This window comes from Neorhizobium sp. NPDC001467, from assembly GCF_050275975.1.
GTDB lineage: Bacteria > Pseudomonadota > Alphaproteobacteria > Rhizobiales > Rhizobiaceae > Neorhizobium.
This window is the reverse complement of record NZ_JBNNPS010000002.1, coordinates 229664-287334: the sequence shown is the minus strand read 5'-3', so window position 1 is coordinate 287334 and position 57671 is coordinate 229664. Positions and strand designations below refer to the sequence as shown.

General features: G+C 61.5%; 49 protein-coding genes (2 of these 49 running past the window's edge). 31 read left to right on the top strand and 18 right to left on the bottom strand.

Annotation, left to right across the window (positions count from 1 at the left end; genetic code table 11):
* The 6 genes from ACQKKX_RS06225 to ACQKKX_RS06200 all read left to right on the top strand — a co-directional run.
* Nucleotides 1-117, top strand: partial view of an ABC transporter permease gene (locus ACQKKX_RS06225; RefSeq protein ID WP_427569614.1) — the final stretch only. It extends 897 nt beyond the left edge of the window; the window shows 117 of its 1014 coding nt (coding positions 898-1014); the start codon falls outside the window, past its left edge; its stop codon occupies nt 115-117.
* Entirely contained in the window at nt 114-1016 is a 903-nt protein-coding gene (locus ACQKKX_RS06220) for an ABC transporter permease (RefSeq protein WP_427570102.1), read from the top strand. Before ACQKKX_RS06225 ends, ACQKKX_RS06220 begins: the two co-directional genes overlap by 4 nt.
* A gap of 3 nt (nt 1017-1019) precedes the next feature.
* A complete protein-coding gene (locus ACQKKX_RS06215; protein WP_427569613.1) occupies nt 1020-1847 on the top strand; it encodes an ABC transporter ATP-binding protein in 828 nt (275 codons plus the stop codon).
* Nucleotides 1844-2587, top strand: a complete 744-nt coding sequence (locus tag ACQKKX_RS06210) for an ABC transporter ATP-binding protein (protein WP_427569612.1) — start codon at nt 1844-1846, stop codon at nt 2585-2587. The genes ACQKKX_RS06215 and ACQKKX_RS06210 overlap by 4 nt, the downstream gene beginning before the upstream one ends.
* A 140-nt stretch (nt 2588-2727) precedes the next feature.
* Nucleotides 2728-4236, top strand: a complete 1509-nt coding sequence (locus ACQKKX_RS06205) for a serine hydrolase domain-containing protein (RefSeq protein WP_427569611.1) — start codon at nt 2728-2730, stop codon at nt 4234-4236.
* 25 nt (nt 4237-4261) lie between these two features.
* Nucleotides 4262-5185 carry a LysR family transcriptional regulator gene (locus tag ACQKKX_RS06200; RefSeq protein ID WP_427569610.1) on the top strand — a complete coding sequence of 308 codons (924 nt, stop codon included), beginning with the start codon at nt 4262-4264 and terminating at the stop codon, nt 5183-5185.
* Between the two features lie 57 nt (nt 5186-5242).
* Here ACQKKX_RS06200 and ACQKKX_RS06195 read toward each other — a convergent pair whose 3' ends face one another.
* Complete coding sequence (locus tag ACQKKX_RS06195) at nt 5243-6109, bottom strand: D-amino-acid transaminase (RefSeq protein ID WP_427569609.1); 867 nt, start codon at nt 6107-6109, stop codon at nt 5243-5245.
* Nucleotides 6110-6130: 21 nt separating this feature from the next.
* Entirely contained in the window at nt 6131-7180 is a 1050-nt protein-coding gene (locus ACQKKX_RS06190; RefSeq protein ID WP_427569608.1) for a P1 family peptidase, read from the bottom strand.
* Between the two features lie 284 nt (nt 7181-7464).
* Here ACQKKX_RS06190 and ACQKKX_RS06185 point away from each other — a divergent pair, with 284 nt between their 5' ends.
* The 3 genes from ACQKKX_RS06185 (at nt 7465) to ACQKKX_RS06175 (ending at nt 12255) form a co-directional block, all read left to right on the top strand.
* Nucleotides 7465-8682 (top strand): acetate/propionate family kinase, encoded by a 1218-nt coding sequence (locus tag ACQKKX_RS06185; protein WP_427569607.1) that lies wholly within the window; start codon nt 7465-7467, stop codon nt 8680-8682.
* 99 nt (nt 8683-8781) lie between these two features.
* Nucleotides 8782-10923, top strand: coding sequence for a phosphate acetyltransferase (pta, locus tag ACQKKX_RS06180; RefSeq protein WP_427569606.1), 2142 nt, complete (start codon nt 8782-8784; stop codon nt 10921-10923).
* A 129-nt stretch (nt 10924-11052) separates the two neighbouring features.
* Nucleotides 11053-12255 carry a M24 family metallopeptidase gene (locus ACQKKX_RS06175; RefSeq protein WP_427569605.1) on the top strand — a complete coding sequence of 401 codons (1203 nt, stop codon included), beginning with the start codon at nt 11053-11055 and terminating at the stop codon, nt 12253-12255.
* A gap of 4 nt (nt 12256-12259) precedes the next feature.
* On the opposite strand, the gene ACQKKX_RS06170 is transcribed toward ACQKKX_RS06175, so the two are convergent.
* The 4 genes from ACQKKX_RS06170 to ACQKKX_RS06155 form a co-directional block, all read right to left on the bottom strand.
* Entirely contained in the window at nt 12260-13504 is a 1245-nt protein-coding gene (locus tag ACQKKX_RS06170; RefSeq protein ID WP_427569604.1) for an NAD(P)/FAD-dependent oxidoreductase, read from the bottom strand.
* Between the two features lie 87 nt (nt 13505-13591).
* On the bottom strand, nt 13592-14554 hold the full coding sequence (locus tag ACQKKX_RS06165) for a dihydrodipicolinate synthase family protein (protein WP_427569603.1): 963 nt from the start codon (nt 14552-14554) through the stop codon (nt 13592-13594).
* 103 nt (nt 14555-14657) lie between these two features.
* A complete protein-coding gene (locus tag ACQKKX_RS06160; RefSeq protein WP_427569602.1) occupies nt 14658-15362 on the bottom strand; it encodes a GntR family transcriptional regulator in 705 nt (234 codons plus the stop codon).
* 77 nt (nt 15363-15439) lie between these two features.
* On the bottom strand, nt 15440-16309 hold the full coding sequence (locus ACQKKX_RS06155) for a GntR family transcriptional regulator (protein WP_427569601.1): 870 nt from the start codon (nt 16307-16309) through the stop codon (nt 15440-15442).
* A gap of 122 nt (nt 16310-16431) precedes the next feature.
* On the opposite strand from ACQKKX_RS06155, the gene ACQKKX_RS06150 reads away from it, so the two are divergent.
* The 10 genes from ACQKKX_RS06150 (at nt 16432) to ACQKKX_RS06105 (ending at nt 30486) form a co-directional block, all read left to right on the top strand.
* Complete coding sequence (locus tag ACQKKX_RS06150) at nt 16432-17199, top strand: LamB/YcsF family protein (protein ID WP_427569600.1); 768 nt, start codon at nt 16432-16434, stop codon at nt 17197-17199.
* A gap of 45 nt (nt 17200-17244) precedes the next feature.
* Complete coding sequence (gene pxpB, locus ACQKKX_RS06145) at nt 17245-18846, top strand: 5-oxoprolinase subunit PxpB (RefSeq protein WP_427570101.1); 1602 nt, start codon at nt 17245-17247, stop codon at nt 18844-18846.
* Nucleotides 18843-20609 (top strand): acetyl/propionyl/methylcrotonyl-CoA carboxylase subunit alpha, encoded by a 1767-nt coding sequence (locus ACQKKX_RS06140; RefSeq protein ID WP_427569599.1) that lies wholly within the window; start codon nt 18843-18845, stop codon nt 20607-20609. Before pxpB ends, ACQKKX_RS06140 begins: the two co-directional genes overlap by 4 nt.
* Nucleotides 20606-22423 carry an ABC transporter ATP-binding protein gene (locus tag ACQKKX_RS06135; RefSeq protein WP_427569598.1) on the top strand — a complete coding sequence of 606 codons (1818 nt, stop codon included), beginning with the start codon at nt 20606-20608 and terminating at the stop codon, nt 22421-22423. Before ACQKKX_RS06140 ends, ACQKKX_RS06135 begins: the two co-directional genes overlap by 4 nt.
* 57 nt (nt 22424-22480) lie before the next feature.
* Nucleotides 22481-24016, top strand: a complete 1536-nt coding sequence (locus ACQKKX_RS06130) for an ABC transporter substrate-binding protein (protein WP_427569596.1) — start codon at nt 22481-22483, stop codon at nt 24014-24016.
* 77 nt (nt 24017-24093) lie between these two features.
* Nucleotides 24094-25017, top strand: coding sequence for an ABC transporter permease (locus tag ACQKKX_RS06125; protein WP_427569595.1), 924 nt, complete (start codon nt 24094-24096; stop codon nt 25015-25017).
* 6 nt (nt 25018-25023) lie between these two features.
* A complete protein-coding gene (locus ACQKKX_RS06120; RefSeq protein WP_427569593.1) occupies nt 25024-25872 on the top strand; it encodes an ABC transporter permease in 849 nt (282 codons plus the stop codon).
* A gap of 30 nt (nt 25873-25902) precedes the next feature.
* Nucleotides 25903-27639: a M14 family metallopeptidase gene (locus ACQKKX_RS06115; protein ID WP_427569592.1), complete on the top strand. Its 1737-nt coding sequence runs from the start codon at nt 25903-25905 to the stop codon at nt 27637-27639.
* Between the two features lie 560 nt (nt 27640-28199).
* Nucleotides 28200-28901 (top strand): carbonic anhydrase, encoded by a 702-nt coding sequence (locus ACQKKX_RS06110; RefSeq protein ID WP_427569590.1) that lies wholly within the window; start codon nt 28200-28202, stop codon nt 28899-28901.
* Between the two features lie 4 nt (nt 28902-28905).
* The gene (locus ACQKKX_RS06105) at nt 28906-30486 is read left to right on the top strand and encodes a SulP family inorganic anion transporter (protein WP_427569588.1); all 1581 of its coding nucleotides are present in this window, start codon (nt 28906-28908) and stop codon (nt 30484-30486) included.
* Nucleotides 30487-30538: 52 nt separating this feature from the next.
* Here the strand turns inward: ACQKKX_RS06105 and ACQKKX_RS06100 are convergent, their stop codons facing one another.
* On the bottom strand, nt 30539-31984 hold the full coding sequence (locus ACQKKX_RS06100) for an NAD(P)(+) transhydrogenase (Re/Si-specific) subunit beta (protein ID WP_427569587.1): 1446 nt from the start codon (nt 31982-31984) through the stop codon (nt 30539-30541).
* Nucleotides 31985-32004: 20 nt separating this feature from the next.
* Nucleotides 32005-33579, bottom strand: coding sequence for a Re/Si-specific NAD(P)(+) transhydrogenase subunit alpha (locus tag ACQKKX_RS06095; RefSeq protein WP_427569585.1), 1575 nt, complete (start codon nt 33577-33579; stop codon nt 32005-32007).
* Between the two features lie 478 nt (nt 33580-34057).
* Between ACQKKX_RS06095 and ACQKKX_RS06090 the strand changes: the two genes are divergently transcribed.
* On the top strand, nt 34058-35146 hold the full coding sequence (locus tag ACQKKX_RS06090; RefSeq protein ID WP_427569584.1) for a glycosyltransferase family 4 protein: 1089 nt from the start codon (nt 34058-34060) through the stop codon (nt 35144-35146).
* A 59-nt stretch (nt 35147-35205) separates the two neighbouring features.
* On the opposite strand, the gene ACQKKX_RS06085 is transcribed toward ACQKKX_RS06090, so the two are convergent.
* Nucleotides 35206-36663, bottom strand: coding sequence for a lipopolysaccharide biosynthesis protein (locus ACQKKX_RS06085; protein WP_427569582.1), 1458 nt, complete (start codon nt 36661-36663; stop codon nt 35206-35208).
* A 94-nt stretch (nt 36664-36757) separates the two neighbouring features.
* On the opposite strand from ACQKKX_RS06085, the gene ACQKKX_RS06080 reads away from it, so the two are divergent.
* Complete coding sequence (locus tag ACQKKX_RS06080; RefSeq protein WP_427569580.1) at nt 36758-37918, top strand: glycosyltransferase; 1161 nt, start codon at nt 36758-36760, stop codon at nt 37916-37918.
* Between the two features lie 95 nt (nt 37919-38013).
* Nucleotides 38014-38772, top strand: a complete 759-nt coding sequence (locus tag ACQKKX_RS06075) for a polysaccharide deacetylase family protein (RefSeq protein ID WP_427569578.1) — start codon at nt 38014-38016, stop codon at nt 38770-38772.
* Between the two features lie 3 nt (nt 38773-38775).
* Here the strand turns inward: ACQKKX_RS06075 and ACQKKX_RS06070 are convergent, their stop codons facing one another.
* Nucleotides 38776-39849 carry a glycoside hydrolase family 5 protein gene (locus ACQKKX_RS06070; RefSeq protein WP_427569576.1) on the bottom strand — a complete coding sequence of 358 codons (1074 nt, stop codon included), beginning with the start codon at nt 39847-39849 and terminating at the stop codon, nt 38776-38778.
* 234 nt (nt 39850-40083) lie between these two features.
* On the opposite strand from ACQKKX_RS06070, the gene ACQKKX_RS06065 reads away from it, so the two are divergent.
* From ACQKKX_RS06065 to ACQKKX_RS06055, 3 genes are all read left to right on the top strand, one after another.
* Nucleotides 40084-41436 (top strand): O-antigen ligase family protein, encoded by a 1353-nt coding sequence (locus tag ACQKKX_RS06065; RefSeq protein WP_427569575.1) that lies wholly within the window; start codon nt 40084-40086, stop codon nt 41434-41436.
* Nucleotides 41390-42256 (top strand): WecB/TagA/CpsF family glycosyltransferase, encoded by an 867-nt coding sequence (locus tag ACQKKX_RS06060; protein ID WP_427569574.1) that lies wholly within the window; start codon nt 41390-41392, stop codon nt 42254-42256. Before ACQKKX_RS06065 ends, ACQKKX_RS06060 begins: the two co-directional genes overlap by 47 nt.
* A 186-nt stretch (nt 42257-42442) precedes the next feature.
* The gene (locus ACQKKX_RS06055; RefSeq protein WP_427569573.1) at nt 42443-45004 is read left to right on the top strand and encodes a GcvT family protein; all 2562 of its coding nucleotides are present in this window, start codon (nt 42443-42445) and stop codon (nt 45002-45004) included.
* A 95-nt stretch (nt 45005-45099) separates the two neighbouring features.
* Here the strand turns inward: ACQKKX_RS06055 and ACQKKX_RS06050 are convergent, their stop codons facing one another.
* Nucleotides 45100-46428, bottom strand: a complete 1329-nt coding sequence (locus tag ACQKKX_RS06050) for an aminotransferase class I/II-fold pyridoxal phosphate-dependent enzyme (RefSeq protein WP_427569571.1) — start codon at nt 46426-46428, stop codon at nt 45100-45102.
* Between the two features lie 102 nt (nt 46429-46530).
* Here ACQKKX_RS06050 and ACQKKX_RS06045 point away from each other — a divergent pair, with 102 nt between their 5' ends.
* From ACQKKX_RS06045 to ACQKKX_RS06025, 5 genes are all read left to right on the top strand, one after another.
* A complete protein-coding gene (locus ACQKKX_RS06045; RefSeq protein ID WP_427569570.1) occupies nt 46531-47499 on the top strand; it encodes a nitrate ABC transporter substrate-binding protein in 969 nt (322 codons plus the stop codon).
* Between the two features lie 48 nt (nt 47500-47547).
* Nucleotides 47548-48435, top strand: coding sequence for an ABC transporter substrate-binding protein (locus ACQKKX_RS06040; RefSeq protein WP_427569569.1), 888 nt, complete (start codon nt 47548-47550; stop codon nt 48433-48435).
* On the top strand, nt 48432-49358 hold the full coding sequence (locus ACQKKX_RS06035; RefSeq protein ID WP_427569568.1) for an amino acid ABC transporter permease: 927 nt from the start codon (nt 48432-48434) through the stop codon (nt 49356-49358). The genes ACQKKX_RS06040 and ACQKKX_RS06035 overlap by 4 nt, the downstream gene beginning before the upstream one ends.
* Nucleotides 49355-50134 (top strand): amino acid ABC transporter ATP-binding protein, encoded by a 780-nt coding sequence (locus tag ACQKKX_RS06030; RefSeq protein WP_427569566.1) that lies wholly within the window; start codon nt 49355-49357, stop codon nt 50132-50134. The genes ACQKKX_RS06035 and ACQKKX_RS06030 overlap by 4 nt, the downstream gene beginning before the upstream one ends.
* Before the next feature lie 73 nt (nt 50135-50207).
* Complete coding sequence (locus ACQKKX_RS06025; RefSeq protein ID WP_427569565.1) at nt 50208-51392, top strand: M20 aminoacylase family protein; 1185 nt, start codon at nt 50208-50210, stop codon at nt 51390-51392.
* A 148-nt stretch (nt 51393-51540) separates the two neighbouring features.
* On the opposite strand, the gene ACQKKX_RS06020 is transcribed toward ACQKKX_RS06025, so the two are convergent.
* Both ACQKKX_RS06020 and ACQKKX_RS06015 read right to left on the bottom strand, forming a co-directional pair.
* The gene (locus ACQKKX_RS06020; protein ID WP_427569563.1) at nt 51541-51780 is read right to left on the bottom strand and encodes a hypothetical protein; all 240 of its coding nucleotides are present in this window, start codon (nt 51778-51780) and stop codon (nt 51541-51543) included.
* Entirely contained in the window at nt 51780-52055 is a 276-nt protein-coding gene (locus tag ACQKKX_RS06015) for a hypothetical protein (RefSeq protein WP_427569561.1), read from the bottom strand. Before ACQKKX_RS06015 ends, ACQKKX_RS06020 begins: the two co-directional genes overlap by 1 nt.
* A 262-nt stretch (nt 52056-52317) precedes the next feature.
* Here ACQKKX_RS06015 and ACQKKX_RS06010 point away from each other — a divergent pair, with 262 nt between their 5' ends.
* On the top strand, nt 52318-53019 hold the full coding sequence (locus ACQKKX_RS06010) for a L,D-transpeptidase (protein WP_427569560.1): 702 nt from the start codon (nt 52318-52320) through the stop codon (nt 53017-53019).
* Between the two features lie 144 nt (nt 53020-53163).
* On the opposite strand, the gene ACQKKX_RS06005 is transcribed toward ACQKKX_RS06010, so the two are convergent.
* The 5 genes from ACQKKX_RS06005 to ACQKKX_RS05985 form a co-directional block, all read right to left on the bottom strand.
* Nucleotides 53164-53880 (bottom strand): ABC transporter ATP-binding protein, encoded by a 717-nt coding sequence (locus tag ACQKKX_RS06005; protein WP_427569559.1) that lies wholly within the window; start codon nt 53878-53880, stop codon nt 53164-53166.
* The gene (locus ACQKKX_RS06000) at nt 53861-54622 is read right to left on the bottom strand and encodes an ABC transporter ATP-binding protein (RefSeq protein ID WP_427569557.1); all 762 of its coding nucleotides are present in this window, start codon (nt 54620-54622) and stop codon (nt 53861-53863) included. The genes ACQKKX_RS06005 and ACQKKX_RS06000 overlap by 20 nt, the downstream gene beginning before the upstream one ends.
* Nucleotides 54619-55608 (bottom strand): branched-chain amino acid ABC transporter permease, encoded by a 990-nt coding sequence (locus tag ACQKKX_RS05995; protein WP_427569555.1) that lies wholly within the window; start codon nt 55606-55608, stop codon nt 54619-54621. Before ACQKKX_RS05995 ends, ACQKKX_RS06000 begins: the two co-directional genes overlap by 4 nt.
* Complete coding sequence (locus ACQKKX_RS05990) at nt 55605-56471, bottom strand: branched-chain amino acid ABC transporter permease (RefSeq protein ID WP_427569554.1); 867 nt, start codon at nt 56469-56471, stop codon at nt 55605-55607. Before ACQKKX_RS05990 ends, ACQKKX_RS05995 begins: the two co-directional genes overlap by 4 nt.
* A 338-nt stretch (nt 56472-56809) precedes the next feature.
* Nucleotides 56810-57671, bottom strand: the 3' portion of a protein-coding gene (locus ACQKKX_RS05985; protein ID WP_427569552.1) for an ABC transporter substrate-binding protein. 311 nt of this gene lie beyond the right edge of the window; 862 of the gene's 1173 nt are visible here — the last part of the coding sequence; the start codon falls outside the window, past its right edge; its stop codon occupies nt 56810-56812.

Below are 57671 nucleotides of genomic sequence, written 5' to 3'. Positions count from 1 at the left end.
ATGAATGCGGACATGAACCCGGTCGTCGGCACCACGCTTCTGATCGGCATCATCTATGTCGGCCTCAACCTGATTGCGGACATTCTCTACCGCGTCCTCGATCCACGGGTACAATAATGATCGCCACCTTTCGAAACTGGGCGCTGGACGAAAATCCGTCCTCGCGCCGCCAGGCCGCCTGGGGCAACTGGTACCGCATCTGGCTGAACCTGCGCGGCAATGCGCTCGGCATGATCGGCCTGACCATCATCGCCATCTTCATCGGCATCGCCATCTTCGCGCCGCTTCTGGCAACGCATGATCCGGCGGCACAGGATCTCGGCAACCGCCTCAGCGCGCCGACCGCCCTGCACTGGTTCGGCACCGACGAGCTCGGCCGCGATATCTTTTCGCGCCTGCTTTACGGTGGCCGTGTCACGCTCGGCATGGTTATCGCCGTCGTCGTGCTCGTCGCACCGGTCGGCCTCGCCATCGGCTGCATCGCCGGTTATTTCGGCGGTGTCGTCGATACGGTGCTGATGCGCCTGACCGACATCTTTCTCGCCTTCCCGCGCCTCGTTCTGGCACTCGCCTTCGTGGCAGCCCTGCAGCCGGGTGTCGAAAGTGCCGTGCTCGCCATCGCGCTGACCGCCTGGCCGCCATACGCCCGCATGGCGCGTGCCGAAACGCTGACCGTTCGCGGCAGCGATTTCATCGCCGCCTATCGCCTCACCGGTGGCTCTTCCTGGCGCATCATCTTCCGCCACATCATGCCGCTTTGCGTGCCGACGCTGATCGTGCGCGTCACGCTCGACATGTCCTCGATCATCATCACCGCCGCCTCGCTCGGCTTCCTCGGCATGGGCGCACAGCCGCCCTCGCCGGAATGGGGTGCGATGATCGCGACAGCCAAGCGTTTCATCTTTGAACAGTGGTGGGTTGCCGCCATTCCCGGCATCGCGATCTTCATGGTGTCGCTGGCCTTCAACTTCCTCGGCGACGCCCTGCGCGACGTTCTGGATCCGAAGGGGAACTGACGGATGCTGGTCGAAATCAACAACCTTCATATCGGCTTTGAAAGCCGCATCGGCTTCACACCCGCCGTCAAGGGCGTGTCGATGAAGCTCGGCACCGAAAAGCTCGGCATTGTCGGCGAAAGCGGTTCGGGCAAGAGCCTCACCGCCCGCGCCCTGATGAAGCTCCTGCCCAAACAAGCGCGAGTTCAGGCCGACAAGCTGGAATTCGACGGCATCGACATCCAGTCGGCGTCGGAAAAGCAGATGCGCACGATCCGCGGCAAGCGGGCCGGTTTCATCCTGCAGGACCCAAAATATTCGTTGAACCCGGTGAAGACGATCGGCAGCCAGGTGGCCGAAGCCTGGCGCACCCACAAGGGCGGCAGCAAGCGTGCAGCCCTTGAAGCGGCGATCAACCTTCTGGAAATGGTGAAGATCCGCGATCCGAAAAAGGTCGCCGCATCTTACCCGCACGAAGTCTCCGGCGGCATGGGCCAGCGCGTCATGATCGCCATGATGCTGGCACCCGATCCGGAACTGCTGATCGCCGACGAGCCGACTTCGGCGCTCGATGCCACGGTGCAGGCAGAAATCCTGCGCCTGATCGAGGAACTGGTGTCGGAACGCGGCATGGGCCTGCTGCTCATCAGCCATGATTTGCCGCTCGTTTCGCATTTCTGCGACCGCGTCGCCGTCATGTATTCCGGCCATGTCATGGAAGAGCTCAAGGCATCCGAATTGTTGTCCGCGCAGCATCCCTATACGCGCGGCCTTTTGAACTGCATGCCTTCGCTAATCCATCTCAAGGAGCGCCTGCCTGTCTTGACCCGTGATCCGGAGTGGCTGAAATGACCATCGAGATCGACAATCTGCGCATCTCCTTCGGTGACAAGGAAGTCGTCAAGGGCGTGTCCTTCAACGTTGCGAACGGCGCGAGCTTCGGCATCGTCGGGGAAAGCGGCTCGGGCAAATCCACCGTGCTGCGCGCCATGGCTGGCCTCAACAACGACTGGTCGGGCCGCATCGCCTTTTCCGGCGAAGACGCCCCGCTGAAACGCCCGCCGGCCTTCTTCCGCAAGGTGCAGATGGTGTTTCAGGACCCTTACGGTTCGCTGCATCCGCGCCAGACGATCGACCGCATCCTGTCGGAACTTCCGCTCGTACATGGCATGGACGATATCGACGGCCGTATTGCCAGGGTGCTGTCCGCCGTTGCCCTGCCGCAGACGGCACGTTTCCGCTATCCGCACCAGCTTTCGGGCGGCCAGCGGCAGCGCGTGGCAATTGCCCGCGCTCTGATCGCCGAGCCGGAAGTGCTGCTGCTCGATGAACCGACCTCGGCGCTCGACGTTTCAGTTCAGGCGGAAATCCTAAACCTTCTGGCCGACCTGCGTGCCGAGCGAAACCTCACCTACGTGATGGTGAGCCACAATCTCAGCGTCATCGCCCATCTTTGCACCGAAGTCGGCGTGATGATCGATGGCCATATGGTCGAACAGGTCACCGCCGAGGATTTGAGGCTCGGCAATATCGCCCACGCTCATACGCGCGAATTGCGCAGCCTGAGCGTGGAGTTGGAAGAACCGGCCTGAGGATAAAAGCCTCTTCTCCGTCATCCTCGGGCTTGACCCGAGGATCTAAGCCCTCGCCACGCATTCAACGTGGTTGGATCCTCGGGACAAGCCCGAGGATGACGACGGAGGGAGACAGAACCCGTCATTGGAGAAGCGAAATGTCGATCACAGCCAATTGGGAAGCCGCACGCAATGCCGTCAAAAAGTTCACCGGCGCATGGGGCAATGACCAGCCCGGCGGCGCGGTGATCGGCTTCGATGCGGCCGGCATCCGTTTCGCCGAAGCCGGCGGCGTCGAGAGCCTGTCGACCATGGCGCCGTTCTCCGCCGATACCGTCGTGCGTTACGCCTCCGTCACCAAACACGCCTTCTGTGCCATGGTGCTCTCGCACCCGGAGGCGATTTCCCTCGACGACACGCTCGGGCAGCATCTGCCGGAACTTCAAGAGCCGATGGCAAGCGTCACCGTCGGGCGTGCGCTCGACATGAGCGGCGGCCTGCCGGATACGCGCGAATGCCTCTCGTTGCTCGGCCTTTCGGTCTACACCGAAACCAAGGCCGGCCCACTGATGGAATTTCTCGCTCGTCAGACGCGCCTGAACTACGAAGCCGGCACGGAAGTCTCCTATTCCAATACCGGATACCGTCTCGTTGAGACGGCACTTGAGCGCAAGGGCCTGTTCTTCCGCGATTTCATCCGCAAAGCTGGCGCCGAGGCAAACGCCAGTTTTGACGCTCCCGACGTCTGGAACGATGCGGTTGCCGGTCTCGTGCCCGGCTACTGGCACGATGGCGAAAAATGGCAGCTTTCCGCCGCCGGCCTGCACATTTCCGCTTCCGGCAGCATGACCGGCAGCGCCACCAGCCTTGCCAACTGGGCACGCACGCTCCTCACCCGGCCAGGCGACTTCGCCGGCATTCTCGATCGCCTCGCTGCCCCCCGCGCTTTGGCTGACGGCTCTGAAAGCGGCTATGGCCTCGGCCTGCGGAGCACCCTTCTCGGCGGTCGTACCTTCACCGGCCATGGCGGCTCGCATCCCGGCTACAAGACCTATTTCCTTCTCGATCGCCAAACCCAAAGCGGTTTCGTCGTCGTTTCCAACCGCGAGGACACCAACGGCAACAAGATCGCGCAAGAGGCAATGGCCGGCCTGCTCGACCTCGCTTTGCCCATCGCCTCTTCGGCCCTGACCGAGGGGCTCTACGTCACCGAAACCGGCCCTTTCTGGATCGAGGTCAGGGGGTCCACCGTCACTTGGCTCGATGCCGATGACACGGCTTATGAAGACGCTGACGGCTACGTCTCCTCCTTCTCCGCTTCCTCACCGATGCGGCTGAAGATGGAAGGCGATTTGATTGTTGGCCAGATCGGTCATCCGCCGCGCAGGTTTCTGCCAGCGGTCGATACCGGTGTTCCGGCCTCGCTTTCCGGCCGCTGGTTCTCTGACGAGGGCGCCTATTTCGAGGTCGATGGCGATTGCGTCGTCATGGGTATCGGCCCGGTTCGTCACCGCATGCCCCTGAAGGCACTCGGCAATGGCCGCTTCCTGTTCACGCTCAAGGATGGTCCGTGGACCAAGCGCGTATGCCTGCACGTTCTTGCCGAAAATCGTCTTGAACTGGTGCTGTCGCGTGCAAGAATGATCGAATATAGCAAAGGCAGCTGATTGCTATTTGCCGCCAATCGGACCAATGGAAACCGCAGGCGGTTTTGCATGGGAGTTTGCGGTGGAAGTCAAATGGCTTGAGGATTTCCTCGCGCTCGCCCAAACGCTGAATTTTTCCAAGGCGGCGGATGAGCGCAACGTCACGCAATCGGCCTTCAGCCGCCGTATCCGGCAGCTCGAAGCCTGGGTCGGCAGCAGCCTGATCGATCGCGCCACCTATCCTTCACGCCTTACCGACGCCGGCAAACGTTTCGTGCCGATCGCCGAGCAAACCCTCCAGAACCTCTATCAAGCACGCCGCAATTTGCAGCATGAGGAGGGCAATGATGCCCGCACCGTCACGTTGACGGCGCTGCATACGCTGTCCTTCACCTTTTTCCCCGCCTGGCTGAGCGGTTTGCGGCAAACGCTGGGGCCGCTCGTCTCCAACATGCGGCCCGACTCCGGCAGCATGGAGGAAAACCTGAATTCGCTGATCGATGGCGATTCCGACTTCCTGCTCACCTACCAGAACCTGCATGTGCCGATGCTGCTTGATCCGCAGTTCGAACATCGCACACTCGGTGCCGAAACCATCATTCCTGTGAGCGCTGCCGACACGAATGGCGTTCCGTTGCACCGGCTGGAGGCCGGTTTCGCGCATATCAGCTACCAGAAGACGTCGTTTTTCGGCCAGTTGATGGCCGGCACGCTTGCCACACGCTTGCCGCCGGACAACCGTGTCCATGTCGGGAGCCATTCGGTCGGACTGAAAGCCATGGTGACGAGCGGCTGGGGATTGTCATGGATCCCGGAAAGCCTGGTCAGGGCGGAACTGGCGGACGGACGGCTTGTGCGTGCCGCCGGACCCGATTGGGATATCGAGGTCGAAATCCGCCTTTATCGCTCCAAAGAGAACCGGCGGCCCATCGTCAGAAAAATCTGGGATGTTTTGCTGGCCGCCGGCTAGTGCCGTCGCGCTCCAAACGGGGATTGTTTTAAGGAGCGCCACGGTGAACTCGAAAGATCACACCGCCGTGCGACGTGCATTGTCCATGTAAAGCTGGCGCAGACGCGTAAACATCACGCCCGGCTTGCCATCGCCTACCGGCTTGCCGTCGATGAAGGTGATCGGAACGATGAAGTTCGAAGCGCTGGTAAGGCATGCCTCACGGGCCGCCATGGCTTCTTCCGGCGTGAACGGCCGTTCCTCGATCGTCAGCCCCTGTTCGCGGGCGAGCTCGAGAACGGCGAGACGGGTGCAGCCCGGCAGGATGGCCGTGCCGTTGCCGCGCGTGACGATCTTGTCGTCATGGGTAATGATATAGGCCGTCGATGACGCGCCTTCGGTCACGAACCCGTCTTCAACCATCCAGGCCTCGTCACAGCCGTCGGCCTTGGCGATACGCTTGGCCAGAACCTGCGGCAGCAGACACACGGTCTTGATGTCGCGGCGTTCCCAGCGCTGGTCTGGCACGACCTTGACCTTCAGGCCCTTTTCGACAGCCGAAACGTGTTCCAGCGTCTTTTCCTGCGTAAACAGAAGCAGCGTCGGCTCAAGATTTTCCGAATAGAGGAAGTTCCGATCTTCGGCGCCGCGCGTGTATTGCAGATAGATCACGCCTTCGGTCAGCTTGTTGTCTTCAACGAGGCGCTTTTCGATGGCGACGATCTCATCGGTCGAAATCGGCAGATGGCCGCCAATCTCGCGCACGCTGCGCTCCAGACGCGTCATGTGCAGCGGGCTGTCGATCAGCTTGCCATCGAGCACCGCCGTCACTTCGTAGATGCCGTCACCAAACAGGAAGCCGCGGTCGAAGATCGAGATACGCGCTTCGTTTTCGGGCAGAAAGGCACCGTTCAGATAAACGATGCGGGGCGTTGCGGCAGGCATTAAGAACTCCAGTTTTCAGATTCAGCGACGCTTCAGCGCGTCGAGCGGAATGGCATGGTAGGTGGAAGGCTTGTCGGTGCCGGCATTGTAGCCATGCGTGGTCGTCGCCATCGTCACCGAATTGAGGATGGCTTCTTCCGAGGCCTCGATGACGGCCTCGAACAGCGGCGATACGGCATCGTTGGAAAGAACCGGATAGTTCGCGACCGCCTGGCGGCGCTCCGGCGTGCGACGAACCCCTTCGGCCGTGGAGAAGGCCAGAGCGTAATCGCCCGAACCGTTGCTAAGTGCGGCACCGGTGCGCGCCAGACCGCCGAAACAGCGTTCGGCAAGACGTTTCAGATTACGAGAGCAAAGCGGTGCGTCGGTCGCGACGATCATCACGATCGAACCGTCCTTGTCGTGCGCGCCGTCCGCCTCGTAAGGCTGGCCGGCAACCATCAGCTTGCCGCCATAGTTCGACTGCACGAGCACGCCGACGGTATAGGAAGCACCCGAAACGGACACGATGCGCGAACTCGTACCGATCCCGCCCTTGAGGCCGAATGCGACCGTGCCCGTGCCGGCACCGACCGCGCCTTCTTCCACCGGACCCGTTTTAGCGGCAGACAAAGCCCGCAACATTTCATCCACAGTGGGACGCGCGGAACGAATATCGTTGAGGCGCGAGTCGTTTGTCTCACCGACCACAGCGTTGAGCGAAACCACGCGCTCGTTGCCGGAAAGCGCCAGCGTATAGCGATTGATCGCCTCGATCGCGCGGCCCACCGCGAGCGTATTGGTCAACAGGATCGGGGTCTCGATCTCGCCGAGTTCCGCAATCTGGGTCGCGCCGGCAAATTTGCCGAAGCCGTTGAAGACGGCGAGTGCGGCAGGTACCTTATCCTGGAACAGATTGCCCGGGTGCGGCAGAATTGCCGTGGCACCCGTGCGGGTGCGCTCGCCCTCGACACAGGTCACATGCCCGACGGCGACACCCGCGACATCGGTGATCGCGTTCAGCGCCCCGGTCGGATAATGGCCGACGGAAATGCCGAGCGCACGCAGGCGCTCGCGTCTTTCGCTGTTCATGGAAGGGTTCCGCTCCTCGATTTGGCAAAACCCTACTCCAGTGCCGAGCCGACGGGCACAACAAAAACGGAATAGTTTCAGACCGCCTTTGCAACACCAGCCAAGCGAAATCGCCCTCCTATCGCCATCGCCAGCCACCGCGGCAGGTTGCGAAACGAAAACGTCATGCCTGCCTGTCGAGTGAGTGACGCTTGAAAAATCTGCGAAAACCCGACATTCATCCTTTCGTATCGCCTCGCCTTTACTGCTGGTTCAAAAAAGCTGTTTCAAAAGGTAATTTCCTCATGGCCGAAACCCGTCAACATGTTCTGGTGATCAATTGCGGCAGTTCCTCGCTGAAATTCAGCCTGTTTGCAGGAACGGCGCGCAGTGCGCTGCTTTCGGGTCTCGCCGAAAACCTCGGTCAGACCGATAGCCGGCTGATCCTCAAGGACCATGGCGGCAAGACGATTGTCGCACTCGATGGCGGCGGCCATGGTGCGGCGTTGCGACGGCTGATGGCGGAATTGCAGGATCGTCACCTGCTCGATGCCATCGGGGCGGTCGGCCATCGCATCGTGCACGGTGGCGAGCGCTTTCTGGATGCGACCCGCCTCGATATGGACCTGCTGACCGAAGTCGAGGCCCTTTCCTATCTTGCGCCGCTACACAATCCCGCCAACGTGCTGGGTGTCCGGGTCGCCATGGAGGTGCTGGGCTGGGTGCCGCATGTGGCGGTTTTCGATACCTCCTTTCACACGACGATTCCGAGGGCGGCGCACAGCTATGCGATCCCGCGCGCCTATCGTGACGCCGGGGTGCGCCGATACGGTTTTCATGGCACCAGCCACGGTTTCGTGGCGAGGGAAGCCGTGGAACTCCTCGGCCTCGATGCCGAAGATCACGGTCTCGTCATCGCACATCTCGGCAATGGTTCGTCGGCCACGGCCGTTCTGAACGGCAAGAGCGTCGACACGTCGATGGGGCTGACGCCGCTCGAGGGTCTGGTCATGGGTACGCGGTCCGGCGATATCGATCCCGGTGCGCTTTTTCATCTTTCCCGCCGCAACGGTTTGTCGATCGACGACCTCGACTCACTGCTGAACCGCGAGAGCGGGCTGCTTGGCCTGTCCGGTCTGTCCAACGATTGCCGCACGTTGGAAAGCGCGGCGGCCGAGGGGCATGACGGCGCCAATCTGGCGATGGATGTCATGGTTCATCGCCTTGCCCGCTATATCGGCGGCCTTGCCACGTCGCTGCGCCGTCTCGACGCGGTCGTGTTTACCGGCGGGATCGGCGAGAACTCGCCGCTGGTCCGCGAAAGGACAATCGACCGGCTAGGCGTGCTCGGCATCGTTTGCGACCAGGCAGCCAACGCTGCCATGTTTGGCGGTCGCACCGGCCTCGTCAGCGTCCAAAACGCCGGACCGGCGGCGCTCGTCATCGCGACCAACGAGGAATGGGCGATAGCCAACGAAGCGCGGCGCCATATGACCGGGTCGCAGCCGACTCCACCGGCTTGAGGCAAACGGCGATACCGGCCTCGACTGAAACGGGACGAGGTCTTGCGAAACGCAGTTCGCTGCTGGATGCAGCAGACAAACGTGAAAGGCGATAGCTTGATGACGGCACGCGTGATTTTCCTGGCGCCTCTCGCGCAGGATGTCGGTCTCACCTCAGTGGCGCTCGGTTTCGTTCGTGCCTTGCAGCGCGACGGACTGAAAGTCGGTTTCGTTAAGCCGATCGCTCAGCCGACTGTGAGCGATCATCCGGGTTCCGTGGCAAGCATGGCCGAAACCTCCAGCCATTTCGCACGCACGCTCTGCCTGACCGACGCGCCGGAGCCGATCGCCTTCGCCTATGCTGAAGACCTCTTGCGCAACGGGGAACTCGATCTGCTGTTGGAAGAGGTCGCGACGCTGACCGAAGCGGTGCGGGCCGACCACGACGTGGTGGTAGTCGAAGGACTGGTGCCGCTTGCCGATCTGCAGATCGCCCAGCGCCTGAATGTCGAGATTGCCCGCAGCCTCGGAGCGGACGTGGTGCCCGTCGTGAACGGAACCGACAATGACGCAAAGCGGCTGACCGATGCCGTCACGCTCGCCCGCCGGCAATACATGCGAGAAGCGAGCCGCCACTTCGCCGGACTGCTGGTCAACAAGCTCCCGGAAGCAGGCAGCCGGCCAGCGCTGGCCGAGGCGCTCGCAGCCGCCGGAATGGGCACCTGCGACATCATTGGCGCCATTCCCTACCAGCCCGGGCTCAATGCGCCGCGTCTCTCCGACCTCGTGTCCTCGCTCGATCTTGAGGTCATCCAGGGCGGGGACCTCGATGCCGTAAGGGTGCGCGATATCGTCGTCGTGGCGCGCTCGGTCGAAAACATGATCGACCGGCTGTTGCCGATGACGTTGGTCGTCATGCCGGGCGACCGCAGCGACGTGGCGCTTGCAGCCGCGCTTGCCCACGAACGCGGCATTCCGATTGCTGGCATCCTCCTGACCTGCGGCGCAAAGCTTGCTCCGCCGATCGCCGATCTCATCGCCTCTTCGGGCCAGACGGTCCTGCCGATCGTCCTGACGCAGGACGATACCTATGCCACGGCCTCCCGGCTGTCGCATCTGAGCTACCATGTCAGCCGTGACGATGGCGGGCATATGGAAGAGGTCATAGAATTCATGGCCGAACATATCGATACCGCATCGCTGCGCTCGAGGATCGGCACACCGGCCGAAGCGCGCCTATCGCCGCCGCGTTTCCGCAACCAGCTGATCGAGTTCTCGCGCCGTGCCAACAAGCGCATCGTGCTGCCCGAGGGCGAAGAGCCCCGGACGCTGCAGGCCGCCGTTATCTGCCACCGCAAGCGCATCGCCCGCTGCGTGCTGCTCGGCAACCCCGAAACGATTCATGCGCTCGCCAAGGCCCAGAAACTGGACCTGCCGGACGATCTCGAAATTCTCGATCCGGTCGCGGTGCGCGCAAACTACGTAGATGCCATGGTGGCGCTGCGCAAATCCAAGGGCATGTCGCCGCCGCAGGCCCTGGCACAGCTTGAGGACACGGTCGTGCTCGGCACGATGATGCTGGCGGTCGGCGAAGTCGATGGCCTGGTGTCGGGTGCCGTTCACACCACCGCCAGCACGGTTCGTCCCGCCCTGCAGCTGATCAAGACCGAGCCGGGTCAGAGCATCGTCTCATCGGTGTTCTTCATGCTGATGCCGGACCAGGTCCTGGTCTATGGCGACTGCGCAATCAACCCCAACCCGACGGCCGAACAGTTGGCCGAGATTGCCCTGCAATCCTCCGACACGGCACGCGCCTTCGGCATCGATCCGCGCGTCGCGATGATTTCCTATTCGACCGGCATGTCCGGCACGGGCGGCGACGTGGACAAGGTGCGCGAGGCCACGCGCATTGCGCGCGAAAAGAAGCCGGATCTGCTGATCGACGGCCCGATCCAGTATGATGCCGCAAGCGTGGAAAGCGTCGGTCGCTCGAAGGCACCGGAAAGCCCGGTCGCCGGCCGCGCCAATGTGTTCGTCTTTCCGGACCTCAATACCGGAAATACCACATACAAGGCCGTGCAACGCTCGGCCGACGTGGTCTCCGTCGGGCCGATGCTGCAGGGATTGCGCAAGCCGGTCAACGACCTTTCGCGCGGCGCGCTGGTGGACGATATCGTCTTCACCATCGCGCTGACAGCAATCCAGGCAGCCTCCCCACGCAATGTCGAGCAACTCCCGGCCGCAAGCGTGGCCGGAGAATGAGCGGCGGCCGGCCATAGAAGCTCGCAGCCGGCGGAAACGGTTCCATTCGACGCCGAACCGCGCTAGGTGAAAACGATCCGGGCCCGGCCCGGCCTCCCCGAAACTATTTTCTTCAGGCAGAGCCCCCGCATGAGCGCCCCCGTCTACAAGTCCTTTGAACAATCGCTTTCCGAATTTGAAAACATCGCGGCCGATGTCGCCCCGATTTCAACGGAGGAACTTGGGGCGCGCATCGCGAAACTGCAGGCGCTGATGCGCGAAGGCGATGTGAAGGCGGTCTATCTCGATACCTCGACCAGCCTGACCTACTTCACCGGCATGACGCTCGGCGCCAGCGAACGCCTGCACGGCGCGATCATTCCCTCTTCAGGCGCACCGGTCTATATCAGCCCCGCCTTCGAGGAGCCGAAGACGGTGACGCTGGTCAGGATCCGTGGCGCGATCGCGACATGGGAAGAGCACGAAGACCCGGCCCTTCTCGTTGCCGAACTCATCTGCGATCTCGATGCGGCCGGCAGGACGCTCGCCTTCGATCCGGCCACGCCCTTTGCCTTTTCCGCACCGATCGCTACCCATATCGGCTCGCGTCTGGCAGTGATCAGCGCGAAGGCCTTGATCGCCGCCTGTCGGCAGATCAAGTCGGCGACCGAAATCGCCATCATTCAGAAGGCGATGACGGCGAGCCTCAGGGTCCACAAGGCGGTGTGGGAAGGCCTTTACGAGGGCATGTCGACAACCGAGATCACCGATTTCATTGCCGCTGCCCACGCCAGGCTCGGCATGCGACACGTTTTTGCCGCCGCCCAGTTCGGCGAAGCGACCGCCTATCCGCATGGCGTGCCCTATGCCCAGACTCTGAAGCGGAACGACATGGTGCTGATCGATCTCGGCGGCCAAATCCATCGCTACAATTCGGACATTACCCGCACCTACATTTTCGGCACACCGACCGAGCGTCAGCGTGAGCTCTGGGATCTGGAGAAAAAGGCGCATCGGGCGGGCTTTGAGGCAGCCCAGATCGGCTCGGCCTGCGAGGATGTCGATGCGGCTGCGCGAAACGTGCTGACGCAGGCCGGCTATGGGCCGGATTACCAGGTCCCCGGCCTGCCGCACCGCACTGGGCACGGCCTGGGCATGGACCTGCACGAGGACCCGTATATCGTGCGCGGCAACAGGACCCTATTGCAGCCAGGCATGGTGTTTTCCGACGAGCCGATGCTGTGCGTCTACGGCGAATGCGGCGTGCGCCTGGAAGATATCATCTACATGTCGGAGACCGGCCCGGTCTTTTTCACCGAACCCGCGCATTCGATCGAAAGGCCGTTTGGCTGACCGATCAGCCGAAGCGTTGCGGCAAAAAGGCGGCGAGATCGATCGCTGCTGGCTGATCCGTCAGCATGTCCGCGACGATCCGCGCCGTTCCTGCTGACTGGGTGAGGCCGAGATGGCCGTGGCCGAAGGCGTAAAACACGTCGGTTACCGTCCTGGCCCGACCGATTGCCGGCAGGCTGTCGGGCAGCGACGGACGAAACCCCATCCACTGAACGCCGCCGTCGACCTTGAGGCCCGGCAGAAAGGCTTGCGCCTTTTGAAGCATGGCCTGCGACCGGTTGTAGTTCGGCGGCAGATCAAGCCCGCCGAGTTCTACAGCGCCGCCCACGCGGATGCCGGTCGACAGCCGTGTGACGACAAATCCATGGCCGCCGAACGTGACCTGCGTGCGAAGATCAAAGGCGCCCGGTGGCAGCGTGGTGTTGTAACCGCGCTCGGTTTCCAGCGGAATGCGTTCGCCAAGCGTGGCGGCAATGCGGTGTGAAAAAGCGCCGGTTGCCACAACGACCTTGCCGGCTGCGCGTCTGCGCCCATCCGCTGCGACGACCTGCGCTCCATCGCGAGCCTGGTCAATGGCGGTGATTTCGGCGATATCGATCGTCCCGCCGAGCCTGCGAAAATGCTCGGCGAGCGCCAGCGTGTAGAGTTTCGGATCGGCGATCGAATACCAGCCGGGCGTGAACGTTCCGCGGACGAAGCGCGCGGCGAGACCCGGCTGCAAGGCCGCCATTTCTCCGGCATCGACATGGTGAAACGCGATGCCATGCTCTTCACGCGCCGCCCAGCCCGGCAGGGAAGCCCGAAACTCCGCATCGCTTTCATAGACCTGCAGATTGCCGTCCTTGCGCAGCATGGAAAGCGTGCCGGTGGCGGACAGGAACGGCTCAAGCTCGGCTTTCGACAGATCCATCAACGCTGTCTGTGCGTTGGTGGATTGGGCCACGCGGGATGGCTGGCAGGCGCGCCAGAAACGCACCATCCAGGGAGCGATCTGAAGCGCATAGGCCGGCGGGATGGTGAGCGGTCCGAGCGGATCGAGCAGCCATTTCGGCGCCTTCCTGAGAAGACCGGGGGAAGCGAGCGGTAGAATGTCGCTGAAGGCGAAGGCACCGGCATTGCCTGCGGAAGCGCCGGCAGCCGGACCTTGACGGTCTATCACCGTGACGGAAAGACCGCGCGCCTGCGCCGCCACGGCAATGGAAAGGCCAATGACGCCTGCGCCGACCACGATGACATCCGACTTCTCCATTTTCCCTTCCTCCCGGCAGCCGCGGCGGCACGCCCGTTCGCTTTGCCCCATCAGAAAAGCCCCCGGGAGGGGGCTTGTCTCAAAAAGTCAGGCCTTGCAGGTCTGGACCGCCCCCGGCAGCTTGCTCCACTCGGCATACCAGGCGTCGAAGAGGGAGAGCTGGGTTTCGACATAACCGCGCTGGCTATCGGACAGCACGTCCGTCTCGATGAAATTCAGCGCATATTCCGCATCACCCTTCAGTACCATCATGTGCTTGAAATAAAGCACCAGATCCGGGCCTTCGTCGAAGGAAGAGAGCACACCGAGCGCCTCTTCCAATTCCTTCGCACGCATGCGCGCATCCGCATCGCCCTTGGCGGCCGCGATGGAGAGATTGCACAAATGCAGCACTTCCTTCGGCAGCACGTTGCCGATACCGGTAATGGCGCCTGTTGCCCCGCAATTGACGTAGCCGTGATAGACGGCGGTATCCACGCCGATCATCAGCGTCACATCGTCATCGCGGCTGGTGATGTTTTCGGCAGCATAACGCATGTCGTTCGGACCGCCGAATTCCTTGAAACCGACGAGATTCGGGTGTTCGGCCCGCAGTGCAAAGAAGAGATCGGCGCGGGTGGCGAAACCGTAATAGGGGCTGTTATAGATGACGGCCGGAAGATCCGGCGCGGCCGACAGGATGGCCTTGAAATGTGCCTTCTGGGCCGAAATGACCGAACCGCGCGAAAGAACGCGCGGAATGACCATCAGGCCCTGAGCGCCGACCTTTTGAGCATGTGCCGCAAGGGCCACGGCAGACGCCGAATTGATGGCGCCGGTGCCGACGATGACCGGAATGCCGGCCTTGACCAGGCGCTCGACGCCTTCCATGCGCTGCGCATCGGTCAGGAGCGGCCAGTCCCCCATCGAGCCGCAATAGACGACGGCCGACATGCCGGCATCGATCAACTGCCTCGCCTTCGACACCAGCGCGTCGAAATCAGGTGTCCGATCCGCCTTGCACGGGGTCATCAGCGCCGGCACGACGCCTGAAAAGATGTTTGCGGCCATTCCCGGAACTCCTCTTTCTTTGCAGCGGGCTACCTGTCCCGCCTCTTTCGAAACGAAGAATACGCTTTCTGCCATCCTTGTCGACAACAAATATACAATGACCTTACAGTTCGATGTCTACCCGGTCATGCCGCGTCAGCAGGCGACCGATCTGCTCGACGATCTGTTCGCCATGGACCTTCCCGAGCCGTTCGGCGGCACTGACATCCCGGGCTGCTATGGCGGCGATGATCTCTTCGTGTTCATCGACGAACCGCGTCGGCAGCCGGTCCTCATAGGACTGGTAATACAGCCGCAGCATGCGTCGTCCCTCATCGAGAAGCCGATCGAAGAAGCTGGCATAATAAGCGTTGCGACCGCTTGCGGCGATTGCCGAATGGAACGCGGCATTGGTGGAAATCATGGCCAAAGCATCCTGCGCGCGCACGGCGGCACTGAACGCGGCCTGGTGAGCGCGTATCGTATCAAGGTCTTCCGCCCTGTGATGCTGCGCGGCAAGACGCGTGGTGACGCGGTACATCAGCACAAGCGCGTCGAAATAGGCCGGCATTCCGAGAAAATCGATATTCGATACCATGGTCGAGCGATTGGGCAACGTCTCGATCAGGCCCTCGCCCGTCAGACGCACCAGCGCCTCGCGGATCGGCGTACGTGACATGCCGAACCGGGCGGCAAGTTGCACTTCGTCGATGGCGCTGCCCGGCGCGAGCTTCAGGTCGAGGATTTCATCGCGCAAAAGATCGTAAACCAGCCGGACGCCGGAACCGCGTTTGCGCTCCGTCGTCTGCTGGGATCGGGAATTGGTCATGGAGGAACCCCCTTGTCGACAGGACGTCTTCTGCTCTTACCGCATTGCCGGTAAAACGTCAGCCATTTGCGCGACTTTCAGCCGCCGGAACTGACCCGTGCATAGGCGCCGAGAATGAAACGTTCGGCCCTGACCAGATACGCTTCCAGCATCTGCGCAGCACCTGCGGCATTGCCCGCTTCGAGCGCGGCGACGATCTCGAGATTCTGGTCGATGAAAGGGCCGTGCAGGAACTCCGGATCCTTGAGCAGACCGAAGACCAGCCGGAGCTCCAGCGCAATCTGCGTATAGAATGTCGCCATGCGCGGGCTGTCCGACAGTTCCACGATAGCTGCATGGAAGGCGATGTCGGCACTGCCGACGCCGAGCCAGTCCTGCTCCTGGCGGCATCGGCGTGCCTCCTCCACCGCTGAGCGCATGCGCGCGACGGCCGGATGGCGGGGATGCGCCTGAGCCACAGCCGGGCATTCGATGAAGCGGCGAACGCGATAGATATCGATGATCGTCGACATGCTGGGCGTGGAAACGAACACGCCGCGATTGGCCTCGTAACGCAGCAGCCCTTCCTTGGTCAGCATGCGGAACACTTCCCGCAACGTATTGCGCGAGACCTGCAATTCGTCGCTTACCATCTGTTCAGAGAGATGGCTGCCGGGCGTCAGACGGCCGGAGATCACCTGCTCCCGGATCCGCGCCGCCACCGTCTCGGCCAGCGTCTGCGCCGGGTCCGATCCACGGGGAGAGAGAGGGTGCGTTTTCCCGTCAGCTTCGACAGATTTTCCACTCTCTTGTTTGATAGGTCTGCGCGCAGCCAAGCCGTTTTCCTTCCTCCAAGCCATTGATGCCCTCACTCCCGCGTAAAACGCCCCCGCCGTTTCCACAAGCGAATAGACGCTCAGGCAGCGCCAATAACGGAATAAAACCCTGCACAGTTCGCCGCTGCCCAATAGAAGTGCATTTGATGCTTTGTAGAGCAATTAGCAAAAATTGTTCAACACTATGGACAGTATTGCTGGTCTTTGTTAGCGTTTGGGTGAGCTTTTGGCCAACTAACGGGAGGGGAACTGTCATGCTGACCATCGATATCAACAGCGACCTGGGCGAAAGCTTTGGCGCGTGGAAGATGGGCGATGATCCGGCCATGCTCGATGTTGTCAGCAGCGCCAATGTTGCCTGCGGTTTCCACGCGGGCGATCCGGCCGGCATTTTCAAGACATTGAAAGCAGCAGCCGAGCGCGGCGTCGCCATCGGCGCCCATGTCGGTTACCGTGACCTTGCCGGTTTCGGCCGCCGCAACATGGACCCGACAAGCGAAGAACTGATCGGCGACGTGATCTACCAGATCGGCGCCCTGCAGGGTCTCGCCAAGGCCGCCGGCACGCGGGTTACCTATGTGAAGCCGCACGGTGCGCTCTACAACACAATCTCCATCGACAAGCGTCAGGCCAAGGATGTCATCGATGCCATTCTGGCCATCGATCCGTCGCTGGTGCTGATGGCGCTTGCTGGCTCGCAGCTTGTGGAACAGGCGCGCGCCACGGGCCTGGCCGTCGTTGCGGAAGCCTTTGCCGACCGCGCCTATACGCCGGAAGGCAATCTCGTATCGCGTCGCGAAAAGGGGTCCGTCCTGCACGATCCCGAGCTGATTGCCGAGCGCATGGTGCGCATGGTGAAGGACGGTGTGATCGAGGCAATCGACGGCACTCTGACAAAGGTCGACGCGCAATCGATCTGCGTACATGGCGACAGCCCGGGCGCCGTTGCCATGGCCAAGCGCCTGCGTGAAAAATTCGAGCAGTCCGGTCTCACCATCCGATCCTTTACCGCGGCTGCCTGAACCATCATGCAGTCCGTCGCCCTCACCTCCTCCCGAGACACGTCGATGCGCATCCTGCCAGTGCGCGGTGACAGCATTCTCGTGGAACTGGCCGATCTCGGCGAGGCGCTAGCACTGTTCGAGGCGCTGGAAAACAATCCGGTCGAGGGCGTCACCGAAATCATTCCGGCGGCGCGTACGCTTCTGATCTCTTTCGATCCCTACACGATTTCCGACGAGGCACTGGTCGCAGCCGTCTCGGCTCTGGCGGGTGGCGAACACAAGGACTCATCCGGTGCGCTGGTCGAAATCCCGGTTCGTTATGACGGCGAGGATCTGGGCGAAGTCGCCGGCATGCTCGGCATGAGCGTCGAAGACGTGATCCGCCTGCATGGCGAGAGCAATTATGTCGCGGCCTTCACGGGTTTTGCGCCTGGCTTTGCCTATCTCTCGGGCGGCGATCCGCGCCTGGCCGTGCCGCGCCGCAAATCTCCGCGCACCAAAGTTCCTGCCGGTGCAGTTGGTCTCGCCGGCGAATTCAGCGGAATCTATCCGAAAACCAGCCCCGGCGGCTGGCAGTTGATCGGCACGACGCCGCTCGCGATGTTCGATATCGACCGCACGCCCGCTTCGCTTCTGCAGCCGGGCAGCCGCATCAAATTCCGCGACATGGCAAAAGATACGGCATACGAGATCAAGCCGTCGAGCAGGGCCGCTGGAAAGCCCGTTGCGGCCAGTTCGGCAGAAGCCGCTTCGGTACTCGAAATCATCTCCGTCGGCCTGCCGGTCGTATTCCAGGATTTGGGGCGTGTCGGACAGGCCAGCCAGGGCATCAGCGTTTCCGGGGCCGCGGATCGGGGAGGTTTCAAGGCAGCCAACCGTCTTGTCGGCAACCCTGCCAACACACCGGCGCTTGAGATCGCTCTTGGCTGCCTAAGCTTTCGCATGCGCGGACAAGGCGTCATGGCGGTGACAGGCGCCACCACACCGATCAGCATTGCCGGCGCCAACGGCTCAAAAATTTCCGCCGCTCATCACAGCGCGGTCGCGCTCGATGACGGCGATGTGGTGTCTCTCGGCGCGCCCGCTGCCGGCATGCGCGCCTATCTCGCCATGCGCGGCGGTTTCGATATCGTGCCGGTTCTCGGCAGCGCCGCAACTGATACGCTGGCGCAGATCGGCCCGTCCGCACTTGTTGCCGGCGATGTCATTGCCATTCGGTTCGCACCGGCCAACGCACTCGTTTCATCGGAAGAGCCGGCCTTTGCCATGCCAAGCGCCGACGAAACTGTCATGCTGGACGTGGTCATGGGGCCGCGCGCCGACTGGTTTACCGAGGCCGCCGTCGAAAGTTTTCTAGGCCAGGAATGGTCTGTCACGCCGCAGTCCAGCCGTGTCGGCATCCGCCTCTCCGGCGAAGCATTGGAACGGTCCAACCAAGGCGAACTGCCGAGCGAGGCGACCGTGCGTGGCGCGCTGCAGGTTCCGGCCAGCGGCCAGCCCGTGTTGTTTCTCGCCGATCATCCGCTGACCGGCGGCTATCCGGTCATCGCCAATGTCGCCGGCCATCATCTCGATCTCGCCGGCCAGATACCCGTCGGCGCAAAGATCCGTTTCAACGCGATCACCAGTTTCGCGCCCCGTTTCATTCCAGGAAAATGCCCATGAAAAAGGTTCTGATAGCTAACCGCGGCGAGATCGCGGTGCGGATCATCCGGGCCTGCAAGGATTACGGCCTGACCTCGGTCGCCGTTTATGCCGATGCCGATGCCGACGCGTTTTTCGTAGACCTTGCCGACGAGGCCTATGCGCTGGACGGCGTGACCGCCAAGGACAGCTATCTCGATATCGACAAGCTGATCGCCATCGCCAAGCGGTCCGGCGCCGATGCCGTGCATCCCGGTTATGGTTTTCTTTCGGAACGTAGCGAGTTCGCGCAGGCCGTCATCGATGCCGGCCTCACCTGGATCGGCCCCGATCCTGATGTCATCGAGGCGCTCGGCGACAAGCTGAGGGCGCGCGCCATTGCCCAGAAGGTTGGCGCGCCACTGGTTGCCGGTTCCGATGGCGCGATTTCCTCGCCTGGCGAAGCGCTGGCCTTTGCCAAAAAATTCGGCCTGCCGATCGCCATCAAGGCAGCGCATGGTGGTGGTGGTCGCGGTTTGAAGATCGCGCGCGAGCTCGGTGAGGTCGAAGAACTGTTTTCATCGGCCACGCGCGAAGCGGTGGCCGCCTTTGGTCGCGGCGAATGTTATGTCGAGCAGTTTCTCGACCGCCCGCGGCATATCGAGGCGCAGGTGCTGGCGGACCGTCTCGGCAATGTTCTGGTGGTGGGGACTCGCGATTGCTCGTTGCAGCGTCGCAACCAGAAACTTGTCGAGGAAGCACCTGCGCCTTTCCTCTCCGATGAACAGCGCCAGAAAATCCATGCCGCTGCGCGCGATATCTGCGCGGAAGCCGGTTACACCGGCGCCGGCACGGTGGAATTCCTGCTCAGCGCCGATGGCGTGATCTCCTTCCTTGAGGTCAACACCCGCCTGCAGGTGGAACATCCGGTGACGGAAGAGACGACCGGTCTCGATCTCGTCATCGAACAGTTCCGCATCGCCGAAGGTTTGCCCGTCAGCGTGACGGAAATGCCGGAGCCGCGTGGACACGCCATCGAGTTCCGCATCAACATGGAAGATCCCGGTCGTGGCTTTTTGCCCTCCGCCGGCGACATCTCCAAATTCGCCGCTCCTTCCGGCCCTGGTGTACGCCTGGATTCGGGCGTCGTTTCCGGCTCGACCATTCCGCCGATGTTTGACTCGCTGTCAGCCAAGCTGATCGTCTGGGGTACTACCCGCGAACAGGCGATTGCCCGCGCCCGCCGCGCGCTCAACGAATTTGCGATCGAAGGCGTGCCGTCGGTTCTACCCTTCCATCGCGCCGTCATCGCACATGACGATTTCGCCAGGGATTTTCGCGTCCATACTCGCTGGATCGAAACCGATTTCGCCGAAACGCTGGAGGCCGCCAGCCGCCCTGCCCCGGCAGCAAACGCCGGCCTCCTGCGCGGCCATGTCGAAATCGACGGCAAGCGCGTGGAAATCGGCATTCCGGATGCATTCTTGCGGCTGCTCGGGCCGCTTTCATCGGTCCCAGGCAGTGACAAAAAGAGCGAAGGGAACGATGCAGGCGCAGTCACCGCGCCCGTTCCCGGCCTTCTCGTTCACTGGAATGTTTCCGATGGCGCACTTGTAGAAAAAGGTGAAGTTCTGGCAATGATGGACGTGATGAAGATGGAGACGGCGGTCACCGCACCGGTTTCCGGCGCCATTACCATCGTAGCTGAAGCCGGTTCATCACAGACAGCAGGTGCCGTCATCGCCCGCATCGATAGCGGCAAGAACTCAACGACCGAACAGACCAAGCCGGAGACACGGACATGAGCGCAAACAACAAACCGCTTCTGTCGGTCGAAAATCTGAGCGTCGAATTCGGTTCCAGCCGCGTTGTCGACGACCTGTCGTTTACGGTCGAAGCTGGCAAAACGGTGGCGGTGGTTGGAGAATCCGGCTCCGGCAAATCGGTCACCTCGCTGTCGACGATGCGTCTTGCCGACATGATGGGCGCGAAATACGCGACCGGCCGCATCATGTTCGGTGACCGCGACCTGCTGAAGGCCAGCCAAAAGGAGATGCGGTCAATCCGCGGCAAGGAGATCGCCATGATCTTCCAGGAGCCGATGACCTCGCTCAACCCGGTCTTCACCATCGGTGACCAGATCTGCGAAGTGCTGATGCTGCACGAAAAGCTCGGAAAATCCGCCGCCATGACAGAGGCCGAACGCCTGCTGTCGATGGTGCGTCTGCCTGACGCAGGCCAGCTTCTGCATCGTTTCCCGCATCAGCTTTCCGGCGGCATGCGCCAGCGTGTGATGATCGCCATGGCGCTCGCCTGCCGCCCAAAGCTGCTGATTGCCGACGAACCGACGACGGCACTCGACGTCACCATTCAGGCACAGATTCTGAACATCATGCGCGACCTTCAGAAGACGCTCGGCATGGGCATGGTGTTCATCACCCATGACATGGGCGTGGTCGCTGAAATGGCCGACCATGTCGTCGTCATGTGGAAGGGCAAGAAGGTCGAGGAAGGCTCGGTCAACGAGATTTTCGCCAACCCGCAACACCCCTACACCCGCACGCTTTTGTCCGCCGTGCCGAAACTCGGTAGCATGGCCGGCGAAGAGTTCCCCAAGCGCATGCCGCTGACCGTTCTTCAGGATGGCGAACCGACCGTGGTCGGGGAGGAGCGTGTGCAGAACACCGCCAAATACGACGAACAGCCGCTTCTTTCGGTGAAAGACCTGATGGTCCGCTTCGACATCAGGAAGACCTTGTTCGGCAAGACCACGCATCGCCTGAGCGCCGTGCAGAATGTCAGTTTCGACATTCATCCCGGTGAAACGCTGGCGCTGGTGGGGGAGTCCGGTTCTGGCAAATCCACCATCGGCCGCACCATCCAGCAGCTGCAGTCGTCCATGGGCGGCGAGATCGCCTTTAACGGCCGTACCTATTCGTCCATGTCGGCGGCCGAGCGTTTTCGCATGCGCCAGGAAGTCCAGTACATCTTCCAGGACCCGTTTGCTTCGCTCGATCCGCGAAAGACGGTCGGCTTCTCCATTGCCGAACCGATCAACACCCACGGCCTGATCAATGACAGCAAGGCCGTCAAGCGCCGCGTCGATGAACTGCTGGAACGCGTCGGCCTGCCGTCTTCGGTTGCCTCGCGTTATCCCCACGAGTTTTCCGGCGGCCAGCGCCAGCGTGTCTGCATTGCTCGCGCACTTGCTTCCGACCCAAAACTGATCATCGCCGACGAGGCGCTGTCGGCGCTTGACGTCTCCATTCAGGCGCAGATCATCAACCTGTTCATGGACCTGCAGGCAGAGCGCGGTCTGGCTTACCTGTTCATCAGCCATGACATGGCGGTTGTCGAAAAGATGAGCCACCGCGTCGCCGTGCTTTATCTCGGCCAGATCATGGAAATGGGCTCGCGTGCCCAAGTCTTCGAAAACCCGAGCCATGACTATACCCGTCGCCTTCTCTCCGCCGTTCCGGTTGCCGATCCGACGGCACCGCGCAACACGGCGCTGATCGAGGGCGAAATTCCCAATCCCGTCCGTCGCGTCGGCGACGAGCCGGCCATCCTTTCCCATGAGGAAATCAATCCGGGTCATTTCATCGCCAAAAGCGCCTGAGGAAACCCGGATCAGTAACCGCGACACAATCGCAAAGCATCTGAAGAGGAACAGGTAATGACAACGTTCAAAAGGGGACTGGCGTCGGCTTTTTTGGCCTTCGCTTTCGCAGGCACCGCACTTTCCGCTGCACCGGCCTTCGCCGCCGGCAAGATGACCATCTCATCGCCGCAGGATCCGGGCAGCTGGGATCCGATCGACACGTTCCTCGTTCAGTGGGCGGCCGTTGCCACCAACATCTTTGACGGACTGACCTATCGCGGCCCGGACCTCAAGCTCGTTCCCGGTCTTGCCGAAAGCTGGGAAGAACTGGACGAAGGCAAGCGTATCCGCTTCAAGCTGCGTCAGGGCGTGAAATTCCACAATGGCGAAGATTTCAACGCCGCAGCAGTCAAGTTCACCTTCGAGCGCCTGCTCGGCGCAGAAGGTGCCAAGGGCCCGCAGCGCTCCAACTATATCGCCATCGAAAGCGTCGACGTCATCGACGACTACACGGTGGACCTGAAGCTGAAAGCGCCGGATCCGGTTCTTCTCACGAAACTTGCCGGTTACGGCGGCATGATCGTTCCGCCGAAATACATTCAGGAAAAGGGCGAGGACAATTTCAACCTCAACCCGGTCGGCACGGGCGCGTTCAAGTTCGTGTCCTACCAGCCGAAGGTCAACATCAAGCTGGAAGCCAACCCGGACTATTTCGGCGGCGCGCCGAAACTTTCCGAGCTGGAATACCGCTTCATTGCCGAGCCGGCGACCGCCGTTGCCGAACTGCAGGCCGGCCGCGTCGATCTCGTCATCCCGCCGACCATTCCGATCGGCATGATCCCGGTCATTCAGGGTGACAGCAAGCTTGAGATCCTGTCCGTTCCGGGCCCGACCGTCGATGCGCTGCGCTTCAACACCCGCGACGGCATCACCGCCGACCCCAAGGTTCGCAAGGCGATCATCATGGCGATCGACCGCGCCACGATTGTGCAGTCGATCCTTGCCGGCCAGGCATCCGAGATCACCAGCTTCCAGAGCGCCCTTTCCTTCGGTTTCGATCCTGACCTGAAGGCGATCCCCTACGACGCGGAAGGTGCCAAGAAGCTGCTGGCGGAAGCCGGCGTGAAGGCTGGTGCCACGCTGCAGATCGACATCCGCGGCAATGACGCGACGATGAACGAAGTCGCGCAGGTGATTTCCAGCTATCTGTCGATGGTGGGCATCACCGCCACGATCAAGCCTTACGAAACCAACGTTCTGCTGAACGACATCATCCCGCAGGGCAAGACCGGCGCGATGTTCCAGCAGAAATGGGGCGGCTGGACCTTCGATTACGACAACACGGCGTATTCGATGTACCATTCGGGCGAAAAGTGGAACCCCTACGACAAGGACGAGAAGCTGGACAAGCTGCTGGAATCCCAGCGTCCGCTGACCGACCGTGCCGAGCGCGAAAAGATCCTCAAGGAAGTCGGCGCCTATGCGTCCGAACGCGCGCTGGAACTGCCGCTCTACAACACCAACGCCATCTTCGGCATCAACAAGCGGGTCAAGGGCTTCATTGCGCCCCCGGACAACCGCATGAAGCTGACCGACGTCACCGTCGAGTAATCATCGCCGTACGTCCCAGTCAAATCGCTTCGCCCGCCCTGCGGGCGAAGCTGGACTTCTCTTTTAGGAACTAGAACTTGGCCGGTTTCCTCATCAAGCGACTGCTACAGGCGATCTTCGTCGTTATCGCCATCACACTCGTCGTCTCGTTTGCCATTCGCCTGACCGGTGATCCCGCCGTGACGATGTTTCAGGGCGGCGGCAGCATGACGGAGGACGACCTTGCGCGCATTCGCGCAGCGCTCGGAACCGACCAGCCGTTCTTCGTGCAATATCTCAATTTCCTCAAGGGTCTGGTCACGCTCGATTTCGGCCGCAGCTTTTCCGGCGGCACATCGGTCTCGCTGCTGATCGCCAACGCCTTGCCGGCAACGCTGCTTTTGGCCTTCATCTCGATGTTCGTATCGATCGTGCTGTCCATTCCGCTCGGTATCAAAGCCGCCACGTCGCGCGGCAAGGCCGCCGACCAGGCGATCCGTATCTTCTCGCTGATCGGCCTGTCCTTCCCGAATTTCTGGCTGGCGACCATGCTCGTCCTGCTGTTTGCCATCACGCTCGGCTGGCTGCCGCCAAGCGGCATGTCGGGCTGGGCAAGTTATGTCATGCCGGCGATCACCATGGGCGTCATCCTGACGGCGACCAACGTCCGCCTCGTACGCACCTCGATGCTGGAAACGCTGCAATCGCAATACATCATGGTTGCCCGTGCCAAGGGGCTTTCGGAAAACAAGGTTCTCTACAAGCATGCGCTGCGCAACTGCGCCATTCCGCTGATCACCTATTTTGGCCTTCAGTTCGGCGGCCTGCTCGGCGGCATCGTCGTCATCGAGCGCGTTTTCAACTGGCCGGGCCTCGGCACGCTTGCCTTCGACGCCGTCGGCGCACGTGACTTCCCCGTGCTTCAGGCCGTCATCACCGTTCTGTCGCTGATGATCGTCGGCATCAACCTTCTGGTCGACATCGCCTATGGCCTGGTCGATCCTCGCATCCGCACGGAGTAAACGACAATGGCAACAAGAACCTCCCGCCTGTCGCGCTTCGCGAGCCTCGAATTCGTCCTCGGCATTTCGCTGACCGTCATCATCTGCCTTGCGGTGCTTTTCTCCGACCTGCTCTTCCCGGGCGGCGCGGAAAAGATCAACCTGGTGGCGCGTCTGGCCAAGCCGTTCACCAACCCGGCCTTCCCGTTCGGCACCGACCCGCTCGGCCGTGACGTGCTGGCCCGCGTTGTCGCGGGTGGAAAAATCTCGCTTCTGGTCGGCTTCACCTCCGTTATCGGCGCCGTCATCTTTGGCGTGCTGATGGGCTTGATCGCCGGTTATTACCGCGGTTTCTGGGATATGCTGGTCATGCGTTTCGCCGACCTGCAGCTCGCCATGCCATTTATCCTCTTGGCCATCACCTTCATCGCCATCGTCGGCGGTAGCCTCACCAACACGATCATCCTGCTGATCGTGTCGCAATGGGTGCAATATGCCCGCCTCGTGCGCGGTTCGGTGCTGACGCTGCGCGAGCGCGAATTCATCCTTTCGGCGCGTGCGATCGGTGTCAGGGACTGGCGCATCATCTTCCAGCATCTGCTGCCGAACCTGATCGGCCCGGTGATCGTGCTGATGACGCTCAACGTCGCCAACAACATCCTGCTGGAAAGCAGCCTGACCTTCCTCGGCCTCGGTGTCGACCCGACCATTCCGAGCTGGGGCGGCATGCTGGCTGATGGCCGCACCTATCTGCAGACCGCATGGTGGGTCAGTGTCTTCCCGGGCCTTGCTATCCTGTTGACCGTGCTCGGCCTCAACCTGCTCGGCGACTGGCTGCGCGACAGCCTCGACCCGACCGGCCGCACCTCCAGATAATCCCTTCGATACACAGCAAGGCATGACACCATGACCAGGATCTTCGAGACTTCAATCGAGCGCACTCTTGAAACTCTGGTCATGGGGGCGAAGCCCGGCCTGTCGTTCGAAGCCTGGACTTTCGACGATACGAAAAGCCGCCGCGCAACGGAGCAGGCGCTGAAGGACAAGGGCATCACCGCCCGCATCCGCAGCGCCTACAAGCCGCTTCTCTTCACTTTTCTGGAAGAGATCGACCTTAACGGCGTGACGGCGATCGAGGTGCGCTACCCGGTACATGCCAATGCCCCGGCCAACCGCTTTCGCCTCGAAGCCTATCCGCTGGCATCGCTGGTGGGTGACGCCAGCATCGAATTCATTGCCCGCGAGGACGGCGCGTTCTTCTATGACGTGACGCTGACCCGTAACGGCCAGACGGAAACGCTCAAAGTTCTCGTGCCGAACCGCGTGCATGAAGATGTCGTCGGAGAAACCAACGTCTCCCCGACCGGCTGGTACCGTGCCGAAAACGATGCGACGGGCGAACGTCTGAAAACCGATTACGAGCGCCTGTTCCATGGTGCCATCGAAGCGATTGCCCGTCATGATTGGGGCTCAACCGAACCTTATTTCGAAGAACTCAACATCCGCGTTTCGCATCCCGCCGAAGACATGGAACTGCCGGTTGGCGACGAGGTGGTGAGCCTGCGGGAGGCCCTGCACGAAGATTTTTACTTCTCGCTGCTCGAATTCTTCCAGAAGAAATCCGGCCGCCCGCTCGGTGACCGAGGCCTGAAACCCGGCCAGATCGTGCCCGAGATCGTGAGAAGCACCGGCGAGATCGGCATTCGTGTCGAGACCCGGCCGTTGACGACCGGCTTTCTCGACGGCAAGGAACAGGTGATCGACACGGCGACCGAGCCGCCGGCTGCCGCGCAGATGGCAAAACTGCTGGCCGAAATCGGTGGCGAAGAGTTTACCGCCAACTCTCGCTCCGGCCGCGTGCTTTCCGCTCGCTACATCAGGGGCAGCGAAGCGGCCGTGATGGTCAGCGGCGGCCAGCATCCCAACGAAACGACCGGTATCGTCGGCGCCATCCGTGCTGCACGCGCCCTGAAACAACGCGCCAACGCCCATTTCACCATCTCGCCGCTGGAAAACCCGGATGGCTACGCGCTGCACCAGCGTCTGCGCGTCGACAATCCGCGCCACATGCACCACGCCGCCCGTTACACGGCTCTGGGTGACGATCTCGAATACCGTACCCGCGACAATGCGGGCGAGCACCTGAACGAGAAGGCCATCCGCTTTGCGGCACAGGAATTGAGCGGCGCAAAGCTGCATGTGAACCTGCACGGCTACCCATCGCATGAATGGACACGGCCGCTTTCCGGTTACGTGCCGCGCAATTTCGCCATGTGGACGCTTCCAAAAGGCTTTTTCCTCGTCATGCGCCATCACGCAGGGTGGACCAGCCAAGCGGAAGCCATGCTCGACCACGTTACCCGTCACCTCGGCGCTATTCCCGGCATTCTCGACTATAACAACCGTCAGATCGCCCTTTACGAGACCCATGCCGGAGAAACCGGTTTCCGCATCATCAACGGTTTTCCCTGCCTGTCGTCCATCGATGACCGCCATACCGTGCCTTTGACGCTGATTACCGAGTATCCGGACGAGACGATCTACGGCGACGACTTCATCACCGGCCATACGGCGCAGATGGAGACCGTGATCTCAGCCTACGAGGCATGGCAGAGCCTGCACTCCACGGCGCCGGTGGCCTGAGGCCGGCGCCAACGGTGTGATCCGGACCAGCGCCCTAGCAGCGCACCTTCGGTCGCGGGTTCGCCTGTGAGCGGGGCCGCACGCGTCTGAATATTGTTGGCGATCTGGCGGTTGCCGCAGCGCATGCGTATGGACATGCTCTGGTGTAGATATCATGCGGGGTCGTGCGGCTTGGCCACACGCTTACACGGGGTACATTGTCGGCAAAGCATCACGCCAACCGATACCATGTCACAAAGACACTACCTGGCGGCGAGCACTACCCCTGCTTCAAACAGAAGCTTGCATTCGATATGCAATACTGTGTTCTCGACGGTTTTTTGACGATCCTCTTAGGATTTTAGCTACGACTGCACGTTATTCGTTGCGCATAAGCTTTTTTGTTAAACGACTTTGAACAAGATCATCTATCAGAATACGATCTATAGTGATCGGTCCTCACGGTTCGTCTTAACGAAATTAATTTACAGCCATTTCGACGCTTTCCGCGCCTGAAATGACTTTTTGACGAACAGCCGCACCGGCCAACGCGCCTGGCATCCGGCAAAAAGGATATGACCATGGGCGACCTTTTGAAAGGCATCTCGAGTTTTCGCGGCGACGTTTTTCCGGATCACTCTGCGCTATATCGTAAGCTGGCTCGTGAAGGGCAGTCGCCGCAGGCGCTGATGATCTCCTGCGCAGACAGCCGCGTCATGCCGGAAACCATCACGCAGTCTGGTCCGGGGGAACTGTTCGTATGCCGCAATGCCGGCAATATCGTACCGCCGTTCCAAACCTTAAACGGCGGCGTTTCTTCCGCCATCGAATATGCGGTCGTGGCCCTGGGCGTGCGTGACATCATCATCTGCGGCCACTCGGATTGCGGCGCGATGAAGGGGCTTTGTCATCCCGACGCGCTTGGCAAGATGCCGAATGTCGCCGCCTGGCTCAAGCATAGCCATGCCGCCCATTCGATCGTCTGCGAAGCCTACCCACCGAGCCTGGACGAAAAGGAAAAGGTCCGTGCGGTCGCCATGGAAAACGTTGTTGTTCAGCTCGACCATCTGCGCACCCATCCTTCGGTGGCTGCCAAGCTCGCCAAGAGCGAGGTGACGCTGCACGGCTGGTTCTTCGATATCGAGACCGGCGACGTTCTGGTCTATGACGGGGCCGCTGCCCGCTTCACCGAAATCCGGGACCACCAGGCCCTGCCGGTGGCCGTCAGGGGCCGCGGTGTCCCGCATGTCATCCCGGCGACAGCGCCGATGGCGGCGGAGTAATCCCATGGCAAGCGAAAAGACCGTTCGACAAGCGCCTTCGGCGCAAAACCGCCAGGCATCGACCTTTGCCGCCGATTTCGCCTCCTCAGTGGTGGTCTTCCTCGTTGCCATCCCGCTCTGTCTCGGCATCGCCGTCGCTTCCGGCGTTCCGGTTGCCATGGGCCTAGTGTCGGGCATCGTCGGCGGCATCGTCGTCGGCGCCATTGCCGGTTCGCCGCTCCAGGTTTCCGGCCCCGCCGCCGGTCTCGCGGTCATTGTCTTCGGCTTCGTCGAACAATATGGCGTGGCAGCGCTGGGGCCGGTCCTCGTGGCTGCGGGCGCAATCCAGATCGCCGCAGGCTTCCTGCGCATCGGCTCCTGGTTCCGTGCCATTTCACCGGCCGTCGTGCACGGCATGCTGGCGGGCATCGGCATTCTCATCATTCTCGGCCAATTGCATGTGCTGATGGATTCCAAGCCCGCCGCCGGCGGTATCCAGAACGTCGTTGCCATCGAGGGCAGCGTCGGGAAACTGTGGCATGACGGCATGACCAGCCAGACGTTGGCCCTGCTTGTCGGCCTGGCCTCGTTGCTGGCGATGATCGGCTGGGAGAAATTTCGTCCGAAAGGCCTGAAGCTGGTGCCCGGCGCGCTGATCGGCGTCGCCTTCGGTACGATAGTGGCTGTCGTCTTTGCGTTGCCGATTGCTCGCGTCGATCTGCCGGCTTCACTGCTGGATGGCATTTCCATGCCCCAGACCGGCGACTTCCTGCGCTTGACGGAACCGGGCATTTTCATCACCGCAATCGTCATCGCGGTCATCGCCAGTGCCGAAACGCTGCTGTCGGCCGCGGCGGTGGATCGCATGCATGACGGCGAACGCACCCGCTATAACAAGGAACTGTTCGCCCAAGGCATCGGCAACGGCCTTTGCGGCATGCTCGGCGCGCTGCCGATCACCGGGGTCATCGTCCGGTCGTCCGCCAACATCCAGGCAGGTGCCAAGACACGGTTGTCCGCCGTGATGCATGGTGTCTGGGTTCTGGCCCTGGTGGCCCTTCTGCCCCAATTGCTTGGCGTAGTCCCTCTGACGGCCTTGGCGGCAGTCCTTCTGGTCACCGGCTGGCGTCTGGTGAGCCTGCATCATGTGCGCCATCTGTTCGACCATCATGGCTGGGTACCGGTCGGCATCTGGTTTGCGACGGTATCGCTGGTGGTGACGCAGGACCTGCTGATCGGTGTCGGTGTTGGTCTTGCGCTGTCGATTGCGGAAATCGTGCCTTACCTGCGCCGTCGCCTGCATATCGAAAAGGCGGAGCGCGAAGACGAGATCTATCTCAACCTGACAGGTGCGGCGACCGCCAAGGACATTCCGGCGCTGCTGAACCTCTTGGAAAAACTGCCGGCCAGCCAGCCGGTGCGCCTCACGGCTCCCGACCTGCATTATCTCGACCATACCTGCGCCGAGACGATCAGCGAATGGGTGCAGCGCGAGACGCGGGCCGGACGCCGCGTGCTTGTTGAATACGCATCCTCGCCCGCAACGGAGCGGCACCCCCGGGTCGATCCCCAGTTGCGCAGGTTCTGCGCCGAAGCGGCAGCCTGAGAGCGGGCATGAACTGAAAGACGGCCGGGGCAGCGATGCTCCGGCCTTGTTTTTACCGGATCATCGGTAGAAGTTCGGAGACCGACTTCTTGGCGTCGCCATAGAACATCCGCGTATTCTCCTTGTAGAAGAGCGGGTTCTCGATGCCGGAATAACCGGTGCCCTGACCGCGCTTCGACACGAAGACCTGCTTGGCCTTCCAGACCTGAAGGACAGGCATGCCGGCAATGGGCGAATTCGGATCTTCTTCGGCTGCCGGATTGACGATGTCGTTGGAGCCGATGACGATGACGACGTCCGTATTCTGGAAATCCTCGTTGATCTCGTCCATTTCCAGAACGACGTCGTAAGGCACCTTGGCTTCGGCGAGCAGCACGTTCATGTGGCCCGGCAGACGCCCGGCGACCGGATGGATGGCGAAACGCACTTCCTTGCCGCTCGCGCGCAGCTTGCGCGTGAGTTCCGAAACGGCAGCTTGAGCCTGCGCGACGGCCATACCGTAACCCGGGACGATGACGACGCTATCGGCATCGTTGAGCGCATTGGCAACCCCTTCGGCATCGATGGCGATCTGTTCGCCTTCGATTTCCATGGCAGGTCCCGTGGTACCACCGAAACCGCCAAGGATGACCGAAACGAAGGAGCGGTTCATCGCCTTGCACATGATGTAGGACAGGATCGCACCCGAGGAACCGACCAGCGCGCCGGTGACGATCAGCAGATCATTGCCGAGCGTGAAGCCGATGGCGGCAGCTGCCCAGCCGGAATAGCTGTTCAGCATCGATACCACAACCGGCATGTCGGCGCCGCCGATGCCCATGATCAGGTGGTAACCGATGAAGAAGGCCAAGAGCGTCATCAGGATCAGCGTCCAGACGCCCGAACCATTGGCGTACATGATGAGCAGGATGAGCGACAGGATGGCCGCGCCGGCGTTGAGGAAGTGCCCGCCCGGAAGCTTCTTTGCCTTGCCATCGACCTTGCCGGCCAGCTTGCCGAAGGCGACGACGGAACCGGTAAAGGTGACCGCACCGATAAAGACGCCGAGGAAAACCTCGACATTCATGATGGCGAGTTCAACCGGCGTCTTGTGCGCCAGAATAGCGGAGAAACCTTCAAGCGTGGCGCGAGTCGCCTCGTCCATGCCGCCAACGCGCCATGCTTCGATATGGGCGTTGTAACCGATGAAGACGGCCGCAAGGCCGACGAAGGAGTGAAGGGCAGCAACCAGCTGCGGCATTTCCGTCATCTGCACGCGGGCAGCAACGTAATACCCCATGACGGAGCCACCAGCGATCATCAGCAGGATGATGAACCAGTTGCCGAAGCCGCCCGGAACCTGCGGGCCCAGAATGGTGGCGACCACGGCGAGCGCCATGCCGACAATGCCATACCAGACGGCGCGCTTGGCGCTTTCCTGACCGGAAAGGCCGCCGAGCGAAAGAATGAACAGAACAGCCGCAGAGATGTAGGCGGCGGAAACGATACCGATCGTCATAATGTAATACCCCTACCCGATCACGACTTCTGGAACATGGCGAGCATGCGCCGTGTGACGAGGAACCCGCCGACGATGTTGATGGTGGCGACCAGAACCGACAGGGCGCCAAGAACGACGACCAGCCAGTTGCCGGAGCCGATCTGCAACAGGGCGCCGAGGATGACGATGCCGGAAATGGCGTTGGTAACGGCCATCAGCGGCGTGTGCAGCGAATGCGACACGTTCCAGATGACCTGGGAACCGATAAAGCAGGCAAGCACAAACACCACAAAATGGCTCATGAAACTGGCCGGCGCATAGGCACCAACGATCAGCAGAAGCACCGTCGCGACAGCCAGCAGGATGGCCTGGTTCCTGGTCTGCGCCTTGAAGGCGGCCACTTCCTTGGCGCGCTTTTCCCCGGCGGTCAGTTCCTTGACCTTGTCCTTCGGCTTCTGGGCAGCAATTGCCTGAACCTTCGGCGGCGGCGGGGGATAAGTGATCTCGCCTTCCTTGGTGACGGTCGCGCCACGGATGACGTCGTCTTCCATGTTGTGAACGATCACACCGTCCTTGGCCGGCGTCAGATCCGTCATCATGTGGCGGATATTGGTCGAATAGAGCGTCGACGACTGGGCGGCCATGCGGCTCGGGAAATCGGTGTAACCGATGACGATGACGCCGTTTTCCGACACGACCTTCTGGTCGGCGACGGTCAGATCGCAGTTGCCGCCACGCTCGGCGGCCAAGTCAACGATAACCGAGCCCGGCTTCATGGCGGCGACCATATCGGCCAGCCACAGTTTAGGCGCATCACGGCCCGGAATCAGCGCCGTGGTGATGACGATATCGATTTCAGGCGCCAGTTCGCAAAATTTTTCCAGCTGCTTCTCACGGAATTCCGGTGAGGAGGGGGCGGCATAACCACCGGTGGCAGCGCCATCCTGGCTGTCGCCCTTGAAATCGAGGAAGACGAATTCGGCACCCATGGATTCGATCTGTTCGGCCACTTCCGGGCGAACGTCGAAGGCATAGGTGATGGCACCAAGCGAGGTTGCCGTGCCGATGGCGGCAAGACCGGCGACACCCGCGCCGATGACCAGAACCTTGGCTGGTGGCACCTTGCCGGCGGCGGTGACCTGACCGGTGAAGAAGCGGCCGAAATTGTTGCCGGCCTCGATGACGGCGCGGTAACCGGCAATGTTGGCCATCGACGACAAGGCGTCCATCTTCTGCGCGCGCGAGATGCGCGGCACCATGTCCATGGCGATGACGTTGACGCCGCGGGTTCTGGCCTCTTCGAGAAGCGCCGAATTCTGTGCCGGGTAGAAGAACGAGATCAGCGTCTTGCCCGGACCGAGATCGGCAAGTTCCGCACTTTCCGGTGGACGAACCTTTGCGATCACATCGGCCTGTGACGACAGTGCTCCAGCACTGTCTGCAACCGTCACACCGGCGGCGCGATAGGCATCGTCCGAAAAGCCCGCAGCTTTACCAGCGCCGGTTTCGATCAAACATTCATAACCAAGCTTCTGCAATGCCAGCGCAGAGTCAGGCGTCATGGCGACGCGCGCCTCGTTCTGACCGCGTTCCTTCAACGCCCCAATCTTCATCGTCCCCTTACCTTCCCTTTGCCAGATGGCCACTATCGTATCGCGCCCGGCGGCAGCCTGTCCTGTTCTTCTCTTCGACCATCATGAACGGAAAACCGTTGCCCGGGATGATTGTCAGAATCCGTCAACCACGGATCATGCCCTCTACCCACTCAAGGGAGCAAGCCGCACTCACAGCGTTCAGGCAGGCCCTTATGCGGCGTATTGCCGCGAGAGGCGGGATTTCCACAGCCAACCCTGCCGCGATACGAGGTCGGGCGCCGGCGAGGCGGAGACCCTGCCGTCATGCGGGCAGCTCCTTCGGAGCAGTTCCCCACCGAGCGCGGGCAAATGGTGGGCTCTGCGAATTGTGATCGAAAAGCCGCACCCTGCTCATGTCCGCCCGTCGAGAACCGATATCCCGACGCCCCGCGTTGTCGCATCAGCGCAAAAATGCTCTTCATGATAAGACAATGGAAATATGCCAGGCTTGAAGTAGATGACCAACGCTCAGAACGACCAGCCCCGCGTGCTGCAACTTGTGACCCACGACAAGATGGGGGGCGTGCGCACGCTTGTGGACATGGTGACGGCAGGCCTGGAAGAACGCGGCTTCGTCGTCGAGAGCCGTTCCCTCAGGCAGGGCGGGGGCGCCGAAACCGTGAGGAACATGCTGGCGCTGGCGCGCGACATCCTGAAGGGTCGCTACCGCGCCATCCTTACCTACCAGATCGCTGCTTCGATCTACGGTCAGTTCTTCGCCTGGCTGGCGCGCGTCCCGATGCGGATATCGCATCACACGGCATCGCCGGAAGGGTTGCGGCCACACTGGCGCCTGATCGACAAGGCGTTCGGCACGATCGGCATCTATAGCCATATGGTGATGAATTCCCGCGCCACCCGCGACGCCTTCGGTGACTGGCCGCAGGCCTACCGGAAGCATTTTATCGACATCATCCACGGCGTCGATCCTGTGCCTGAAGCAACCGGGCGGATCGATTGGCGGCAAAAGCGCGGGATACCGCCGACGGCAACTGTGCTGGTCGCGACAGGCCGGCTGGTGGCACAGAAGGACCATGGCACAGCCATCGGGGCGCTTGCTCTTCTGCCAGGTGTGCATCTGATCATTGCCGGCGACGGCCCCGATGAGGCGACGCTCCAGACCCGGGCGCAGCGTCTCGGCGTGTTCGACCGGCTGCATCTGATCGGTCCCGTCGAGCGCTCGGAACTGGGCGACGTGCTGGCGGCCGGTAACCTCTACGTATTTCCCTCGATCTGGGAGACATTCGGCCTGGCCGGCGTCGAGGCAACGATGGCCGGCCTGCCGGTCGTGGCGAGCGACCTGCCCGTGCTGCGCGAGGTGCTTTCGACAGGCGAGCCGGCGGATGTGCAGGCCATGACGCGTTTTCACGAATTGCGCAATGCCGACGAACTGGCACTGGCCGTGCAGGATCTCGTTGGCCGATACCCCTCGCCCGAGCTCCGCGCCCGCTACGCAAAGGCGCAGGTCGCCCGGCATGGGCGGGCGCAGATGCTGGCGCTTTACGGCGAGCTGCTTGCGCCGCTGCGAACCTCCGACCCGCGCTGAAAGGATCGTCTGCTTGCGAGCGAGCAGACGTTATCGCCAGTGCGGCTGGCCTATGGTTCTCAGGCGCGCGCCAACCGGTTCATGAGCTTGCCCGCCACCTCGCCAATATTGAAAATATTCCAGCGAACCGCGAAGAAGGCACTGACGGCGCCGATCAGTACGATATTGACGATATCGCCCAAAATGCGGCCCAGCAGGACCTGCAATGCCATCCCGATGACCACGAGGCTGAACCCGGTGGCGACCAGCAGACCGGCGCTGACCCAGTCGATCGGCATGCGCGCTGATGCCGGAGCTCCGATGACCAGGATGACGAGCGCCACGACCTGACCAATGGCGAAGGCGAAGGCAGCACCCGGCGGCCCCATGCCCGGGACCAGCGCGAAGGCTGCGGCGACCGCCGCTGCCACCATTGCGACCGAGGCGACCAGTTCGAGCAGCGATGAAGCGCCGAGATAGATGATCTGGCCGAAATAATGAGCGCGCATGATGAGGATGGCGTTGCCTATCAACAGGTAAGGCATGACCTCGAGCGCCAGATCGACATAGCTCGGCGCAAGGATAATGCCGAAAACGAGCCGTCCGAGCACGAGAAAGGCGACGCTCCCGAACACGACGATGAACACCTGCGATACGAAACTGCGGCGCAGGACCTGACCGACTTCGTGGCCGTCGGCGTTGAGCATATGCTTTCTGGCATGCGCGATATAGCCGGCGCTGATCGCTTCCGCCAGAACCAGAAAGGTCTGCTTCATCAGGTCCATCACCGCACCATAGGGCGCAACGGCGGCGGCATTGGTGTAGTGTTCGAGGACGATACGGTCGATGTTGAGCGCGCCGGCCGATGCGCCGAAGGCGAAGATCAGCGGCCAGCCATAACGCAGCATGCCAAGAACGTCGCGGCGTTGGGGCCAGACGAACCCCTTTGCCCAGCTGGTGCGCGACAGGAAGACGAAGATCGGAACAGCGCCCAGCGCGTAAGCGATGCCGATCGCCATCAGGAGCGCGGTCGGACTGTCGAACATCACGAGCGCGATACAGCCGAGCATCATGGAGAGCGCGCTGCGCAGGATGGTAGCAATGGCAACGAGGCCCGGCCGCAGACGCGCGCGGGCAATTTCCGTCGAAGCGAAATAGGCGGTGAAGCAGACGGCGAGAAAGGCTGATCCCCAGGCAATGTGGATTTCCAGGGTGCCGAGTGCGGCCAGAAGCGCGATGACCCCAAGGGCCGGCACGGCCATGACCGCGGACACGACGAGGAGCGAACCGGCGAAGCGATCGGCGGCCGCCTGGGTATAGGTGCCGAAATGCGCAAACACCGCCCATTGAACCGTGAGACTGTATACGATGAAGCAGATCGAGAAACCGATCAGATATTCGCCGTAGAGATGCGCGTCCGACAGACGCGTGAACAGCGCAACAGCCACGATGTTGAAGACCGCGGCGGCCACCCGGCAAAGCAGGTAGATGAGAACATCGCTCTCGCCCGATTGTGCTTTTTCCGCGGTGTCGGCCATTCGCCTCGCATTAATGATTGCCGCCTAGACTGTGCGGGCTCTGGTTCGGACGTCGCTCTAGCCGGCAGCGTTCAAGGGACATTATGGCGGATCAATGGTTACCAAACTTCCCCCCGACGCCGGTAACGCAGAAGGCCGCCTGTGTTTTCTCGTCCGCGGCCTTGATGGCGGTGGCGCGCAACGCGATGCGATCCTTCTTGCCAATGAACTGCAGGCATCCGGCGTCGAGACCGCCATCGTCACGCTGCAGGCTTCCGGTCCGCTCAGAACGCTCATCCGCAAGGACGTGCCAATCTTAGACCTGGGCAATGGCGCCAAGAAACGGCTGGCAGCAGCCGGCCCGTCCCTGCGTCGCCTGCTTATCGATTGCGCGCCCCAAGGTATCGTCTCCGCCGAAGCGGCTGCGAACGTGCTGCTGGCGCTTACCTCTCGCCTCGTGCCGGTCGCGACGCGCCCCTGGATCATTCTACGCGAGGCGGCAAGCCCGGTTCAGGCACGCTCGAACGACCCCTATTGGCAGAACCGGCTGGCATACCGGCTGGCGCCCAAACTCTATCCCATGGCGGATCTGGTGATGACGCTGACCGATGGCGCGCGCACCGACCTCATCGAACGATTTGCCGTGCCGGCGCATAAGATCGTCAATCTCGGCACCAATGCGGTCATCACGGCGGACATCCGCGCGCAAATCGGTGGCGCCTTGCGCGATCCCGAACCGAACCACATCTTTTCCGTCGGCCGGCTTTCCCCGGAAAAGGACTTTGCCACGCTGATCGACGCCTTCGCGCTTCTGCGCCGGCACAGACCAGCGCGGCTGACGATCATCGGCGAAGGCACCGAACGAGCGCGTCTGCAGGCAAGTATCGCGGAACTGGGCATGGCCGGGGATATCAGCCTGCCCGGCCATCATCCCCATCCGATCGAGGCCCTGTCGAAGGCGGCACTGTTCGTTTCCGCCTCCAGCCATGAGGGGCTCGGCAATGCGATCATCGAGGCAATGGCCTGCGGCATCCCGGTCGTTTGTACCGATGCGCCACATGGGCCGCGCGAAATTCTCCAGGGAGGCAGGCTTGGACCGCTGGTGCCGGTCGGCGATGCGAACGCCCTTTCACGCGCCATGGCCGACAGCCTCGATCGGCCGGCGGATATGCCGGCGCTGAAGAACAGAGCGATGGAGTTTTCAGTCGAGCGGGCAGCACAAGCATTCGAAAAGGTGCTCCTGGACAAGGGCATGCGGATCCGAAGTAACCATTAAAGTAATGGATGCTTATCCAGGATTGCGATCTGGACTATAGCTGAGGCTCAACGTCGCTGGGGGCAGGTATGACGGATAATGGGGCGGGCCGCGGCATGCGGTCCAAATCACCGCAGGAAATTCTCTACGGATTCTCCCGCAAGATCGGCCGGCATGTTCATTTCAAGCCGTATCGGCTGAAACTGGATGAGGCCGTCGTCGCATTTACTTTCGATGATTTCCCGGTTTCCTGCTACGAGAACGCGGCTCCCGTGCTGGAGGATGCCGGAATGCGCGGCACGTTCTATCTGGCGAGCGGGCTGATGGGCCGATACGAAAACGGCCAGTTGATTGTCGATGAAGGCATGGTGCGCGATCTTGCCGATCGGGGTCATGAAATTGGCGGCCATACGCATGACCATGTCAATGTGCAGCGCACGCCCCTTCTCGATCTGAAGGAAGACGTTCGCCGCAACGATCGCATCATTTCCGAAATCGTCGGCCATGGCGGACCGGTCTCCTTCGCCTACCCGTTCGGAATGATCTCGCTGATGTCGAAGCTCACGCTGATGCGGCAGTATCCGGTGCTGCGCGGCATCAAGATCGGCACCAATCACGGCATTATCGACCTCGCGCACCTGAAAGCGCAGGAGCTGTACGACTGCTCCAACGATTCCGGTTCGATCGACGCCATGCTCGACGACGCGCAGCGCCGCAAGGGCTGGCTGATCTTTTATACCCATGACGTGCGCAGAGACCCGACGAATATCGGCTGCACGCCGGGCTTTTTCGCCGAGGTGGTGGAGAAGGTGAGAACGCGGGGCATGAAAGTTGAAACCGTGATCGACACGGCAAAACGGCTGGGGATCGCCTGAGGGCTATTTCCCCGTCAGCGCGTCGCGCAGTTCGACGCGCCATGTTCGAGCCAGATAATCCCAGGGGCCGAATTCGTCCGAGGAGAAATCCCACCAGGCCCAGCTGAAGCCTCGCCTTTCCGCCGCATCGCGCAGGATGCGGGCATAACGCACGCGGTCAGCGTAACCGCCGGTGGAATTGGCCCCGAATTCTCCCATGAAGAGCGGGCGGTCGTGCTTGCGCGCCCATTCGTGCGCGATGGCCATCGGCTCCTCGATCTTGGCGACCTGCGCCTTCGAGCAACAGGGCGTACCGACCCAACCAGCAGAATTTTCGATCCAGCTGGCGCCCTGCATGGTGAAATCGAACGGCGCGTAATTGTGGATGGAGACGATCAGACGACGATCCTCCTGCGGCAATTCCAAACCTTCGAGCCCCCATGCCGTCGCCCAATTGCCCGCATCCACGATGACGAACCGATCCGGGTTGCTTTGACGGATGACGGCCAGCGTTTCCGCCACCAGTTTGTTCCAGACCGCGCCATCGGTCCTGCCATGCGGTTCGTTATAGATTTCGAACAGGACCTTGTCGTTCGGCTGCGCGCGATAGCGTTCGGCAATCTGTTGCCAGATCAGCCGGAAACGTTCCCGCAGGCCCTCTTCCGAGAGGTCAGCCCGACCTTCGCCTTCATCGAGCGGATCGCCATCCATCTGCCGGTAGTGGTGAAAATCGATGATGATGGCAAGATCCTGCGCCAGCGCCCACCCTATTGCCGCATCAACATGCCGCATGAAATCCTCGTCCAGCGCATAGGGCGGCTTGAGGCTTGCAAGGTTGCTGAAGCGGACGGGCAGGCGGACCGTGGCGAAGCCGCCGGCCTTGACCGCTTTGAAGAGATCCTGGTCGAGATATCTGGCACGTTCGGCTGCATCCGGCGCTTCAAGAATGCCGCCAAGGTTGACACCCCGACCAAGCGCCGCATTTTGCTCATGCGCAGTGACGGTCGACTGGGCAGCCGTCGGGGCCGACATGCCGAGGCTCAGGAGAAGGCCGAGCAGCATCCACATGGTGGCAAAGGGAATGAAGGGGAGTTGCAAGGCGGCTTGACCTTCAGAGTGTTCGAGCTGGGCCATCATACAGCAAGACCGGACCAGTGACGGCTCCATCGGTCTTCGTGGTTAAGGCTCCGGCAAACCCGGCAGATAGATGCTTTGGGAAATCTTAATGCGCCGGCGCTAATCTTTGCGCGCGAGGGAAGTACCGGCGCGATATCGCCGCCCGCTTTTTGAACCGTGCCGGAACCCGGCACGGACGATACGGAGCCGGACCGCGTGCCGACAGAGATCGAAACCACCACCGGGCACACCGCCGTACCGAGATCTCCGCTCGTCGCGCGCTTTCTGTTCGTTGGCGTGTTCCTGCTCTACTGGATCACGCTGACGCCTTTTACCGACCTCAGCGTCGATCCTTCCACCGCCAAGCCCCCGGGCTGGACGCAGGGCATCATGGTGCTGCTGACGCTGATGCTGATGGCCTATGCGGCGGTCAGCGAACACGCACGAAAGCTCGTGCTGCGGCCAAGGCTCGTTTTTCTGACGCTGTTTTTCTGGCTGTTGCTGACATCGATACTCTCGGTCGATCCCGCCGGTGCGCTGAAACGCTCGATCATTGCCATCATGGTGACGCTGAGCGCAGGCATTCTGCTTCTGCTGCCGGCAAGCGAAGAAGAATTCGCGCGTCTTCTGGGCAAGTGCGTCCTGATCGTGCTCGGACTTTGCTATTTCGGCGTGACCTTCATGCCCTATCTGTCGGTGCATCAGCTCAACGACTTTCTCGAACCCGAACATGCCGGCCTGTGGCGTGGGCTTTACGTCCAGAAGAACGAAGCCGGCGGCGTGATGGCGATGTTCTGCTTCATGGGCCTTTACCTGGCACGGGCGTGGTCGCGCGTAATCGGGCTTGCCATCTTTGCCGGTGCAGCTTTTTTCCTGCTCAAGACCGGTGCCAAGACATCGACCGCGCTGATGCCTGTCATTCTCGTCATCGCTTTCCTGTTCGAACGGTTTCGCTGGACCCGGGTCCCGATCGTCTTCGGCGGCGTCGGCCTCATCAATTTCTCGACCGTCGGTGTGACCGCCCTGCCTTCCGTGCGCGACTTCGTGACGTCGCTCGGCATCGACGCCACGTTCACGGCACGCGCGGATATCTGGAACCTGGCGCTTGCGGCGATCGGCGACAATCCTGTCTTCGGCTTCGGGTTCGACAGTTTCTGGGGAACGAAAACGCTGGTCAACAGCGATCTGGGCGCCTTCACATGGGCGGTTCGCGCAGTTGATGCCCATAATGCCTATGTCGATGCCATGGTTAACATGGGGTTGCCTGGTTTATTTATTCTGATAGTTGCTATACTTTACGTTCCATTGCGAAGCTACAATATTCGAAGCAATCGAAACAATTCTAACAATATTTCTCGTCTGTTCTTAAGAGTTTGGCTCTACGGTGTGTTCCTGGCCTGTTTGGAGAGTGTCTTTCTGGCGCGATCCGGCCCATTTTGGTTCACGTTGTCGGCAGCAATGTTCGGTCTGGCTTACCAGGCCCGCTGCAGCATCGTCAGAGTTAGGGAGTCCGGGACGGTTCATGATGGAGCTTTCTCCCCGAAAGGTCCCGTCGCAATGGGACGGTGACGACAAGCGCGGCCATGCCGTCCACGACCTGTTCGGTTTCCCCTTCACCACTTGGGATAAAGAGGTGATGCTGGCAGCGCTCACGGCCCCGGCTCCGCGTGGCGAAGGCCTGCAACTGCTTGTCACCGCCAATGTCGACCATGTCGTCAGGCTGACCCAGGACGCCGAGTTTCGCGCGGCCTACCGAGCGGCCTGGAAGGCGACGGTCGATGGGATGCCGGTGCTTTTCTACGCGCGCCTGCGCGGCGCCCCGATCCCTGGCCGCCTGTCCGGCTCCGACCTGTTTCCCCAAATCCTGCGCAGGCTCAACCCCGGCCAGCATCGCCTGCTGTTCGTCTGCTCGGACGAGCCGACCGCAAACCGCCTGAACGAGCGCGTCCGACAGCTCGGCTTCACCGATCACCTGTCGATCACCGCGCCGATGGATTTCGAAGGCAACGAGGCCTTTGGCACCTGGCTCACTTCGCTTGCCCGCAAACAGCAGACGACCCATCTCTTTCTCGGCCTCGGTGCACCGAAATCGGAAAAATGGATGGCAAGGCATCGCCACGAGCTGCCGGACTGCTATGGCATGGCATTCGGCGCGGCGCTGCAATTTTACGCCGGCACGAAACGACGCGCGCCCTGGATCGTCTCCAAGGTCGGCCTCGAATTTCTGTGGCGCGCCGCAAGCGAGCCGAGGCGGCTTGCCAAGCGCTATTTCATCTCCTCCTGGCCGTTCCTGATTGCACTCGCGCGCGACCTTTCCGGAAAGCCGATCGCCGGGATCGAGGATCCGGCTCCTCCGATGCAGGATGTGGAGAAGAAGCGGGCTTCGTGAAGACTTTCCATGATCGCGCACATACCGATGCCACGCCTTTGCCCGGTCACCTTCATCGCCGCAGGCTGCACCTTCCTGCAGGTGCGCGGTGATGGCGCAGCGATGTTGCTGCGTGTCGTATTTTGAAGAGGTTGCGCACTCTGCTGCCCATAAGATCGCCCGGAATTTCACATCACGAGGCAGGCAATGGCAGAATTTCCGGGCAAGGCTAAGGTCGTCATCATCGGGCTCGGCGGTATCGTCGGCGCCTCGGTTGCCCATCACCTGATCGAGCGCGGCTGGGACGACATCGTCGGCATCGACAAATCCGGCATCCCGACCGATATCGGCTCCACCGCCCATGCCTCGGACTTCTGCTACACGACCAGCCACGATTACCTGTCGGTCTGGACGACGCAATATTCCATCGATTTCTACGAGAGAATGGGCCATTACGCCCGCATCGGCGGCCTGGAAGTGGCGCGCACCGGCGACGACAGCTGGATGGAGGAAATCAAGCGCAAGGCTACCTCCGCCAGAGCATTCGGCACCAATGCCCGTCTCGTCACCCCCGCCGAAATCAAGGCGATGTTTCCGCTGATCGAGGAAGATCAGGTTCAGGGCGGCCTGTTCGATCCGGATGCCGGTCTCGTCATTCCGCGCAGTCAAACGGTTGCGGGCAAACTGGTGGATGCTGGGGAGAAAGCCGGTAAGCTGAAAGTGTTCGGCAATACGCCGGCGACATCGCTCGTTGTCGAGGGCGGTCGCATCAAGGGTGTCGTCACCCATCGCGGCACGATCATGGCGGATCACGTCATCGTCTGTGCCGGTATCTGGGGCCGGCTGATCGCCGAGATGGTCGGAGAGGACCTGCCCGTCATGCCGGTCGATCATCCGCTGACCTTCTTCGGCCCCTATAACGAATTTGAAGGCACTGGCAAGGAGATCGGCTTTCCGCTGCTGCGCGACCAGGGCAATTCCGCCTATATGCGCGACACAGGCGACCCGAAGACTACCGAGGGCGGGCAGATCGAATGGGGCTATTACGAGACTACCAATCCGCGCCTCTGCCACCCGCGCGACATTCTGGAAAAACATCAGGCACGTCTTTCTCCGTCGCAGCGCGACCTCGACATGGAGCAGATTCTTGAGCCGCTCGAAAAAGCGATCGAGCTGACACCTATTCTCGGCGAACTCGGCTATAATGAAGGCCATTCCTTCAACGGCTTGCTTCAGGTCTCGGCTGCAGGCGGTCCGTCCTGCGGCGAGAGCCAGAAGGTGCGCGGGCTGTGGTACTGTGTGGCGATCTGGGTCAAGGACGGTCCGGCCTATGGCAAGCTTATCGCCGACTGGATGACCGACGGCCGTACCGAAATCGATCACAACGGCATCGATTATGCCCGCTTCTACCCACACCAGCTGGAAGAAGACTTCATCGAGGGCCGCACCTACGAGGCCGCGCAAAAGATCTATTTCCCCGCCGTACATCCACGCGAACCCTATGCGACCGGTCGGGGAGCGAAGAAGTCACCGTTTTACGAGCGGGAGCAGGCGCTCGGCGGCTATTTTATGGAGCTCGGTGGCTGGGAGCGCGCCCATGGTTATGCGGCGAACGAACACCTGCTTGAAAGATACGGCGATCAGGTGCCGCAACGCGAGAATGAGTGGGACAGCCGCCATTTCTGGCGCGTCTCCAATGCCGAGCATCTGGCCATGAGCGAGGATTGCGGCATCGTCAACCTTTCGCATTTCCACATGGTCGATATTGAAGGACCGGATCATGTCGAGCTGCTGGAATGGCTGTGCGCGGCAAAAATCGGCGGCGACGGCAATATCGGAAAGGGCATCTACACCCACTTCCTAGACGACGAAGGCATGGTTCGCGCCGATTTTACCGTGTTCCGGATGGCTGATCGCTGCCGACTGGTGAACGGCGCCGATGCCGGGCCGCGCGACTATCACTACATGAAGCGGGTCGCTGAGGATCGCGGGTTCGACGTTACCATAACCGACGTTTCGGAACGATTCGTGACGATCGGCATCTGGGGACCGAACGCACGCGAAACGTTGAAAAAGGCGGTGGCCGACCCGGCCGGTCTCGATATCGAGAATTTCCCATTCACGGCGATCAAGCCGATCGACATCGCCGGCAGGACTGTCACGGCCTTCCGGATCTCCTATGTTGGCGAACAGGGGTGGGAACTGCACATGGCATACGAGGATGGGCTTGCCGTCTGGGATGCCCTGCGCGCGACGGGGGTGATGGCCTTCGGCGTCGAGACCTATGCCAATTCACGCCGGATGGAGAAGTCTTTGCGGCTGCAGAACGGCGATCTTCTGACCCAGTACAATCTGATCGAAGCCGATCTGGCGCGTCCCAAGGTGAAGGACGCCGATTTCCGCGGCAAGGCAAAACATCTGGAATACAAGGCACGCGATCATCAGCCGGCCATGCTTTGCACCCTGGTGATGACCGACAATATCGATAGGTCCGGTGTCGCGCGTTACCCGGTCGGCAACCTGCCGGTCATCGAGCCGGAAACGGGCGCGGTTCTGGTGGATGAAGTCGGACGCCGCTCCTATACGACTTCGATCGCCTATGGCCCCACGCTCCGAAAGAATATCGCGCTTGCCTACCTGCCTTGGTCGCATGCCCAGGTCGGGCGGAAGCTTAATATCGAATATTTTGCCGAGACCTATCCGGTTGAGGTGGCCTCCGTCGGATACAAGCCACTCTACGACCCGGAGAATTTGAAGCCTCGCAGCTGACGGATCGACGTGACGGGCTTGCGGACTAACGGGGCAGCGTGCCGATCCTGCTGCCGATCATCAGGCAGGGTCGCACCCTGCCTGAACGTTTTCGTTTATGCGCCTCGTGCGGCAAGGGCGACCGCGTCCGCCACTTCGTCGGCTCGACCCTCCAGTGTGCTGGTCGCGATCCGCAAGTGATGGCTTTGCAGAAAGGAAAACTTGTTGCCCGGCTGCACGGCTATGCCGCGCGCCGCCAGGGTGACCATGGCGAAAGGCTCGCTTTCCACCCGGACCCAGGCACACAGGCCGCTGCCGACCGTCGCCTCGACACCGCGCGCCGCAAGCCGGGTCGTCAGGCCATCGCGGCGCGCCTTATAGATGGCGCGCGCCGACGTGATGCTTTCTGCCGTTGCCGGATCCCGCAGCAACCAGGCACCTGCCGCCTGCAGGATGCGGCTCGTCCAGGCGGCGCTGAAACTGCGATAGGATTGGATCTGCTCGACAATCGCTTTCGTGCTCGACATGACCGCCAGGCGGAGATCCGGTCCATGGGTTTTCGAAAAGGACAGGATATGGATGACCCGATCGGGAAACTCGCCGCCGAGCGAATGGCGTGGGCTTTCGGCGATATCGGCAATGCCGTCATCTTCGATGATCAGCGTGTCGGTGCCGCGCAAGACGTCCGCCAGTTCCCACATCCGCCCGGACGTCACCGTGCGGCCCGTCACCGAATGCAGCCGCGGCTGAAACAGGAAGACCACCGGTTTGTAGCGCATCGCGTCCCGCAGCGATGACGGCAACGGTCCGTCCTGGTCGCATTTGACCGGTATGATATGCGCGCCCAGATGTTCGAGGATATCGAGCAGGCGCATTGCTGTCGGCTCCTCGATGGCAACCGGCGCCCCGGTCGTGACCAGCGCATGGATCGCGGTGTAGACGGCGTTATAGCCGCCGTTCATGGTCAGAAAGGCCTCCGCCTCATAGGGCCAGGTCTTACGGACCTCCGCTTCCAGTTCCGGAAGGATACGACTGCGTTCATAGCTGTTGAGGTCCTGCGCGGACGCGCCGTAGGCCATCGCCTCTATCAATGGCGGCAACAGCAACGGATCCGGCACGGCCATTGTCAGGTCCAGCGCGTCGGCCCCATAATGGCCCGTACTGGCCAGACGTTCGGGCTTGGCGATAAAGCGATCACCGCTGACCCAGGTGCCATTGCGGCCCCGACCGGTAATGATTTTCTGCTTTCGAAGTTCGCTCCAGGCTTCCGAAATGGTGGCGGGGCTGACTCCCAGCGAAAAAGCCAGGTCTCGGATCGGAGGTAGTTTGGCACCGACCGGCAGGGCCCCGGCTCTTATCAAGGCGCTGGTTTCCAACGCAATTCCGCGAATTGTTCGGTCGCCTAGTTTTTGTGCAAACCAGTTCGAATCGTAGTCAGCGCTCATTCTCTCACCAAATTAAATGTTCAATAACGTAATAACATTTGATCATTTCAAAATGAACATTTTAATCTCTCTACATCAGCATTTTCTGAATGAGTAGCTCTAATGACACTGCGCCTTCGAATTGCACTGCGTGACTGGGATTACATGACGCCGCTGGTCCTTGGTGACGTCACCTCCGACAAGCTCGATCTTCAAGTCGATCGCATCGGCACCCTGGTCTCCCATATCGGCAAGGACCCCGAGCACGAGGCCGCCGAGATCTCCTTCAGCCGCTATACCCAGTTGCGTTACGATGGCGATGACACGGTCGTCGGCATACCCAATTTTATCATGCGCGGCTTCCGTCACCGCTGCATCATGACCATGGCCGACAGCGATATCACCACGCTTGCCCAGCTCAAGGGCAAGCGCATCGGCGTGACTGGCTGGCGCGACTCGGGCAACACCTGGACGCGCGCCGCCATTCGCCGCGAGGGTGTCGATGTCGCAGATGCCATGTGGTATGCTGGCCGCCTGACCGAAGCCCACCCGATTACCGATCGACTGGATGGTTTTGGCCAGCCCGGGCTTATCGAAGCCTGCCCTGGTGAGCGGCCGATGGTGGATCTACTGCGCGAGGGCGCGCTCGATGCCATCTTCACGCCTTTCATGCCGAATGGCTATTTCGAACCAGGATCGCCCTTCCGTCAGGTCCTTCCGGATTTTCGCGCCGCGGAACAGCAGTATTTCGCGGAAGTCGGTTATGTTCCTGGCATGCATCTGATCGGCATCAAGGCCGCGATCGTTGCCGAGAACCCATGGGTGATCGCCGAAATCAGCCGCCTGATCGACGAGTCGCAGGCCATGTGGACAGAGAAGCGCCGCAAATATGCCGAAACGACGCCTTGGATGTTCGACGAGGTCCTGAAGACCTCGCGTGAACTGCCCAAGGGCTGGGATGCCAGCGGCTTTTCCGTCAATCGGCAGATGATCGACGACTTCGCCGGGGAGCTGCATGCGCAGGGCATCATGAAGCGCCACATGGCGCCGGAAGAACTGTTTTCCTACGATACCGACGCAAGCCGGATCTGAAACTTTCGCTGTTCAAGAAACGTAGCTTTGTAAACAAAGGGGAATGACATGTCGCATAAGAAACTGATGGCGCTCGCTCTTGCGGGTATTGCTTTTGCCGGCGTCGCGCAGGCACAGGACGCGGCGATCAAGCTGGATATGGTCAAGGAGCTGAACGACCGTCTGCCGGCCGACATCAAGGCTGCCGGCAAGATGACCTCGGTCAATAACGGCTCCTTCCCCCCTTATGAGATCGTCACCGGCACGGAAATGACCGGCGCCAGCGCCGACCTCACCGACGCCCTCGGCCAGGTTCTCGGCATCAAGATTGACCACGCAACCGTCGGCGGCCTTCCGGCCTTGCTCGCCGGCGTCAACTCCAACCGTTACCAGTTCGCCTTCGGTCCGATCGGAGATTTCAAGAGCCGTGAAGAAGCCAACGATTTCGTCGATTGGGTGCAGGAATTCGTGGTCTTCGCCGTGCAAAAGGGCAATCCCAAGGGCATTACCTCGCTCGACACGGCCTGTGGTCAGCGTATTGCGGTGATGGCCGGCGGCTCGGCCGAGCGCGTCATCCAGGCGCAGTCGGAAAAGTGCAAGACCGATGGCAAGGATGCCGTCGCCGTGCAGTCCTATACCGATCAGCCGGCCTCCATCCTCGCCGTCCGCTCCAAGCGCGCCGATGCCTTCTTCTCCTCGCAGGCACCGCTGACCTATTTCGTCTCTCAGGCAAACGGTCAGCTGGAACTGACGGGCGTCGGTGAGAAGAATGGTTTCGACAGCCTCTACCAGGGCGCCGTCGTTCCCAAGGGTTCGCCGCTCGGCCCGGTTCTGCTTGAAGGCGTTAAGGTGCTCATGGAAAATGGCACCTATGCGCAGATCATGAAAAAGTGGGGCCTTGAGAACAACATGCTCGCGACCCCCGGAATCAACCTCGGTGGGCAGTTGCCGAAATGAGCACCAACGTAAACACACGAGCAGCGCCTTCGGGCGCTGCGGATTTTCGCGACGTGGCGACCGCACACGCGCCCTTCCGGTACGGGCGTCTGGCCCTCTGGCTGATCGTGGCGATCATCGTTGCCGATTTCGGCTGGATCGTTGCCAATAACGAGAATTTCGGCTGGCCGGTCGTCGCCCAGTATTTTTTCGACCCGACCGTGCTGAACGGGCTCTACGTCAGCCTCGGCCTCACCGTGGTCGCCATGATCCTCGGCGTGGCGCTCGGCCTCGTCATCGCCATCATGCGCATGTCGAACGACAGGCTGGCGAGTGGCTTCGCTTCGCTCTTCATCTGGTTCTTCCGCGGCACGCCGCTCTTGGTTCAGCTGATCTTCTGGTACAATATGTCGACGCTGTTCCCGAACCTGTCGATCACCATTCCGTTCGGCCCGACGCTGGCGAGCTGGGATACCAATTCGGTCATCACGCCAATGACGGCGGCCATTGTCGGTCTTGCGCTCAACGAAGCGGCCTATATGGCGGAAATCATCCGCGGCGGTCTGCTCTCCGTCGAACGCGGACAAGCGGAGACCGCCGAGGCCTTCGGCATGACCAAGGGTCGCGCGCTTCGCCGCATCATCATACCGCAAGCGATGCGTTCCATCGTACCGCCCACCGGCAACCAGCTGATCAGCATGATCAAGGCGACCTCGCTCGTCAGCGTGATTGCCATGGCCGACCTCCTCTATTCCGTACAGTCGATCTATAACCGCACGTTCGAGATCGTGCCCATGCTGATGGTCGCCGTCATCTGGTACCTGCTGGTGACCTCCATCCTGAACATTGGCCAGAGCTATATCGAAGCCTATTACGGTCGCAGCGATCGCCGCAACGCAGGCGCCGCCAAGCCGGCGGCCGTTACCGAGGAGGCCAGCCATTGACCCCCGCTATTGGCGCAAAACCCCTGGTCCAGGCCCGCAACGTCCATAAGGCCTTCGACCAGCTTGAAGTCCTGAAAGGTATCGATCTCGATGTCATGCCGGGCGAGGTCGTGGTTGTTCTTGGGCCCTCCGGCTCGGGCAAATCGACGTTTCTTCGCTGCATCAATCATCTCGAAAGCATCCAGCAGGGTTTTATCGAGGTGGATGGAGAGCAGATCGGCTACCGGGTGAGGAACGACCGGCTGGAAAAGCTGACCGATAACGGCATTGCCCGGCAGCGCCGCAAGATCGGCATGGTGTTCCAGCAGTTCAACCTCTACCCGCATATGACGGTGCTGCAGAACATCATCGAGGCGCCCGTGGGCGTTCACGGCGAAAGCCGCAAGGATGCGATCGAGAATGCCCGCCAGCTTCTGAAGCGCGTCGGTCTCTCGGAAAAGGAAGGCAATTATCCGCGCCAGCTTTCCGGCGGTCAGCAGCAGCGCGTGGCGATTGCCCGGGCGTTGGCGATCAAGCCGAAACTGATGCTGTTCGATGAACCGACATCGGCGCTCGATCCCGAACTCGTCGGCGAAGTGCTGGCGACGATGAAGGATCTGGCAAGCCAGGGACTGACGATGATCGTCGTTACCCACGAGATCGGTTTTGCCAGGGAAGCCGCCGACCGCGTGGTCTTCATGGATGGCGGCGTCATCGTCGAGCAGGGCAAGCCGGAAGACGTGATCGGCAATCCGCAGCATCCGCGCACACAGGCCTTTCTGTCGCGCTTCCTATAAAACATCCTCCCCAACTCACCCCGGCCGCAAGGTCGGGGTCTTTTCTTTGACATTCAAAAAGTCTGGATAAGCCATGCCTACTCAAGACAATCTCTACGCCCGCGTTGCCGATTTCGACGCCATGGAAGCCGAGCTGAAGGCGACCCGCCAGCACCTGCATGCCCACCCGGAACTCTCCTTCGAAGAGGCAGAAACCGCCCGTTACGTTGCCGACAAACTGGAAGGCTGGGGTTTTGACGTCACCCGCAATGTCGGCGGTCACGGTGTCGTCGCAACGCTGAAGAACGGCACCGGCACAAAAAGCATCGGCATTCGCGCCGATATGGACGCGCTGCCGATCGCCGAGGAAACCGGCGCGGCTTACGCCAGCACGGTTCCGGGAAAAATGCATGCCTGCGGCCATGACGGCCACACGACCATGCTGCTCGGCGCTGCCGAATATCTGGCCCGCACCAAGCGCTTCAACGGCACCGTGACGTTGATCTTCCAGCCGGCGGAAGAAGCCGGCAAGGACAGCGGCGCCCAGAAGATGATCGCCGACGGCCTGTTCGAGCGCTTTCCGATCGACGCCATCTTCGGCCTGCACAACCATCCTGGCATGCCGGCCGGCGCGATCCTGACCCGTCCCGGCGCCATCATGGCAGGCGGCAATACGGTCAAGATCACCATTAACGGCAAGGGCGGCCACGCTTCGCGCCCGCATCTGACGGTCGACCCGGTCTTGATCGCCTGCAATCTCGTCGTCACCCTGCAGTCGATCGTGTCGCGCAATGTCGATCCGACCCAGACGGCGGTCGTCACCGTCAGCACCATTCATGCCGGCAAGGCCTCGAACGTCATTCCGAACACGGCCGAGATTTCGATGAGCGTGCGCTATTTCGATCCGGCCGTGGCCGAACTTCTCGAAGAGCGTATCCGCAAGTTGACCCATAGCGTTGCCGAGGGCCATGGCGCGACGGCAGAGATCGAATACGAATACGGTTATCCCGTCGTGTTGAATTCGGAAGCCGAAACCGCGTTTGCGAACGAAGTGGCGCGGGAGCTGGTTGGCGACGAAAACGTCTCCACCTGCCCGCCGCTGCCGGGGAGCGAAGATTTTGCCTATTTCCTCCATCACCGCCCCGGCAGTTTTCTGCGTCTGGGCAATGGCAAGGATTCCGCCATCCTCCATTCGTCGAAATACGATTTCAACGATGGCAGCCTGACAACCGGCTCCGCCATGTGGGCGCGGCTCACTGAGCGTTATCTCGACGCATAGCCCTTCGCCTGCCGAGGGCAAGGATGCTACGTGGTGATGCGCGTAGCGTCTCTTCGTTGCGGAGGAACAGCGCAGGCTTATCGATCGATAAGCGTGAAGCGCTTGCGGCCGTCGCCCTTGACGGCTGCCGGTCGGGCCGAATGAACCTTCAAGCGCTGTAGATCGCCTGCAGCCTGGCGAGATCGGCAATCTTCAGCTCGACCGGATCGACGCCCTCGCGCGATGGCTTGAACCAGGCGATCGCATCCGTCACCGCTGTTGCATGCGGCTCGGCATAGCCGCCCAGCCCCAGCGCCCATTGGCGCACAATCTCGCGCTCCATGCGTCCTGCCGCATATCGGTCATGCACGGCCTTTGCCGACTGGACCAGATCATCGACGCGCTTCATCAATGCACCGCCGGTTCAGGATCCTCACCGCCAAAGAAGGACCGGATACCGTCCCGTTCGACTGTCGCCAGAAACTCCTCGAACGCCTCGCGATCGGTGGCGAAAGGCTCTTCCCAGGTCGTCAGGTCGTCCTCTTCGGTAATGACCTCGAGGATCCAGTCGTTCTGCGTACCGGCAGGACGATAGATATCGACAAGGACGGTGACGTCGTCCTCGGTGAACTCGCCGGCCAGTTCGGAGCGCTCCATTTCAGGTTCGTCGGGTTCGTTCGTCATGTCGTCGTCCTTGGTTACGTTCCTGGTGATCGGGCGTCATCGGGTTATACCGGCTTTGCCGGCGGCGACACAACCGGACTGCCGTGCCGCGACGCTCCCCCACAGGCTTTTTGTCGCAAGGACCGATGTCGTGGCATATTTGCCGCGGTCCGGCGCGACGGCCCTCAAATGCCGGCAAAGTGATGGTACTCGGCTTGCCCGCTGCAGGACCTCGGTTACAACGGATCGTCATCCCCTTGCCAGGAAGTTTCCGTATCCTCCCATGACCAGCAAATTTCAACTGTCACGGCGCGCTTTCGTGATCGGTTCAGCCGCCGCGACCGCAAATCTTGCGGGTTGCGCAACCAGCACCGGTCCGAAAAACGTGCCCATTCCCGAACAGATCCGCCGACCGGTCGTGCCGCCGACCGAAGCCGAGTTGCAGGAGCGTTACGCCGCAGTCTCCGATGGCGGACATCTCATCCCCGCCATCCCCTACCAGCAGATCGACCCGCAATACTATCGCCAGCGTGTGATCGATCCGACCGGCGAAACGCCGGGCACGGTCGTCGTCGATACGCCTGGGCGTTTTCTCTACGTGGTCGAGCCGGGCGGAACCGCCATGCGTTACGGCGTCGGGATCGGCCGAGACGGCTTTGCCTGGCAGGGCGAAGGCATCATTCACTGGCGTCAGCCCTGGCCGCGCTGGAAAGTGCCGGACGAAATGATCGCGCGCCAGCCCGGCCTCAAGCGTTTCTCGGTCGAAAACGGCGGCATGGACCCCGGCGTGAAAAACCCGCTCGGCGCCCGTGCCCTCTACATTTTCCAGAACGGCCAGGATACGCTCTACCGCCTGCACGGTTCGCCGGAATGGCAGTCGATCGGCAAAGCCACATCCTCCGGCTGCGTGCGTCTGGTCAACCAGGATGTCATCGATCTCTATAGCCGCGTGCCCTATCACGCCCGCATCGTCGTGCATCAGTAAGCGCGGTGAGCAAAGCGGTCTCGCGTCGAGTGAGCCACCCAGCGCGTTGCCGCCCAGGGAAAAAGACGTGCAGGAGCATCTGCGGCGGCCATGATCGACTTTGTTGACGATGCCGCCGGCCAGGGTTCCGTTGCCGGCCGGCCGTCAGTGCAGGCCACCGACCCCAAGCAGGCGGTCAACCGTGTCATGATCCTCCGCCAAGGCCTGTGGAGTGCCCGTCCAGGCAATGCGACCGCGCTCCATGATCATCACGCGGTCGGCAAATTGCAGAGCGCTCTGGATGCGCTGCTCGACAAGCAGAATGGTGGTTTCCCCCGATTGCGCCAGACGCGAGAATGCCGCCATGAGCTCCTCGCAGATGACCGGCGCCAGTCCCTCGAGAGGCTCGTCGAGAAGCAGGACGCTCGGCCGGCCGAGAATGGTGCGGGCCGTCGACAGCATCTGCTGTTCCCCACCGGACAGTTGGCGGCCGAGATTGCCACGGCGTTCCTTCAGACGGGGAAACATCTCATAGGCCTCCCCGACGGCCGATCTGGGCCGGCCCTTGAGGCCGACAAACAGATTTTCCTCCACCGTCAGGCTTGGAAAGACATCGCGGGTCTGCGGCACGTATCCAAGGCCGGACAGGGCTCGCGCCGCGCTCGGCTGCCTGGAGATATCCTCGTCGTTCAGGCGGATTTCGCCACTGTAACGCCGCGTCTGGCCCGCAATCGTTGCAAACAGGCTGGTCTTGCCCATGCCGTTGCGACCCAGCACAGCCAGCCGTTCTCCGGCCGGCACGCGAAACGAGATATCCTCGATGACCCGTGTCGGCCCATAGCCGGCCGACAGATTGACCAGTTCAAGCGACGCTGCCGGCATTGGCGTAGCTCCCCAAATATGCTTCGCGCACCCGCGCATCCTTCGTGACATCCTGCGGCGAGCCATCGAAGATGACGGTGCCGGCGGCCAGCACCATGACCCTTTTCGCAAACCTGAAAACGAGATCCATATCGTGTTCGATCATCAGCACCGCCAGATCCGGCGGCAACATGTCGAGCGCGCGCTCGATACGCGCCGTCTCGCTTTGCGGCACGCCGGCTGCCGGTTCATCGAGCAGCAGAACTTTCGGCTTGAGCGCCATGGCGAGGGCAATTTCGAGGAGGCGCTGCTGGCCATAGGCGATCTGGCGCACTTGCAGATGGGCAAGATCGGCAAGGCCCAGCAGATTGAGGATCTCTCCCCCCTCTTCCAAGACATGGGGCATGGCATCATGACGGCCGAACATGCGTGTTGCTTTGCCATCGCGCTGCAGGATGGCGAGCGCCACATGTTCGCGCGGCGTCATGTCGGCGAAAAGCCGCGTTACCTGAAACGAACGGACCAGACCACGGTTGACCCGCTGGCGCGCCTTGAGCCCGGTAACATTCTCTCCCGCCAACATGATCGACCCACCGTCCGGCTTGAGATGGCCAGTGACAAGATTGACGAAGGTGGTTTTGCCGGCGCCATTGGGCCCGATCAGCGCCAGACGATCGCCGGGAGCAAGGGACAGCGACACGCGGTTGGTGACCGTGAGGCCGCCAAAATTCTTGGCAAGATCCTTGACCTCGAACAGGCTCATTTCACCCCTCCGCGTCGCGTCAAGAGGGCGGCGGCCGAACCGTAAAGCCCTTTTGGTGCAAACAGAACGACGACGATCAGCAGCGCTCCGACGATGGTCAGCCAGTGGAAGGGATTGGCGGCGGATACCACATCCTCGAACCACATGAAGGAGACGGTGCCGACCATGGCGCCGTAAAGCGAGCCGGTGCCGCCGAGCACGAGCATGACCAGCGCTTCCGCCGAGAGCGTGAAGGACAGGCTGTCCAGCCCGACGACCTGCGTGGAAATGGCATTGAGCGCACCACCGATGCCGGCGACGGCACCCGATATCACATACATGCGCAGCATGACCGAATGTACCGATGCACCCATGGCGGCGACACGGACGGGATCCTCGCGGACGCCGCGCGCCAGCATGCCGAAGGGCGATTGCACGAGGATGCGCAGAGATGCGAAAACCACCAGAAGCAGGATTACGGCGTAGACATAGGCCGTGCGGCCCCAGAGATCGAATTCGAACAGGCCGAGCAGTGCATCCGTCGTGATGCCCGAAAGACCATCACTGCCGCCTGTCCAGCCCGATGCCTTGTTGGCGACCTCGTGGAACAGATGGACGACGGCGATGGACAGAACCAGCTGCGGCAGGCCGTGCGCGCGCAGAATGACGAGACCGGAGAGGAGCCCGGCCAAAGCTCCGGCAAGCGCGCCGATCAGCGTCATGCTCAAGGGTTCGGTAACGCCGAAATGGGCCGACACTATACCGGCACCATAAGCCCCCGCTCCAAACAGGGCGGCATGGCCAAGCGTGGCAACGCCGCAATAGCCGGTCACCAGATCGATCGACAGGACCAGCAGCATAGTGGCGACGATGCGGGTCAGGAGCGCCAGATTGTTGGGGAACAGAAAGTAGCCGACGACGCTGGCGGCAATGATGACGGCAATGCCGATCAGTGTTCCGAGTGGCCGGCGGCGGGTGGGAAGAGTGCTATCCATCAAAACCGTCATGACTTGAACCGCCCTGCCAGACCGCGCGGGAACAGGGTGACGATGACGATCACCGCCAAATAGAAAAAGAACTCGCCATATTCCGGCGCGAGATACCGCCCGGTCGTGTCAATCGCACCGAGCAGCAGACAGGCGATCAGCGCGCCAGGAATGGAGCCTGCCCCGCCGATCGACACCGCGACCAGAAACGTCACCATGTAACGCAGCGCGTAATAGGGTTCGACCGGCAGAAGTTCGGCGCCGACGACACCGCCGAAGGCGGCGAGACCCACGGCGACCGCGAAGCTGATCGCGTAGACCAGATGCGTGCGCACGCCAAGGGCAGCCGCCATCGGCGCGTTGTCGACGGCCGCACGCAGACGGATGCCGAAACCGGTGCGTTCGATCAGAAACCACAGACCAAGGGCGACGACGAGGCCGCAGGCAATCGCAAACAGGCGGTGGGTGGCGATCGCCCGGAAACCGAGATCGATCGAGCCACGCAGCAGCTCCGGAAGGGGGATGGTTTTCAGCGTCGGACCGAAGGCATAATTGGCAAGGCCGATGACGCAGAAGGTGATGCCGATGGTCATCAGCACCTGCGTCAGTTCCGGTGCACCATAGATGCGCCGGTAAAGCAGGCGCTCGATCGGCACGGCAATGATGGCGGTGGCGATGACGGCGATCAGGATTGCCGGCGCATAACCGAGACCGAGGTCACGGGTGGCATAGGAGGCGAGATAACCGCCGATCATGGCAAAGGCGCCATGGGCGAGATTGACGACCCGCATCAGGCCCATCGTTACCGAAAGACCGATCGAGATTACGAACAGGACCATGCCATAGGCAAGTGCGTCGATGGCTATGCTCAGAACGGTTTGCATGCTTGGCTATGGGTCCTTGCGTCAACGTGTTTGCGGCCATGTCTGGTTCAGCCGACCTGCCCATGACGGGCAAGATACGACCGGGATGAGGTCGCCGCCGCCGCGCCCCTGAGCTCCCCATCGGAATAGCATCAGGAGGTTGCGGAGGAGCCGCGGTGCGGCAGCTTGATCAACACCGGCCTTATGTCGGAACGGCGCTTTGATGCAGGGTATTTCCGCTCAACGGAAGGCGGCGAAACGACGCCTTCCCAGTGCGATATCCCGGCCCAGCCGGCGAAGACGGCGGAGCCTTATATAATGGGCTCAGCTCCACGGCGCATGTGAGCCGGTCATCGAGCTTACTTAACCGCCGCCAGACCCGGGTCGCCCTGCCGCTCGAAAGTCTTGATTTCCTTGTTGATATAGGCGCCGTCCGGTCCCTTGACGACTTCCCGCAGATAGATGTTCTGCGTGATATGGCGGCTTTCGGCATCGATCGAAACCGGCCCGCGCGGACTGGTCCAAGCCAGGCCTTTCACGGCTTCCACGGCTTTCTTGGCGTCCTGCTCGCCCCCGGTTGCCTCGATCATCTTGTAGATGACATGCATGCCGTCATAGGCTCCAACAGCCGGGAAGGAGAGTTCCGCAGGATTGCCGATCGCCTTTGTAGCCGCTTCCACGAAGGCCTTGTTTTCCGGGCTGTCATGGCTGACGGCATAGTGGAAGGTCGTCTGCATGCCGGCCGCCGATTCACCCAAAGCCGGAAGATCGGATTCCTGGGTCAGATCGCCCGGCGCAAAAATCTGGATGCCGGCGGTCTTCAGGCCGTTCTGGTTATAGGCCTTCACGAAACCGAGCGTCGTCGGGCCCGACGGCAGGAAGGCAAATACGGCACCCGCGCCGGAATCCTTGATGCGCTGCATGATCGGCGAAAAATCATTGGTCGAGAGCGGCATGCGGATCGCCTCGACGACGTTGCCCCCAGCCTTTTCGAAGGCCGCCTTGAAGGCGTTCTCCGCATCGACGCCCGGGCCGTAATCGCTGACGACCGTGATGACCTTGTCGACGCCGGAATCCTTGGCCACCTGCGCGATCGGCGTAGACGTCTGCCAGGTGGTGAACGACGTGCGCACCACGTAAGGGCTCTTGGTGACGATCGCCGAGGTGGCCGCGTTCATGACCACCATCGGCACATTGCCCTGCTGCAGGATCGGTGTTGCC

What these genes read in the sequence shown, in the direction of transcription:
- ACQKKX_RS06170 (WP_427569604.1), bottom strand. Translation starts at nt 13,504, where the DNA reads ATGGAGAAGTCGGATGTCATCGTGGTCGGCGCAGGCGTCATTGGCCTT.
- ACQKKX_RS06045 (WP_427569570.1), top strand. Translation starts at nt 46,531, where the DNA reads ATGACACTGCGCCTTCGAATTGCACTGCGTGACTGGGATTACATGACG.
- ACQKKX_RS06025 (WP_427569565.1), top strand. Translation starts at nt 50,208, where the DNA reads ATGCCTACTCAAGACAATCTCTACGCCCGCGTTGCCGATTTCGACGCC.
- ACQKKX_RS05995 (WP_427569555.1), bottom strand. Translation starts at nt 55,608, where the DNA reads ATGACGGTTTTGATGGATAGCACTCTTCCCACCCGCCGCCGGCCACTC.
- ACQKKX_RS06100 (WP_427569587.1), bottom strand. Translation starts at nt 31,984, where the DNA reads ATGACGATCGGTATCGTTTCCGCCGCCTACATCTCTGCGGCTGTTCTG.
- ACQKKX_RS06195 (WP_427569609.1), bottom strand. Translation starts at nt 6,109, where the DNA reads ATGCCTGCCGCAACGCCCCGCATCGTTTATCTGAACGGTGCCTTTCTG.
- ACQKKX_RS06015 (WP_427569561.1), bottom strand. Translation starts at nt 52,055, where the DNA reads ATGACGAACGAACCCGACGAACCTGAAATGGAGCGCTCCGAACTGGCC.
- ACQKKX_RS06080 (WP_427569580.1), top strand. Translation starts at nt 36,758, where the DNA reads ATGGTTACCAAACTTCCCCCCGACGCCGGTAACGCAGAAGGCCGCCTG.
- ACQKKX_RS06110 (WP_427569590.1), top strand. Translation starts at nt 28,200, where the DNA reads ATGGGCGACCTTTTGAAAGGCATCTCGAGTTTTCGCGGCGACGTTTTT.
- ACQKKX_RS05990 (WP_427569554.1), bottom strand. Translation starts at nt 56,471, where the DNA reads ATGCAAACCGTTCTGAGCATAGCCATCGACGCACTTGCCTATGGCATG.
- pxpB (WP_427570101.1), top strand. Translation starts at nt 17,245, where the DNA reads ATGCGCATCCTGCCAGTGCGCGGTGACAGCATTCTCGTGGAACTGGCC.
- ACQKKX_RS06130 (WP_427569596.1), top strand. Translation starts at nt 22,481, where the DNA reads ATGACAACGTTCAAAAGGGGACTGGCGTCGGCTTTTTTGGCCTTCGCT.
- ACQKKX_RS06090 (WP_427569584.1), top strand. Translation starts at nt 34,058, where the DNA reads ATGACCAACGCTCAGAACGACCAGCCCCGCGTGCTGCAACTTGTGACC.
- ACQKKX_RS06215 (WP_427569613.1), top strand. Translation starts at nt 1,020, where the DNA reads ATGCTGGTCGAAATCAACAACCTTCATATCGGCTTTGAAAGCCGCATC.
- pta (WP_427569606.1), top strand. Translation starts at nt 8,782, where the DNA reads ATGACGGCACGCGTGATTTTCCTGGCGCCTCTCGCGCAGGATGTCGGT.
- ACQKKX_RS06160 (WP_427569602.1), bottom strand. Translation starts at nt 15,362, where the DNA reads ATGACCAATTCCCGATCCCAGCAGACGACGGAGCGCAAACGCGGTTCC.
- ACQKKX_RS06210 (WP_427569612.1), top strand. Translation starts at nt 1,844, where the DNA reads ATGACCATCGAGATCGACAATCTGCGCATCTCCTTCGGTGACAAGGAA.
- ACQKKX_RS06190 (WP_427569608.1), bottom strand. Translation starts at nt 7,180, where the DNA reads ATGAACAGCGAAAGACGCGAGCGCCTGCGTGCGCTCGGCATTTCCGTC.
- ACQKKX_RS06135 (WP_427569598.1), top strand. Translation starts at nt 20,606, where the DNA reads ATGAGCGCAAACAACAAACCGCTTCTGTCGGTCGAAAATCTGAGCGTC.
- ACQKKX_RS06085 (WP_427569582.1), bottom strand. Translation starts at nt 36,663, where the DNA reads ATGGCCGACACCGCGGAAAAAGCACAATCGGGCGAGAGCGATGTTCTC.
- ACQKKX_RS06140 (WP_427569599.1), top strand. Translation starts at nt 18,843, where the DNA reads ATGAAAAAGGTTCTGATAGCTAACCGCGGCGAGATCGCGGTGCGGATC.
- ACQKKX_RS06150 (WP_427569600.1), top strand. Translation starts at nt 16,432, where the DNA reads ATGCTGACCATCGATATCAACAGCGACCTGGGCGAAAGCTTTGGCGCG.
- ACQKKX_RS06040 (WP_427569569.1), top strand. Translation starts at nt 47,548, where the DNA reads ATGTCGCATAAGAAACTGATGGCGCTCGCTCTTGCGGGTATTGCTTTT.
- ACQKKX_RS06035 (WP_427569568.1), top strand. Translation starts at nt 48,432, where the DNA reads ATGAGCACCAACGTAAACACACGAGCAGCGCCTTCGGGCGCTGCGGAT.
- ACQKKX_RS06055 (WP_427569573.1), top strand. Translation starts at nt 42,443, where the DNA reads ATGGCAGAATTTCCGGGCAAGGCTAAGGTCGTCATCATCGGGCTCGGC.
- ACQKKX_RS06020 (WP_427569563.1), bottom strand. Translation starts at nt 51,780, where the DNA reads ATGAAGCGCGTCGATGATCTGGTCCAGTCGGCAAAGGCCGTGCATGAC.
- ACQKKX_RS06050 (WP_427569571.1), bottom strand. Translation starts at nt 46,428, where the DNA reads ATGAGCGCTGACTACGATTCGAACTGGTTTGCACAAAAACTAGGCGAC.
- ACQKKX_RS06060 (WP_427569574.1), top strand. Translation starts at nt 41,390, where the DNA reads ATGATGGAGCTTTCTCCCCGAAAGGTCCCGTCGCAATGGGACGGTGAC.
- ACQKKX_RS06185 (WP_427569607.1), top strand. Translation starts at nt 7,465, where the DNA reads ATGGCCGAAACCCGTCAACATGTTCTGGTGATCAATTGCGGCAGTTCC.
- ACQKKX_RS06115 (WP_427569592.1), top strand. Translation starts at nt 25,903, where the DNA reads ATGACCAGGATCTTCGAGACTTCAATCGAGCGCACTCTTGAAACTCTG.
- ACQKKX_RS06000 (WP_427569557.1), bottom strand. Translation starts at nt 54,622, where the DNA reads ATGAGCCTGTTCGAGGTCAAGGATCTTGCCAAGAATTTTGGCGGCCTC.
- ACQKKX_RS06105 (WP_427569588.1), top strand. Translation starts at nt 28,906, where the DNA reads ATGGCAAGCGAAAAGACCGTTCGACAAGCGCCTTCGGCGCAAAACCGC.
- ACQKKX_RS06075 (WP_427569578.1), top strand. Translation starts at nt 38,014, where the DNA reads ATGCGGTCCAAATCACCGCAGGAAATTCTCTACGGATTCTCCCGCAAG.
- ACQKKX_RS06010 (WP_427569560.1), top strand. Translation starts at nt 52,318, where the DNA reads ATGACCAGCAAATTTCAACTGTCACGGCGCGCTTTCGTGATCGGTTCA.
- ACQKKX_RS06175 (WP_427569605.1), top strand. Translation starts at nt 11,053, where the DNA reads ATGAGCGCCCCCGTCTACAAGTCCTTTGAACAATCGCTTTCCGAATTT.
- ACQKKX_RS06205 (WP_427569611.1), top strand. Translation starts at nt 2,728, where the DNA reads ATGTCGATCACAGCCAATTGGGAAGCCGCACGCAATGCCGTCAAAAAG.
- ACQKKX_RS06200 (WP_427569610.1), top strand. Translation starts at nt 4,262, where the DNA reads ATGGAAACCGCAGGCGGTTTTGCATGGGAGTTTGCGGTGGAAGTCAAA.
- ACQKKX_RS06005 (WP_427569559.1), bottom strand. Translation starts at nt 53,880, where the DNA reads ATGCCGGCAGCGTCGCTTGAACTGGTCAATCTGTCGGCCGGCTATGGG.
- ACQKKX_RS06120 (WP_427569593.1), top strand. Translation starts at nt 25,024, where the DNA reads ATGGCAACAAGAACCTCCCGCCTGTCGCGCTTCGCGAGCCTCGAATTC.
- ACQKKX_RS06165 (WP_427569603.1), bottom strand. Translation starts at nt 14,554, where the DNA reads ATGGCCGCAAACATCTTTTCAGGCGTCGTGCCGGCGCTGATGACCCCG.
- ACQKKX_RS06095 (WP_427569585.1), bottom strand. Translation starts at nt 33,579, where the DNA reads ATGAAGATTGGGGCGTTGAAGGAACGCGGTCAGAACGAGGCGCGCGTC.